The 57,671-nt window shown below is 66.9% G+C and carries 43 protein-coding genes (1 of these 43 running past the window's edge); 15 read left to right on the top strand and 28 right to left on the bottom strand.

Annotation, left to right across the window (positions count from 1 at the left end; all coding sequences use genetic code 11):
* Positions 1 to 155 carry the 5' portion of a hypothetical protein gene (locus AAF604_09040; GenBank protein ID MEM7049793.1) on the bottom strand. It extends 46 nt beyond the left edge of the window, so 155 of the gene's 201 nt are visible here — the first part of the coding sequence; the start codon lies at positions 153 to 155; the stop codon falls past the left edge of the window.
* A 369-nt stretch (positions 156 to 524) separates the two neighbouring features.
* Between AAF604_09040 and AAF604_09035 the strand changes: the two genes are divergently transcribed.
* Positions 525 to 2,150 carry a mechanosensitive ion channel family protein gene (locus tag AAF604_09035; GenBank protein ID MEM7049792.1) on the top strand — a complete coding sequence of 542 codons (1,626 nt, stop codon included), beginning with the start codon at positions 525 to 527 and terminating at the stop codon, positions 2,148 to 2,150.
* A gap of 83 nt (positions 2,151 to 2,233) precedes the next feature.
* On the opposite strand, the gene AAF604_09030 is transcribed toward AAF604_09035, so the two are convergent.
* The 9 genes from AAF604_09030 to AAF604_08990 all read right to left on the bottom strand — a co-directional run bounded on the left by AAF604_09030 (position 2,234) and on the right by AAF604_08990 (position 10,488).
* Positions 2,234 to 2,824 carry a heme NO-binding domain-containing protein gene (locus AAF604_09030; GenBank protein MEM7049791.1) on the bottom strand — a complete coding sequence of 197 codons (591 nt, stop codon included), beginning with the start codon at positions 2,822 to 2,824 and terminating at the stop codon, positions 2,234 to 2,236.
* Between the two features lie 61 nt (positions 2,825 to 2,885).
* The gene (locus AAF604_09025) at positions 2,886 to 3,767 is read right to left on the bottom strand and encodes a DUF4388 domain-containing protein (protein ID MEM7049790.1); all 882 of its coding nucleotides are present in this window, start codon (positions 3,765 to 3,767) and stop codon (positions 2,886 to 2,888) included.
* An 11-nt stretch (positions 3,768 to 3,778) separates the two neighbouring features.
* A complete protein-coding gene (locus AAF604_09020) occupies positions 3,779 to 4,393 on the bottom strand; it encodes a hypothetical protein (GenBank protein MEM7049789.1) in 615 nt (204 codons plus the stop codon).
* Complete coding sequence (locus AAF604_09015; protein ID MEM7049788.1) at positions 4,368 to 5,174, bottom strand: ParA family protein; 807 nt, start codon at positions 5,172 to 5,174, stop codon at positions 4,368 to 4,370. Before AAF604_09015 ends, AAF604_09020 begins: the two co-directional genes overlap by 26 nt.
* Before the next feature lie 254 nt (positions 5,175 to 5,428).
* Positions 5,429 to 6,211, bottom strand: a complete 783-nt coding sequence (locus tag AAF604_09010; protein MEM7049787.1) for a hypothetical protein — start codon at positions 6,209 to 6,211, stop codon at positions 5,429 to 5,431.
* 37 nt (positions 6,212 to 6,248) lie between these two features.
* The gene (gene serC, locus AAF604_09005; GenBank protein ID MEM7049786.1) at positions 6,249 to 7,328 is read right to left on the bottom strand and encodes a 3-phosphoserine/phosphohydroxythreonine transaminase; all 1,080 of its coding nucleotides are present in this window, start codon (positions 7,326 to 7,328) and stop codon (positions 6,249 to 6,251) included.
* A complete protein-coding gene (locus AAF604_09000) occupies positions 7,325 to 8,575 on the bottom strand; it encodes a DUF1015 family protein (GenBank protein MEM7049785.1) in 1,251 nt (416 codons plus the stop codon). Before AAF604_09000 ends, serC begins: the two co-directional genes overlap by 4 nt.
* 169 nt (positions 8,576 to 8,744) lie before the next feature.
* Positions 8,745 to 10,097, bottom strand: coding sequence for a hypothetical protein (locus AAF604_08995; GenBank protein ID MEM7049784.1), 1,353 nt, complete (start codon positions 10,095 to 10,097; stop codon positions 8,745 to 8,747).
* A 118-nt stretch (positions 10,098 to 10,215) separates the two neighbouring features.
* The gene (locus AAF604_08990; GenBank protein ID MEM7049783.1) at positions 10,216 to 10,488 is read right to left on the bottom strand and encodes a hypothetical protein; all 273 of its coding nucleotides are present in this window, start codon (positions 10,486 to 10,488) and stop codon (positions 10,216 to 10,218) included.
* Positions 10,489 to 10,757: 269 nt separating this feature from the next.
* Here AAF604_08990 and AAF604_08985 point away from each other — a divergent pair, with 269 nt between their 5' ends.
* Together AAF604_08985 and AAF604_08980 are read left to right on the top strand one after the other, a co-directional pair.
* A complete protein-coding gene (locus AAF604_08985; GenBank protein ID MEM7049782.1) occupies positions 10,758 to 11,531 on the top strand; it encodes a hypothetical protein in 774 nt (257 codons plus the stop codon).
* 418 nt (positions 11,532 to 11,949) lie between these two features.
* Complete coding sequence (locus AAF604_08980; protein MEM7049781.1) at positions 11,950 to 12,174, top strand: hypothetical protein; 225 nt, start codon at positions 11,950 to 11,952, stop codon at positions 12,172 to 12,174.
* Between the two features lie 147 nt (positions 12,175 to 12,321).
* Here the strand turns inward: AAF604_08980 and AAF604_08975 are convergent, their stop codons facing one another.
* Genes AAF604_08975 through dusA form a run of 3 tightly spaced genes read right to left on the bottom strand, consistent with a single transcriptional unit; the run spans position 12,322 to position 15,682 of the window.
* On the bottom strand, positions 12,322 to 13,185 hold the full coding sequence (locus AAF604_08975) for a DUF3014 domain-containing protein (protein ID MEM7049780.1): 864 nt from the start codon (positions 13,183 to 13,185) through the stop codon (positions 12,322 to 12,324).
* Between the two features lie 38 nt (positions 13,186 to 13,223).
* A complete protein-coding gene (locus AAF604_08970) occupies positions 13,224 to 14,672 on the bottom strand; it encodes an RsmB/NOP family class I SAM-dependent RNA methyltransferase (protein MEM7049779.1) in 1,449 nt (482 codons plus the stop codon).
* Positions 14,669 to 15,682 carry a tRNA dihydrouridine(20/20a) synthase DusA gene (gene dusA, locus AAF604_08965; GenBank protein ID MEM7049778.1) on the bottom strand — a complete coding sequence of 338 codons (1,014 nt, stop codon included), beginning with the start codon at positions 15,680 to 15,682 and terminating at the stop codon, positions 14,669 to 14,671. Before dusA ends, AAF604_08970 begins: the two co-directional genes overlap by 4 nt.
* 100 nt (positions 15,683 to 15,782) lie before the next feature.
* On the opposite strand from dusA, the gene AAF604_08960 reads away from it, so the two are divergent.
* Positions 15,783 to 17,165 (top strand): FAD/NAD(P)-binding protein, encoded by a 1,383-nt coding sequence (locus AAF604_08960; GenBank protein MEM7049777.1) that lies wholly within the window; start codon positions 15,783 to 15,785, stop codon positions 17,163 to 17,165.
* A 12-nt stretch (positions 17,166 to 17,177) separates the two neighbouring features.
* On the opposite strand, the gene AAF604_08955 is transcribed toward AAF604_08960, so the two are convergent.
* Both AAF604_08955 and gdhA read right to left on the bottom strand, forming a co-directional pair.
* Positions 17,178 to 20,090 (bottom strand): PEP/pyruvate-binding domain-containing protein, encoded by a 2,913-nt coding sequence (locus AAF604_08955; protein ID MEM7049776.1) that lies wholly within the window; start codon positions 20,088 to 20,090, stop codon positions 17,178 to 17,180.
* 18 nt (positions 20,091 to 20,108) lie between these two features.
* Positions 20,109 to 21,470: an NADP-specific glutamate dehydrogenase gene (gdhA, locus tag AAF604_08950; protein MEM7049775.1), complete on the bottom strand. Its 1,362-nt coding sequence runs from the start codon at positions 21,468 to 21,470 to the stop codon at positions 20,109 to 20,111.
* A gap of 234 nt (positions 21,471 to 21,704) precedes the next feature.
* On the opposite strand from gdhA, the gene AAF604_08945 reads away from it, so the two are divergent.
* On the top strand, positions 21,705 to 23,381 hold the full coding sequence (locus AAF604_08945) for a S1 RNA-binding domain-containing protein (GenBank protein MEM7049774.1): 1,677 nt from the start codon (positions 21,705 to 21,707) through the stop codon (positions 23,379 to 23,381).
* Between the two features lie 113 nt (positions 23,382 to 23,494).
* Complete coding sequence (locus tag AAF604_08940) at positions 23,495 to 25,324, top strand: alkaline phosphatase family protein (GenBank protein MEM7049773.1); 1,830 nt, start codon at positions 23,495 to 23,497, stop codon at positions 25,322 to 25,324.
* 22 nt (positions 25,325 to 25,346) lie between these two features.
* On the opposite strand, the gene lpxC is transcribed toward AAF604_08940, so the two are convergent.
* A complete protein-coding gene (gene lpxC / locus AAF604_08935; protein ID MEM7049772.1) occupies positions 25,347 to 26,618 on the bottom strand; it encodes a UDP-3-O-acyl-N-acetylglucosamine deacetylase in 1,272 nt (423 codons plus the stop codon).
* A gap of 192 nt (positions 26,619 to 26,810) precedes the next feature.
* Here lpxC and AAF604_08930 point away from each other — a divergent pair, with 192 nt between their 5' ends.
* Both AAF604_08930 and AAF604_08925 read left to right on the top strand, forming a co-directional pair.
* Positions 26,811 to 28,352 carry a pyridoxal-phosphate dependent enzyme gene (locus AAF604_08930; GenBank protein MEM7049771.1) on the top strand — a complete coding sequence of 514 codons (1,542 nt, stop codon included), beginning with the start codon at positions 26,811 to 26,813 and terminating at the stop codon, positions 28,350 to 28,352.
* Positions 28,353 to 28,424: 72 nt separating this feature from the next.
* A complete protein-coding gene (locus AAF604_08925) occupies positions 28,425 to 29,414 on the top strand; it encodes a mechanosensitive ion channel family protein (GenBank protein MEM7049770.1) in 990 nt (329 codons plus the stop codon).
* Between the two features lie 231 nt (positions 29,415 to 29,645).
* On the opposite strand, the gene AAF604_08920 is transcribed toward AAF604_08925, so the two are convergent.
* The 4 genes from AAF604_08920 to AAF604_08905 all read right to left on the bottom strand — a co-directional run bounded on the left by AAF604_08920 (position 29,646) and on the right by AAF604_08905 (position 34,291).
* The gene (locus tag AAF604_08920) at positions 29,646 to 30,668 is read right to left on the bottom strand and encodes a rod shape-determining protein (protein ID MEM7049769.1); all 1,023 of its coding nucleotides are present in this window, start codon (positions 30,666 to 30,668) and stop codon (positions 29,646 to 29,648) included.
* Positions 30,668 to 31,711: an N-acetylmuramoyl-L-alanine amidase gene (locus tag AAF604_08915; protein ID MEM7049768.1), complete on the bottom strand. Its 1,044-nt coding sequence runs from the start codon at positions 31,709 to 31,711 to the stop codon at positions 30,668 to 30,670. The genes AAF604_08920 and AAF604_08915 overlap by 1 nt, the downstream gene beginning before the upstream one ends.
* A gap of 21 nt (positions 31,712 to 31,732) precedes the next feature.
* Positions 31,733 to 33,475 carry a PilZ domain-containing protein gene (locus tag AAF604_08910; protein MEM7049767.1) on the bottom strand — a complete coding sequence of 581 codons (1,743 nt, stop codon included), beginning with the start codon at positions 33,473 to 33,475 and terminating at the stop codon, positions 31,733 to 31,735.
* A 93-nt stretch (positions 33,476 to 33,568) separates the two neighbouring features.
* Positions 33,569 to 34,291 carry a hypothetical protein gene (locus tag AAF604_08905; protein MEM7049766.1) on the bottom strand — a complete coding sequence of 241 codons (723 nt, stop codon included), beginning with the start codon at positions 34,289 to 34,291 and terminating at the stop codon, positions 33,569 to 33,571.
* Positions 34,292 to 34,521: 230 nt separating this feature from the next.
* Here AAF604_08905 and AAF604_08900 point away from each other — a divergent pair, with 230 nt between their 5' ends.
* The 3 genes from AAF604_08900 (at position 34,522) to AAF604_08890 (ending at position 39,913) form a co-directional block, all read left to right on the top strand.
* Complete coding sequence (locus AAF604_08900) at positions 34,522 to 37,101, top strand: SpoIIE family protein phosphatase (GenBank protein ID MEM7049765.1); 2,580 nt, start codon at positions 34,522 to 34,524, stop codon at positions 37,099 to 37,101.
* Entirely contained in the window at positions 37,098 to 38,435 is a 1,338-nt protein-coding gene (locus AAF604_08895) for a tetratricopeptide repeat protein (protein MEM7049764.1), read from the top strand. The genes AAF604_08900 and AAF604_08895 overlap by 4 nt, the downstream gene beginning before the upstream one ends.
* Positions 38,436 to 38,521: 86 nt before the next feature.
* Positions 38,522 to 39,913 carry an AAA family ATPase gene (locus AAF604_08890; protein MEM7049763.1) on the top strand — a complete coding sequence of 464 codons (1,392 nt, stop codon included), beginning with the start codon at positions 38,522 to 38,524 and terminating at the stop codon, positions 39,911 to 39,913.
* 11 nt (positions 39,914 to 39,924) lie between these two features.
* On the opposite strand, the gene AAF604_08885 is transcribed toward AAF604_08890, so the two are convergent.
* On the bottom strand, positions 39,925 to 41,685 hold the full coding sequence (locus AAF604_08885; protein MEM7049762.1) for a carbon starvation protein A: 1,761 nt from the start codon (positions 41,683 to 41,685) through the stop codon (positions 39,925 to 39,927).
* A gap of 253 nt (positions 41,686 to 41,938) precedes the next feature.
* Here AAF604_08885 and AAF604_08880 point away from each other — a divergent pair, with 253 nt between their 5' ends.
* Together AAF604_08880 and AAF604_08875 are read left to right on the top strand one after the other, a co-directional pair.
* Positions 41,939 to 42,856 carry a hypothetical protein gene (locus tag AAF604_08880; protein MEM7049761.1) on the top strand — a complete coding sequence of 306 codons (918 nt, stop codon included), beginning with the start codon at positions 41,939 to 41,941 and terminating at the stop codon, positions 42,854 to 42,856.
* Positions 42,857 to 42,953: 97 nt separating this feature from the next.
* Entirely contained in the window at positions 42,954 to 44,699 is a 1,746-nt protein-coding gene (locus tag AAF604_08875) for an aldehyde dehydrogenase family protein (GenBank protein ID MEM7049760.1), read from the top strand.
* 425 nt (positions 44,700 to 45,124) lie between these two features.
* Here AAF604_08875 and AAF604_08870 read toward each other — a convergent pair whose 3' ends face one another.
* The 4 genes from AAF604_08870 to AAF604_08855 are packed head-to-tail and all read right to left on the bottom strand — an operon-like array spanning position 45,125 to position 50,416.
* Positions 45,125 to 46,858, bottom strand: coding sequence for a class I SAM-dependent methyltransferase (locus tag AAF604_08870; protein MEM7049759.1), 1,734 nt, complete (start codon positions 46,856 to 46,858; stop codon positions 45,125 to 45,127).
* Positions 46,859 to 46,869: 11 nt separating this feature from the next.
* The gene (locus AAF604_08865; protein ID MEM7049758.1) at positions 46,870 to 48,312 is read right to left on the bottom strand and encodes a M48 family metalloprotease; all 1,443 of its coding nucleotides are present in this window, start codon (positions 48,310 to 48,312) and stop codon (positions 46,870 to 46,872) included.
* A 60-nt stretch (positions 48,313 to 48,372) separates the two neighbouring features.
* Positions 48,373 to 48,729: a hypothetical protein gene (locus AAF604_08860; protein MEM7049757.1), complete on the bottom strand. Its 357-nt coding sequence runs from the start codon at positions 48,727 to 48,729 to the stop codon at positions 48,373 to 48,375.
* A 1-nt stretch (position 48,730) separates the two neighbouring features.
* The gene (locus AAF604_08855) at positions 48,731 to 50,416 is read right to left on the bottom strand and encodes a sodium:alanine symporter family protein (GenBank protein MEM7049756.1); all 1,686 of its coding nucleotides are present in this window, start codon (positions 50,414 to 50,416) and stop codon (positions 48,731 to 48,733) included.
* 382 nt (positions 50,417 to 50,798) lie between these two features.
* Between AAF604_08855 and AAF604_08850 the strand changes: the two genes are divergently transcribed.
* Positions 50,799 to 53,420: a sulfatase gene (locus tag AAF604_08850; GenBank protein MEM7049755.1), complete on the top strand. Its 2,622-nt coding sequence runs from the start codon at positions 50,799 to 50,801 to the stop codon at positions 53,418 to 53,420.
* Positions 53,421 to 53,434: 14 nt separating this feature from the next.
* Positions 53,435 to 55,684, top strand: coding sequence for a patatin-like phospholipase family protein (locus tag AAF604_08845; GenBank protein ID MEM7049754.1), 2,250 nt, complete (start codon positions 53,435 to 53,437; stop codon positions 55,682 to 55,684).
* 44 nt (positions 55,685 to 55,728) lie between these two features.
* Here AAF604_08845 and AAF604_08840 read toward each other — a convergent pair whose 3' ends face one another.
* The 3 genes from AAF604_08840 to AAF604_08830 all read right to left on the bottom strand — a co-directional run.
* Positions 55,729 to 56,127, bottom strand: coding sequence for a hypothetical protein (locus AAF604_08840; GenBank protein MEM7049753.1), 399 nt, complete (start codon positions 56,125 to 56,127; stop codon positions 55,729 to 55,731).
* Positions 56,128 to 56,248: 121 nt separating this feature from the next.
* Positions 56,249 to 56,698, bottom strand: a complete 450-nt coding sequence (locus AAF604_08835) for a hypothetical protein (GenBank protein MEM7049752.1) — start codon at positions 56,696 to 56,698, stop codon at positions 56,249 to 56,251.
* 27 nt (positions 56,699 to 56,725) lie between these two features.
* Positions 56,726 to 57,671, bottom strand: a 946-nt coding sequence (locus AAF604_08830; protein MEM7049751.1) for an RHS repeat-associated core domain-containing protein, incomplete at its 5' end; no start/stop codon positions are given.

Below are 57,671 nucleotides of genomic sequence, written 5' to 3'. Positions count from 1 at the left end.
CCGGACTGCTCCCCCTCGTTGGCGGCCATCCAATCGGACACGATCTCGCGGAGGCGCTCCCACCAAGACGCTTCGTGGTCCGGCGACGCTGCCAACGCGAGCGGCGACGAGACCAGCAAGAGAGCCAGCAGAAGGGCCATCGAGCGCTTTTTCATGACAACTCCTTTCCCTTTGCACAGATTTAGGACATTGCAATGGGATACAAGATGTCATGTTTCGAGAACTCGCAAGGCAGGAACTGGCGGCGTCGAAGCACCGGAGATGGACTCTCGTCAGACCATCGCCGAGAGCTGGACGCCGCTCGCGGGACCTGCCGCGAGACGCGATGGAGATTTCTCGCAATCCCCCGCCGAATCTTCGGGACGACGGCGGGAGAAGCCGGCCCGACATCCGCCTCGCTGCGGGTGAAAGGGAGCCGGCGGGGTCGCGGCCTTCCGCCTCGGCGGTTCCCGTCATAGGATCCTTGCCGCCGAAACCCATGCCGGATCATCACCCCGAGCGCGATCACTCGTCAGGAGAGCCTCATGGCCAGCAACCGATACGTTCTCGCCCTTCTTGTGGCGTTCTTCGCCTTCCTCGCCAACCCCGTCCCAGGGCAGGAGGGGCCGGAGGAAGTCACCGAACCGCGTCCCGAGGTAGCCTCCCCGCGAGCGACTCTCACCACCTTCCTCAGCGCCTTCAAGGACGACAACGCAACCCGCGCCCGCCGCGTCGCCGCGGCCACCCTCGACCTCAGCGATTTGCCAGCCGCGGCGCGCGAGCTGCAAGGGGCCGATCTGGCGGTGCAGCTCAAGGACGTCATCGATCGCACCGAGTACGTCGACCTGGCAGCGATTCCAGACGACCCTTCGGGACCACCCTGGAGCTTCCTCGAGCGCGGTGAGCTCGAGATCACCCTCGAGCGCCAGCGCAACGGCGAATGGCTGTTCAATCGTCAGACGGTGGCCTCGATTCCGGCCCTCTGGCGCGCCAGCGAAGGCCAGGAGATCGTCGAGGGTGTCACCGAAGCCCCTCGGACCCTCGGTCTTTGGGTGCGCAGCCAGGTTCCTCCCAATCTGCGTCGAGTGGGCTTTCTGCTCGAGCACTGGCAGTGGCTCGGCCTGCTCCTGCTGGCGGTCGTCGGGCCGCTGCTGGCGCGGCTCGTCGCCACCCTCCTGGGCTCCCTTCTTCTACCTCGCCTGGCGCGCTGGTTCGCGGAGCTCGATGCTCCTCTGCTGGGCCGGGTTTTGGCGCCGGCTCGGCTCCTGGTGGCGGCCGGCCTGTGGCGTCTGGGCCTGCCCTTCCTCGGGCTCCCGCCGCGCGCCCTCGGCATCCTCAAGGTCGGCCTCGAGCTGGTCGCCCTGGTCGCTTTGATCTGGTTCAGCTACCGCGCCATCGACGTCATCTCGGCGGTGATGATGCGGCGCGCTCAGGAGTCCGAAAGTCGCTTCGACGATCTCCTCGCCCCCTTGGTGCGCAAGGCCTCCAAGGTCGTCCTGGTGATCTTCGGCACGGTCTTCGTCGCCGACAATTTGGAGATCGATGTCAGCAGCCTGCTGGCCGGCATCGGCCTTGGCGGGCTGGCCCTCGCTCTCGCCGCCCAGGACACGGTGAAGAACCTCTTCGGCTCGATCACGGTGCTACTCGACCAGCCCTTCCACGTCGGCGACGCGGTCTCCATCGGCGATGTCGAGGGCACGGTGGAAGAGGTCGGGATGCGCAGCACCCGAGTGCGGACCTTTTACAACTCCCTGGTCACGGTGCCCAATGCCAACCTCATCAGTGCCTCCGTCGACAACTTCGGAGCCCGCCAGTTCCGCCGTTGGAAGACCACCCTGGGAGTCGAGTACGGCACCTCCGCGGCCGCCCTCGAGTCCTTCTGCGAAGGCATTCGGGACCTCATTCGCCAGCATCCAGCGACCCGCAAGGAGGGCTTCTACGTCCACCTCAACGAGTTCGGCGATTCGAGCCTGAACATCCTGCTCTACGTTTTCTTCGAGACCAGCGAATGGGCCGTCGAGCTGGAGGGACGGCAGCGCTTGATGATCGACATCATCGCCCTGGCGGAGCGCCTCGGGATCGAGTTCGCCTTCCCCACCCGCACCCTCCACCTGGCATCGGCGCCCGCGGAGAGTCCGCTGGCCTTGCCGGCTGCAGAGAGTACGGACTGAGTCGTCCGGATCCTGTCGAGGGAAGGAAAGCAAGCCCTCGGCACCGGGGTGCCGAGGGCTTGGGGGTAGGTCCTGGCCGGGATTCAGCCGCCGTTGGCGGTCAGCGGAGGCTCCGAGGGAGCGGGCGTCGGAGCCGGCGCCGGGGCCCGCCGCCGGAAGCGGATGGTGCATCCTTCGTCGCCGTGATCGTCCATGTGGACATCGAGAACCTCGCCGTAGTCGTCGGCTACCCCCTTGGCGATTCCGATGGCGAGATGCTGCATCTGGCGCTGCGACTTGTAGCGCAGCATCACCTCGTCGGGCCCCATGCGGGTCCACGAAAGGGCCGGCGGCTTCGCCATGCGATTGCGCGAACGCACCACCCGGTGAATGGTCTCTTCGGTGTGCTCGAGGAAGTCGAGGGCCGACCAGCTCGGATTGATCAGGGGCCGATAGGCCTTGAGCAGGTGGGGACCGAGAAAACGGCCGAAGTCTTCCAGAATCGCCGGCACGCTGTTGCCGGTCATCTCCGAGGCGGTCACCACGATCTTGACCGCTTCTTCGTCCGGATACTCGAAGAACTTTTCGTAAACCCGGGACGCGAGGCCGGCCTGCTTGAGCAGTGCCTTCCATACCTCAGGACCGAGCTTCGTGCTCACATAGTCTTGAATTTCAGTGAAAATAAAACCGTGCACGCGAACTCCTTCCCGGGTGTCCCTCCGCGCACGGAGGGCACCTTCCCTCTCGACCGACGACTCAGGCCAGTTGGTTGACGGCCTGCAATAGCGCGGGCTCGAACTTCTTCATGATGGCGCGGGCGAAGCCGAGGTTGCCTTTCCGCGTGATCGCGACCACGTGGTAGTACTCGGACCCCAGCAGCCGCAACAGCAGGAAGACCTTCTCGGTGGAGATCAGAATGTCCTCGGTCGAGTCGGAGCCGAGGCCCAGCAGATCGAGGGCCCGGCGATTCGACTTCACCACCTCGGCGTAGCAGGCCGACGCCACGGAAGAGTCGAAGTCGGCGTCGAGGGTCGCACCACCGATCGACAGCCCGCTGTCGATGTTGACCAGATCGGTGGCCACGAACTCTGGAACTTCATCCCTGAAACGGTCCAGAACCGATTGCAAATTGCTCACTTCCTCCTCCTTTTCGGCATCCAAAGAATCGACCTCATCCCGCAAGGCCTCGAAGGCATTCTGTGAAGCGACGGCATGCTGTGGAGCAACGGCATTCTGAGAAGCGGCCGGCGCTGCCATCGCGGCGTCTTGCGGCGTCAGGGAAGCCTGACCGTTGGGTTTACTCGTCTCGCCCGTCTCGCTCTCGCGACGCTCCTCGTCGCGACGGGCCAAGCCCTCGAGCAAGAGGTGGGTCACCGGCAGGTCGATGCTCTTCTGCTCCGAGCCGCAGAAGCCCTCGACCTCGACCGATGTATCTCCGTCCCAGTTGACAATCTCGTAGGCGGCATCGATCCCCTGGAGCGGCCCGCTCTCGGCATCGATCAGATCTCCGGCCCGGAAAAACAGCAGGCCGAGATTCTCGCCGCAGCGCACCCGCAGGGTGCAGGTCCGTTTGTCCATCTCGACCATCTGCAGAATGGTCGACAGATTCCAGCCACGGAAGTGGCCCTCAGTTGTCACGGGAGCCTCGTTCATGATGTCTGCTCGACTGCAAAGACTGCTTCCTCACTGGCGAAGATCGCCTCGAGGCCGCCTTTGAGGGATTCGACGACGGCCCTCGGGAGCGGCTCCGACACCACGCAGCCCAGGTTGAAACGTCCGAGGTTCGACTTGACCTGCATCAGATGCAGAACCTGCTCGGAGTCGATATCGAGAGCCATGACGCCCGGCGTTTCCGAGCCCAGACAGGACCGGATACGGTCGAGAACGGTCATGAATGACGACGACACGGCAATCAGCTCGCCGTCGCTCTCCTGCTCCAAGAGCACGAGTCCCTCCTCATCGGAAACAAAAATCTGACGGCACCGGGCAACCCCGACCGCCCACTCGAGGTATGCCTCGAGCCTCGATTGGAGTGTGCCTTCCGGAGCCACAAATGGGACCAATACCGCTGCGGTGGTCGATTCCACCGCCGCCACTGGCATCGGCGACGAGCCTTTCGCGGGCTCCGGACCGGGAGCCACAGCGAGGCGTTGCAGGCCGACATTGACCGGTCGCGCCTGATTGCGCGGAGCCCGCCGCACGCCTGCTTTGACGAGGGCCGACGAAAGAGCTTGAGGATCAATCCATGAGAGAGATTGGGGCAAGCTCGGCCTCCTCTTCGACGAGTCCTAGGCTGGGTTCGATCTCGGCGGCCAGGCGATCGAAGACCGTCGCGACCGGCGGTGGCCGGCGGCTCAACAGTCCCAAGGGAACGCCGTGGGCGCTGGCGAGCAGGAAGGCATCGTCGCGGGGAACGAAGGCTTCGAGCACCAGCTCCGACGGCAGCATGCCCCAGGCTTCCTGGGCGACCGAGAGGGAGACGTCGTGGCGCGAATTGAGCATCGTGACGACGAAGCCGGCGATGGTCACTTCGCTACCGCCATCGCGCAGCAAACCGACCGCTTCGAGGGTCTGGGTCACCGAACGCAAGGCCAGCGGCTCGGCCTGAATCGGAACCAGCATGGCGTCCACGGCCCGGAGAATCTCGAGGTTGGCGCCGTGGAGACCCGATGGCGTGTCGACGACGACGAGATCGAAACCCTCCTTTTCCGCGGCTTCGAGGAAGGAGGGAAAGCTGCCGGCGGCGAGGCTTCCCGCCCAGCGCTCCGAGCGACTCGGCTCGGGGGCGCCGGCAGGCACGATCTTGAGGCTCGGAATGCGGGTCGGGCGCGCCGCCTCGGCGAGGCCGACTTGACCTTCGAGGACCTCGACCAAGCCGGTCGCCGTCCGCACATCGCCCTGGAGGGAGAGGCCGACGGAGCCCTGGGGATCGCCATCGACCAGCAGCGTGTTCCAGCCGCGGTGGGCCAGAGCGAAGGAGAGATTGAGAGAAAGGGTGGTCTTGCCCACGCCCCCCTTCTGAGAAGAAATCGCAAGTGAACGCATCCATTCTCCCCAAACGAGATCAAAAAAAGATCCGTCAACGAGTCTTTTCTCGCTAACGACGATTCTTCGAAGACTCACGAAATACCGTTAATACACCGATCTTCTCATGTTGCCGGCTCTTTAGACAAGAATTTTTGTAAATCATCGGCAAAAAATACACTCATACATACATATCCCTTGAAAATCAGGGGACGTCGGCAAATTTCGGCCGAAGTTGTCGCCGGCTGGTGAAAATCTGCCGGCGCGGGCACTGATCAGTTCACCGGTGGCTCGGAATCCTGGCTCGGAACGACTCGCAATCGCCGACGCCGGCGCTCGCGATCGAGCTTGAATCGCAACCAGCGATGCTGCGCCCGGAGGCGGAGCTCGCGCAGGGCTCGGCGAGGTCCGCCGGGCCGCAAGCTCGCGACCGTCATGGCGACGGCGGCGCAAATCCCCACCAGCCCGGCGATGTCGTGAGACGGCAGGAAGGCGAAGAACCCGAACAGCAGCTCGAGGAGGATGAACCAGCGCGCCTTGATCGGCAGGACGAAGAAGAGATAGATCGTGGCATCGCGATGGAGGGTGGCGAAGGCGGCGATCAGGATCAACACCAAGGTGCGCTGTCCCTGGATGAGATCGAAGACCTCGAATCCCGGCTGTACCCGATGGCCGAGCAGCTTCGCGACCGCATCGGTGACGATGGCGGCACCGGCCGCTGCCAGCACCCCAAAGCCGAGCAGGGTCCAGAATCGCCGACGCCCGAGGGACCAGAAGACGTCTCGGCCGAAGAGATAGAGGATGAAGAGCTCGAGCAGGAGCCACAGCCCAGCGCCACCGCGCCCGATGAAGGCATAGGTTCCGGCCTGCCAGAGAAAGCCTCGGCGCCATCCCTCGGAGGTGAGCTCGAGCAAGGCCGGCAGGATCGCGGTCGAAGCGAAGAAGCGTAGGCTGAAGGTCACCAAAATCACCGCCAGCAGGATCACCAGGTCCCGCGGCGGAGGACCGCCCAGGCCTCCGAAGCTGGGCAGACGAGGATGAGGTTGGCGGCTGTACACGGTGGACTCTCGGGGCAGCTTCGGAAGCGAGCGGGCTCTAGCCGGACTCGCGAGCGAACTCTTCCATCAACTCGATCAAGGCTTCGACGGCGGCCATCGGCAGAGCATTGTAAAGGGAGGCCCGAATTCCACCCACCGAGCGATGGCCCTTGAGATTGGTCATCCGGCGCTCGCCGGCGCGCCGCAGAAACTCCGCCTCGAGCTCCTCGGTCGCCAGCCGAAAGGTGACGTTCATGCGCGAGCGACTGTCCACCTCGGCGGTACCGCGGAATGCCGGCAGCCGGTCGATGGCCTCATAGAGGGCGCGCGAGCGCTGCAGGCTGGCCGCCTCCATGGCGGCCAGGCCACCCTGCTCTTCGACCCACCGGCAGGCCAGGCCCAGCATGTAGATGGACCAGGTGGGGGGCGTGTTGTAGAGCGAGCCCTTGGCCGCATGCACCCGGTAGTCGAGCATCGCCGGCAGATCATCCGGGGCACCCGCCATGAGATCGCGGCGCACGATCACCAACGTCACTCCCGCCGGCCCCAGGTTCTTCTGCGCCCCGGCGTAGGCCAACCCGACCCGCTCCCAGGGGATCGGTCGCGACAGAATGTCGGACGACATGTCGACCACCGCCGGAACGCTCGCGGTCTCCGGCAGATCGCGCCATTGGGTGCCGCAGATGGTGTTGTTCGACGTCAGGTGGACGAAGTCCGCGCTGGCATCGAAGTCGAGCTCTTGGGGCCGTGGAATGCGGCGGAAGTCATCGCCTTCTCCACTGCCGGCGATCCTCACCTCACCGACCTTGCGCGCCTCCGCCGCAGCCTTGCGCGACCAAGTACCGGTGAGCACATAATCGGCGCGACCGGAGCCGTGCATCAGGTTGGCCGGCACCATCGCGAACTGCAGGCTGGCGCCTCCCTGCAGCAGAAGGATCTCGAAATTCTCGGGGACCGCCAGCAGACGACGCAGGCGATCGATCCCGTGGCGATGGATCTCGTCGTACTCCGGAGAGCGATGGCTGAGCTCCATCACGCTGCGGCCGGACGAGCCGTAGGACAGCAAGGACTGACGAGCTTCCTCGAGCACCGCCTCCGGCAGCGTGGCCGGACCGGCGCTGAAATTGAAAACCCTCATCGGGAGGCCTCCGTCGAGCCGGTTGCGGCTTCGAAACGATGAATCAGTAGGCCCGAGCGCAGTTTGGGCTCGAACCAGGTGGACTTCGGGGGCAGGACGCGACCGGCATCGGCGACCGCCAGCAGGTCGTCCATCGGCAGCGGCGCGAGGGCGAAGGCCACTCCCTCGGGGCGCGCCGCCACCCGCCGTTCGAGCTCGCCGACGCCTCGAATGCCACCCACGAAGTCGATGCGCTGGGAAGTGCGGGGATCGTCGATTCCGAGGTGGGGGCCGAGGATGCGATCCTGCAGCATGGCCGCATCGAGGGCCGCCACCAGATCCTCCGGGGGCTCGCCGAGGTCGATGCCGAACCACCGGCCATCAAGATGCATGGCCACTCGGCCGACCGCGCAGGAGCTCGGATCGTCGATGAAGGTGATCTCGAAATCCTGCCGAAGCTTTGCCAAGAAGGCCTCCGGGCTCGCTCCCAGGCGATCCTTGACGAAGCGGTTGTACGACAGGATACGGAGCTGGTCAGCGGGAAATAGGACCGATAGAAACCGATTGTAAGGCTCGTCTCCACGATGCCCGGAATTGCCGCGCCGCAGAGCGGCCCGGATGCCGCTGGCACTCGCCGAACGATGGTGTCCGTCGGCGATATAGAGCGCCGGAACAGCGGCGAAGGCGGCTTCGAGGGCCGCGCTCTCGCGCACTTCCCAGAGCTCATGGCGAACCCCGTCCGGGGCCGTGAAGTCGACCCAGGGGGCGACCTCCGTCGAGGCCGCCACCAGCTCGTCGATCATCGGCTTCGAACGATAGGTCAGGAAGACCGGACCGACGTGGGCCCCGACCGCCAGGCCGTGGCGGGTGCGGTCCTCCTGCTTATCGGGCCGGGTCTTCTCGTGCTTCTTGATCACGCCGGCGTCGTACTCGTCGACGGAACAGCAGGCCACGACGCCGGTCTGACGATGATCCTGCCAGGTCAAGCGATAGAGATAGAGGGCCGGATGCGGGCTCTCCGCCAGCAGACCCTCCGTCAGCAGGTGATCGAAGGCGCGGCGGGCGGCATCGTGCAGGGCTTCCGGCGCCGGCTCTCGGCCGGCCTCGAACTGCACTTCCGGGCGAATGACGTTGAGAAAGCTGGCGGCATCTCCCGCCGCCAGGGAGCGCGCTTCGGCCGCCGAAACGACGTCGTAGGGGACGCTCGCCACGCGAGCCGCCTCGGCGGCGGGCGGACGAACGGCGCGAAAGGGTCGGACTTGGACCATCGGGATCTCCTCGGCTCGCCTCCCGTCGGGAGGAGGGCCGAGGCTACCGTACTCCTGGTCTCCTGGGAATCCCCGTCGCCGGCTCTGCGCGGGGCATCTTCGAGCGCTCCCCGAGGGGGCCACGAAGAAGCTGAAAAGCCTCGCCGCAGCGCGCCGATCGAACTGCCCGTCAGCCCATCTGCGGACGCAGCGTACGCAGCAGGTCGCGCACCATATCGGCGGTGGCCCGCTCGGCGACGGCGGCCTGGCGAAACAGCGCCAGGGCCGTCGCCGATTCCGCCGGCACGTCGCGCGACAGAAAGATTGGCAGGCTTTCCTGGGCCAGGGTCTTGACCTCGGCCACCAGGCCTTGCTCCAGCAGCACCAACGCGAGATCGAGCGAAACCAGCGCAGCGCTGTAACCGATGCCCGCCGCCACGAAGCCATCCCGCGCCTGCTCGAGCAGCTGGCGCGCCTGCGATCGCCGACCGAGCTCGATCAGGAGCTGCCCTTCGAGCCAGTCGAGATTGAGGCCATCGAGATGACGGTCGCGCCGCGCGCAGAGCTGCCGCACCCGCGGCAGCAGGGCGAGGGCATCGGCCAGGCGACCTGCGTTCTTGAGACACAACAGGAGGTTCTGTTGAATCACCAGCTCGAGCCGCGGATGGGCCGAGAAGTCGGCCGTCTCCTGGGCCAGCTCGAGATCTTCGATGGCCTCGGCGGTGGCGCCGCGGTAGCTCTGCGACAGGGCGCGATTGATCAGCGCCCGCGCCTGCCACTCGCGGTCGCCGGCACGGCGGAAGATCGCGATGGCCTGGCCGAGCAGGCGCTCACCGGCAGCGAACTGGCGCTGGGCACGCTTGAGGGAGGCTTCGTAGGTCGCCACCTGAGCCCAGGCGAGGGGATCCTTGGTGCCCTTCGCCAGCAGATCGCGACAGCGCGCGAAGGCGCGATCGGCAGCGCGCAGATCGGAGCGAATGCGACGGGCATTGCCAATGGCGCACCAAGCCTCGGCGGCGAGATCCGCCGCCAGGGCGGCGGCGACCGGATCCGGGTCGTCGAGGAGCTCCAGGATCTCGAGACCGAGCTGGGCCAGCGGCTCGACCCGCTCGAGCTCGTCTTCGTAGAGGGCCATCGCCCGCTGCACGCAGAGCTCCGCCACCGCCCGACGTCGAAACTCCGGCTTTTCCCGCAGCAGGCGACGGCGCTCCGGTCCATCGAGGGGAAGCAGCTTGCGCAGGATGCCCGGAGCCTGGCTGCGCTCCCACGGCAGGGCCGAAACGGTTCGTTCGACGGAGCTGCGAACCTTGGCGAAGATTTCCGCGTAGGAGGGGTTGCCTCGCGGCTCTCGAGCCGGACGTTCCAGCCCCGCCGAGCGGATCAAATGGCCGAGGACCGCGAGGCCCTCCGGGGCCGAGCGCGCCATCGCGCGGCGGCACATCCCACATTGATAGAGATGCCAGGCGGTCGTGCGAAGCGCGTCGCGCTCGAGACCGAGCTTGGCGAAGCGAGCCAGAGTTTCAGGATCAGGGTGCTTTTCCATTCCACCTCAACACACCAGAGGGACGCAACGGCGATGGCGTCCACCTGCATTCTAGAGCCCAAACGAGCTCGCTGATATTAAATATAACAAAAGTCAATCATATAAATATTTTTAACATCTATGGCCCAGTCGGCGGGCCATTGGGATCCAGCCCGGGCCCATCGTCGCCATCGTCGCCACCGCCGCCGGGATCGGAACCGGTTTCGCCAAGCTGATCGCCGCCTTCCGGCGCCGGCTGCTGCAAGGCTTCGAGCCAGGACGAGATGAGGTCTTCGAGGTCGTTCCACCAGGAGGCGGAGTCGTCACGGTCCGAGGGCGCCGCTGCGATCGGCAGCGACAAGCTGAGGGTCAACACGAGGGCCAGAATGGCTCCAGAACGAATGCACCGCATGGTTCCCTCCCAGGAGGCGACTCCGACATCCCCACTTCAGCGTGGGGCTTCGCTCCGCCTCTAGGAACCGTCTGTGCCTGCGAAACATTTTTTGAGACGCGAATCTTCGTAAAAATGGAATACCATTCTTAAAAAGAGTAATTATCGACACCTATCCTCACATCCAAATACCGCCGGCCGAGGTCCTTTCGCAGAGCCCGCCGCATGATAGATTTACGCTCCTTGGTTCCGCGCTTCGACGCTCCCCGAATTCAATCTCTGGAGGTTTCATGAATCAGCCGCACTCCCCTGCGCCGCCGGCCAAGAAAGGCCTTCACCCGCTCGCCTGGGTGGCGATCGGATGCGTTGGATTGCTCCTTGTCACGGCGGTCTTGTTCACCATCGGTGGCATCTTCGTCGGCAAGAAAGTGAACGAGTTCGCCGGCGGCTTCGAAGACAATCCAGCCCTCGCCGCCGCCGAGATGATCGTCCGTCTCAACCCCGAGCTCGAGCTGGTCGAAAGCGATCCCGAGGCCGGCACCTTGACCATTCTCGAGTCCAAGACCGGCAAGACCGTCACGGTCAATCTCGAAGACGTTCAAGAGGGGCGGTTCGGCTTCGAAACCTCCGACGGCCAGTCCACCTCGGTGACCTTCAGCGATTCGGCGGGTGGCATGCAGGTGACCCAGACGGACGACTCCGGCACCACCTCGGAAGTCCGCATCGGCGGCGGCGCGACGCGCAATGACGCCCCCGACTGGGTGCCTGCCTACCCCGGCTACGAGGCCACCAATGCTTGGACCACCAGCAACGACTCGGGCAGCTCCGGAAGCTTCGCCATCCAGACCGACGAGTCGAGTGAAGACCTGGAGGCGTTCTATCGCCAGGCCTTCGAAGATCTCGGCATCAAGCCCGAGAGATCTTCCTTTTCGGGCGGTGGCCAAGCGCTGGTGGCCCTCAATGGCAAGAGTGACGACGGCTCCCGCGAGCTCACCGCGACGATCGTCGACCAGGGAAACGGCAAGGGCGCCATGGTGACCGTCGTCTATCAAGACAAGCCCTAGCCCCCCAGCGGTCGCCGCCTCGAGCGGCGATCGAGCTTGATCGCAGCGCGCCACCGGCCCGAGCTCGGCCGGTGGCCGCTTCCCTTCCCAGCTGCGGACCGGTGTCGGCGACCTCCAGCCGGGATCGCGACCCCCTACCGAGGCAACCCTGAGGCCGATCGGCCGATGCCTCGCATCTTCAGCAATCTACGACCTTTCGCCGCAGGATCTGGCGAGCAGGTCGGGCGAGCGCAGCAGGCCGGCCAGTCCTTCTTTTCTGTTTCCAAAGTATTTAGTCGCCTGAATCATGTTAAACTTTTATCTCAAGTACAGTGCGTTTCATGAGTGCTCGAACCGAGGGCGGGAAGAGCGACATCTCTTGACTGTCGACGGTGTCGGCATGGGTCAGAAGCTGCGCGTGCAAGGAGGTCATTGAGCGATGAGAGTGAGCGAGAAACCGCTGACCAGCGGTTCGAGCAAAGAGCGCCGTACGGGACCGCGCGGGGGCACGACGACGGTCACCAAGTCGGGCATGATTCGCAAAAATCTGTGGATTTCGGACGAAGAGAACGAAGCCCTGAGGCGCAAGGCCTTCGAGGAGCGACTCAGCGAGACGGAGATCATTCGAGCCGGCATTCGAATGATCCTCGACCTCACCGACTGATCGCAACTTCGGCACCGAGCGGTAGTCCCGATGGCGGGGCTCGTCCCAGGCGGTCGCAGGGGCCGTGCGCAGCTTGCACCCTGCCGGACTCGAAGCCCCATCCTCGCCGGTCCAAAGACCGGCTCCCCTAAAAGGAAAGCTCTCCGCTCAGCGAACTGCCGCGGGCTCTTCGAGCGGCGCCAGCGCCAGGGCGGCCTCCAGCTCCCGTAGCTTCGCCAGCACCAAATTGGCATTCTCGGGTCCCATCCGCAGGAGATGCTTCTGGGCCGGCGACAGCGCCTCGAGGCGAGAATCGACGAGCCCATAGGTGATCACGTCGAGGCGTACTTCCGGCGGCTCCTCCGGTACCGGCGTCGCCAGCAGGTGGCTCAGGGCCTGAGCAAGGGTCTGAGAAAAGGACCGACCGGGATACCCCAACTCACCGTAGGCCGATTCGATCAAGGGCTCGAGGCGCCGAAAGGCGCTCGCCAGAGCGTTTGCATCGAGGCCGGCCACGGCTTCTGCCCAACCGTCGTAGCGGCGGTAGGAGTCGGGATCGATGCGCAACCGTCCGTCGCTGCCGGGCCGGGCACGAAAGGGCTCTTCGAGCCCAGGCCCGCCAAAGTGGTTCCGCGGACTCGCCCCCTCGGCCAGGTTGTCGACGGCCGCCGTCAACCTTCGAATCAGATCGCCACCGGAGGCCAACCGGCGCAGCCGGGGCGCTGTCCCCAGAGCCGTCATCATTTCTTCGACGAAGGCGTCGCTGCGGTCGAGGGTCGGTAGCGGCGGCAGCGGCGGCTCTTCTTCCGGCGGAGCGCTTCCCGGAACCTCGACGGGCTCCTTGGAGGCATTGCTCGGCGCCGGGCCACGGTCACCGTCGCGACTCACTCGGCCGAGAAAAAAAGCCACCAGCAGGGCTCCGAGGGCCGCTACCACCAGCAGCCCGACCCAAATCGGCCGCCGGCGCGCCGGCCGCTCTCCTTCGGGGGGTGAGACGGAAGGCTGTAGGTCTTGGTCGTCGAGTTGGCTCATCGGCTTCCTTTCCTCCTCCATTCTACGGCCCTCTCGCCCTACTGTTCCGCGGCGGCCGAGGGAATCTGGAAAGCGGAGTCCAGGTCGCGCCGGGGCGCCCAGCGCCAACCGGCCGGGAGCTGGCTGCGCAGCGAAGCACCGGCAGAGCGGCGATTGAGCCAGCCGAGGCCGAGGCCCAGACCCTGAAAGCGCACCAAGACGTATCCGGTATCGGTACAGGCGCCAAGAGCCGCCTCCGCGAGGCCTGGCTCTCCGCCGCGCAGGAAGTCGTCCGCCTGCCGGTCGTCGAGCTCGACGACGTTCTTGGTCGCCCACGAGTGGAGCAACAGAGCCGCCGCCGAGGTCGGCTTGGGCGGCCGCATCGCGGAACGCAACAGAGGCAGCCCAACGCCCCGCGGAACCGGCGCCTCGAGGAGCTCGAGATCATCTGGCACCAACGCCAGGCGCCCCTGCGTGGCGGCCACCAGCCGATAGCCCTCGAAGGCCCTGGCGGGAATGCCGAAGCGCTGCCCGAAGACTTCGAGGCAAGGCTCCGGATCGACCGCCGGGGGCGGCCCGGCAACGCCATTGAAGGGCGCTCCGGTCGCTGCCTTCTCCAGCACCGCGACGAAGAAACCTCCGGTGTCGTTGTGATGCGGCCACAGGCGTCGCGCCCGAACCAGGCTGGAGTCGAAACGCTGCCCCTGCCACTCGCTCAGCCCCGAGCTCAAGCGATAACCCGCCAGCTCCGCCGGGACCAGGCTCACCCCGCCGCGACGCAGCTGCCAGTCGATGACCGCCTCGTTCTCTTCCGGAGCGAAGGTGCAGGTCGAGTAGACGATGCGCCCCCCGGGCCGGGTCAGGCGGACGGCGGCCGCCAGAATCGCCCGCTGGACGCGGGCCAGGCGCTGGTAGTCGGGCTGGCGAGCGAGAACTTCCGGGCTCTTGCGGACGGTCCCTTCGCAGGAGCAGGGAACGTCCGCCAGCACGCGATCGAAGTAGCCGCTGGCGCCGGGATAGCCGGCGGCATCGCGTTGCACAACGACAGTGTTGGCAATGCCCAGTCGATCGAGCACCCGCCGCAGGGGGCCGAGGCGGTTGCGGTCGCGATCGTTGGCCACCACCGTGCCGCGATTGTCCATGGCGAGGGCGATCTGGGCGGTCTTGTTGCCCGGAGCGGCACAGAGATCGAGCACGCGCTCGCCGGACCGAGGAGCCAGCAGATGCGGCGGGATCTGCGAGGCCTCTTCCTGAACGTGGAAGAGGCCGGCCGCGAACTCGATGCGGTTGCCCGGTCGATCGCCGGGCGGCAGGCGAAAGACCCCCGGCCGGCCTGCGACCGGCTGCGCCGACGATCCCAGGCGGGCGGCGAGAGCCGCCGGCGTCGTGCGCAGTGGATGGCTCCAGATCGCGATCGGCAGAGGCCGCTGCACGGCTTCGCGAAAGGCCTGCCAGTCGTCCACCAGGGAGCGATAGCGCTGCAGGCGACCGAGGCCTTCGATGGTCAAGAGGGTGCCCCGGGCCGTGCCTCGAGAACCTCTCGGGGCACACCGTCGCGAGCGGCCTGGAGAACCCCGACACCGGCCCCGGGGCGGTGCATTCCCTCACTCAGAGTGCGCCGCCAACGGCGCGCGCCGGGGCACCCCGCCATCAGCCCGAGGAGGTGGCGCAGCACCCTGCCGGCGGGCACCTCCGGCGGCCGAGCCCCCAGGTAGTCCGCCATCGCCGCGATGACCTCGTCGCGACTCGGCCCAGCGCCGGCCTCGCCGTAGAGCCGTTGATCGGCTCCCGCCAGGCGAAAGGGGTCCTCGTAGGCCACCCGTCCGACCATCACCCCATCCACCCGCTCGAGATGCTCGGCCGCCGCCGCCAGACTGCGGATACCGCCGTTGATCTCGATCCAGAGATCAGCTCGTGTCGCCTTGAGGCGGTAGACGTCGTCGTAGCGCAGCGGCGGGATCTCGCGGTTCTGCTTCGGGTCGAGGCCCGACAGCCAGGCCTTGCGGGCGTGCACCGCGAAGCGATCACAGCCGGCCGCCGCCACCTGCGTGACGAAGCGCTCCATGTCCTCGTAGCGGTCGAGGTCGTCGAAGCCGATGCGGTGCTTCACGGTGACCGGGATCGGCACCGCCCGGCGCATCGCGTCCACCGCCTCCGCCACCCGCTCCGGGTCCGCCATCAGGCAGACCCCGAAGCGGCCCTTCTGCACCCGCTCGCTAGGACAGCCGACGTTGAGGTTGACCTCGTCGAAGCCGGCCTCCCAGGCCATTCGGGCGCAGGCCGCCAGGTCCCTTGAATCGTCACCGCCGAGTTGCAAAGCGACCGGCTTCTCGCGCTCGTCGAAGGCCAAAAAGCGATCGCGATCACCGTGCAGCAGGGCCCCGGTGGTGATCATCTCGGTGTAGACCAGGGAGCGCCGCGAAAGCTGCCGCTGGAAGAAGCGGAAATGACGATCCGAATGGTCCATCATCGGCGCGATGCTCAAAGGGTGGCGGCAGCCCCGGCGGGAGAGGGTCATGGCCTGCGAACTCTACCGAAGGGGTGAACCGGACGATAGTGCCCGGCGGCAGCACCGCCACCGCCGGAAGGACTTCCTGGTCGAGCTATAATCGCCATCCATGGCTGACAATTCTGCTGCTTCCGCGCCCCTCCGGCGGGTTGCAATCGTAGGCGCCGGACCTTCCGGCTTCTACACCGCCGCCGCCTTGCTCAAAGCCGAAGAGCCCCGCTTCACCATCGATCTCTTCGATCGCCTGCCGGCCCCCTACGGCCTGGTGCGCTATGGCGTGGCGCCGGATCACCCCAAGATCAAGGCCGTCAGCCGGGTGTTCGAAAAGCTCGCCCGCGACCCGCGGCTGCGCTTTCGCGGCAACGTCGAGATCGGCCGCGACGTCACCCGGGAGGAGCTTCTCACCAACTACGACTATGTCGTTTACAGCGTCGGCGGGCAGAGTGATCGGCGTCTGGGCGTCGCCGGCGAGGATCTCACCGGCAGCTTCTCCTCGACCGCCTTCGTCGCCTGGTACAGCGGCCATCCAGACTTCATCGATCTGCCGGTGGACCTCACCGGTGACGCCGCCGTGGTGGTAGGCATCGGCAACGTCGCCATCGACGTCGCCCGGGTCTTGGCGCGGCCGGCCGAGGACCTCGCCAGTACCGACATCGCCGACCTCGCCCTGGAGCGCCTGCGGGACAGCCGGGTGAGCGATCTCTACGTCTTGGCGCGGCGCGGACCGGCGCAGGCCAAGTGCACGCCGGCGGAGCTCAAGGAGCTGGCCGAGCTCGACCAGGTCGATCTGGTCGTCGACCCCCGCGACCTCGAGCTCGACCCGGTGAGCGCCACCACCGCCGAGAGCGATCGCAAGGCGCGCAAGAACCTCGAGATCCTGCGGCACGTCGCCGAGCGACCGGCCGGCAAGGCTGCGCGGCGGATTCACCTCAAGTTCCTCGCCTCCCCGGTGGAGATCTTGGAGCAGGACGGCCGAGTCCAGGGCGTCCGCATCGAGCGCAACCGCCTGCGCGAGCTCGACGATGGCTACCTGAGCTCCGAGGGCACCGGCGAGACCGAAGACCTCGAGGCCCAACTGGTGGTGCGCGCCATCGGCTACCGGTCGGAGCCTCTCGCCGACCTGCCCTTCGATGACCGCCGCGGCATCATCCCGAATCGCAGCGGCCGCATCGTCGACCCGGCCGAAGACCAGTTGGTCGAGCGCGAGTACGTCGCCGGCTGGGTCAAGCGCGGCCCCACCGGCCTGATCGGCAGCAACAAGCCCGACGGCAACGAGACCGCCGCCGCCATCATCGAAGATGCCACGGCGGGCCCGGGCTGCGGCTGCGAGACCGCCACCATCGGCGAAATCCTGGTCGAGCGCGGGGTGCGCGAAGTGTCCTTCGACGACTGGACCCGGATCGACGCCGTCGAAGTCGAGCGCGGCGCCGCCGAAGGACGGCCGCGGGTCAAGATGGTGACCGTCGACGAAATGCTCGCCTGCCTCGAATAGGCCTCCCGGGAGTCAGCGCAGGATCAAGCCGCGACCGTGCAGGCCGTCGATGTGGGCCTCCGCCGGTCGCGGTAGCACGACGTGCCGAATCGGTCCCGCCTGGTGCTCCGTCGGCAGGCCTTCGAGCCACTCGAGGTCGACCTCGCAGCTTTCGCCGGCGAGACAGAAATAGCCCACCCGCAGCGACGTGATGTTGTGGAAGAAGTGAGTGCCCTGGGACGCCTCGATGGACTGCCCCGGCACCTCCAGCTCGACGATCACCCGCGCCGCCGACACGTCACCCCAGGACACCGGGACTCCGAGCCAGCGGTCGGCCGTGCCCCAGCGCCCCGGCCCGATCAAGATGTACGGCCGATGACGGCGCGCCAGAATGCTGTTGATGCGACCGACCTGTCGCGCCACCGACGTCGTGTCGCGCAGGTCGAGACGCTCCGGGTGAACATAGACGACATCGCAGAGGTCGCGCACCACACCATTCCCCAGGGCTGGACCGGCGAGTAGCCGAGGCCGCTCAGAGCCGAGCTCGTCGAGGTCGACCTCGCGCTCACGGCCGTGGGAGAGCAGCGGGCGGAGCTGCAGGACGCTGAGCTCCTTGGGCTCTCCGAGGACGGCGGCGAACTCGAGCTCGACCTCCGTGCCCATGCCCTCGCGACCGAGCTCGAGAAGCTCCGCCAGCAGAGGGGCGAGGGGGAAGACATCGTGCTTCAGCACGCCGGCGAAGTTGACCAATCGCGGGCCCTCGCGCCCCAGCGAGTCGTAGACCACGTCGTTGTCGAGGGAGTAGGTGGCGCCGACCGCCGCCAAGGTGCCGTCCTCTTCCGCCACTGAGAGATCGAGGTGCAGCAGATTGGCCGCTTCGTCGAGGCCGGGCACCATCCCCGGATCGCCGAGGTCGAGGGCGTAGAAGCGGTTCTGCGACGTCCGCAAGGCGTCGGCCGGCGTCGCCATGGTGAGGGCCGCCCGCGGATGGTGCGGGCTGAAGCGAAAGGCTCGACCTCCTCCCACCACCGTCTCGCCGAGGCCGAGGGCGACGGTGGCGATACCGTCCGCCGGCCGCGCCGCCGCCATCGGGTAATAGTTGTGGGACTGGGCGACGCCGGCGAAGTCGGGATAGAAGCGGCGCCCGTGACGGCGCCCCACCAGGCGCTCGATGATGACCGCCATCTTCTCTTCTTCGATGCGCTGATGGGTGGCGTCCATGTAGGTCCGCGGACCGCGAAAGAAGGTCGAGGCGTAGACCAGCCGGATGGCGCGCGAGAGCTGGGCCAGGCGGGTCGCCATGGAAGCCGAGCTGTTGGGCACCAGGAAGGTCTTGTAAAGCCCTGCCAGGGGCTGGAACTCGGAATCTTCGAGCAGGCTCGAAGAGCGCACCGCCAGCGGGTACTCGGTGGTCGCCAGCAGCGCTCGCAGGTCATCGAGCAGGTCTGCAGCGAGCTCCCGCTCGAGAAACAGGGCGGCGATCTCGGCGTCGGACTCGGCCCGTAGAACGCGCTCCCGGAGCTGGCCGCGGTCACAGAAGCGATCGAAGGCATCGGTGCAGATGACCGATGTCCGCGGCACCGAGATCTCGACCTCCGGATAGCTCTCGTGCACCGGATGGTTGGCGAGCAACCGCGAGATGAAGGCCAGGCCACGGGCCTTCCCCCCCATCGAGCCACTGCCGATGCGGGTGAAGTCGCGTTCGCGGCGCGTCGTGCGGCGGGCGAAATCGACCACCTGGCCTTTCTGGCGCCGATCCAGAAAGGACGTCAGGATGCCGACCAGGTAGGTGCGCACGTCCTCGGCGCCGGTGAAGTCGGTCACCTGGTGGCTGCGCACTTCCTGGGCGAGCTCGAACTCGCTGCGGGCCATCAGCCAGTTCGAGAAATGGCCACGCTCGGCATGGAACAACAACGACGGGCCCGGCACGTTGGGCAACACCTCCACCATCGCCTCGATGCCGTCGACCCGCGCCACCTCCTTGCCCGTCGGTTGACGGAACACGAAGGGCCCGAAACCGAAGTTGCGGCGCATAAACTCGCGCAGCTCACCGAGCAGCTCCGGCGAGTTCTTGTCGGCGTAGTGGACCTCGAGCTGCTGCGCCAGCTCGGCGTGCCCCGGGTCCTTCGACTGCAGCAGCACCGGGATGTCCGGCCGACTGCGCCGGACCGAGCGAATCAGGGCTCGGCCGGCCTCCGGATCGAGCTCCCCTTTGCGCGGGAACCGCATGTCCGAGATCAGCCCGAGGAGGTTCTTGCGGTACTTGCGCAGCAGCGACTTGCCCTCTTCGTAGGTGCGGGCGAGCAAGATCTTGGGGCGCGCCCGCATGCGGTAGTGGCGCTCGCGCTCGTTGAGACGATCGGCGAGCAGCGAGCGCACCTGCTCGAGCAGCTCGCTGTAGATGATCGGCAGGTAGGACGAATAGAAGGCCGGCGAATCTTCCACCAGGATGACCACCCGCACCAGGCCGCGCTTGGCGTCGAGGGAGACGTTCTTGCGATCCTCCACCGACTTCACCAGGGCCAGGAACAGGCGCGGATCACCGGTCCACAGGAAGACCTGGTCGATGCCCCCGCCGATGTCCTGCAGGGCGAGATCGGCCCGGTCGTAGCTCAGCAGGACGACCGGCAGCCCCTCGTGGCGTTTGGCGATCTCGGCACCGAGGCGCTGCGGCGTCATGTCGTGGACATGAGGCGTGGTGATCACCAAGTCGTAGGACCGGCGCCGCAGCTGCTTGAGGGCGGCCTTGCCGGTCGAGACGTGGTCGAGATGCGGCGCCGTCGACAGGTCGAGCTCGCGGTACTGGCGCAGCAGGCGATCCGAGAACTGACCCTCTTCCTCCAGGATGAAGCTGTCGTAGGCGCTGGCAACGAGCAAAATATCGCTCACCAAGAAGGGCATCAGGGCGTCGTAGGCGAACGGCCCTGGGCCTTCTCTCAGCTTCATCCCGCCCTCCTGTGTCCGCTACACCAGTCCTTGATCGACCATCGCCTCGGCGACTCGCAGGAAGCCGGCGATGTTGGCGCCGTTGACCAGGTTTCCCGGCGTCCCGAAGCGCTCGGCGGTGTCGAAACAGGTCTGGTGGATGCCGGCCATTGTCTGGCGCAGCCGAGCATCGACCTCTTCCCGACTCCAGCGGGTCATCATGCTGTTCTGGCTCATCTCGAAGGCGGAGGTGGCGACACCACCGGCGTTCGCCGCCTTGCCTGGACCGAACAGGATGCCGGCCTCGAGGAAGAGATCCACCGCCTCCGGCGTCGACGGCATATTGGCGCCCTCGCTGACACAGAGACAGCCGCCGGCGAGCAAATTCTCGGCGTCGCGGGCCTGGATCTCGTTCTGGGTCGCCGCCGGCAGCGCGATCTCGGCCGGAATCTGCCACAGCGGGTTGACGTCCGCCGCCGGGTCGGTTTCCTGATAGCTCGCCGACGGGAACTCGTCGACATACTCGCGAATCCGCCCGCGACGCTGATTCTTGAGCGCCATGACGAAGTCGAGCTTGGCGCGATCGATGCCCTCCTCATCGACGATGAAGCCACTCGAATCGGACATGGTGAGGACCTTGCCGCCATGCTCCAGCACCTTCTCGGCGGCGAACTGGGCGACATTGCCGGAGCCGGAGATCAGGCAGCGCTTGCCGGCGAGGGACAGGTCCCGGGACTGCAACATCTCGATGGCGAAATAGACCTGGCCGTAGCCGGTGGCCTCGGGACGGATGAGCGAGCCACCCCAGCCCAGCCCTTTGCCGGTCAGCACTCCCTCGAAGCGATTGACCAGGCGCTTGTACTGGCCGAAGAGGTAGCCGATCTCCCGACCGCCGACGCCGATGTCGCCGGCCGGCACGTCGGTGACCGGACCGATGTGCCGAAAGAGCTCGTTCATGAAGGACTGGCAGAACCTCATGACCTCGAGGTCGGAGCGTCCCTTAGGGTCGAAATCGGAGCCTCCCTTGCCACCACCGATCGGGCAGGTGGTGAGGGCGTTCTTGAATATCTGCTCGAAGCCGAGGAACTTGAGAATGCTGAGGTTGACCGAGGGATGGAACCGCAAGCCCCCCTTGTAGGGTCCGAGGGCACTGTTGAACTCCACCCGAAAGCCGCGGTTGACCTGGACATCCCCCTGGTCATCCAGCCACGGCACCCGGAACATGATCACCCGCTCCGGCTCGATCATGCGCTCGAGAATCTTCTCCTTGCGCAAATCCGGACGTTGATCGAGCACCGGCAGCACCGACGTCACGACCTCCTGAACGGCCTGATGGAACTCGTCCTCACCGGCGTTGCGCCGGCCCACGAGGTCCATGAACTGCTGAGCTTCCGTCGCCATCGTTCTCCCTCTCCCTGAATCGAGTCGATCCGGCCCCTGCGGACCTACGAGGCGATTCTACCCATGTCAACACCGGTGCGTCGCCCCGGCTGCAAGGTGACGCCGGTCGCGAAAACTTGTCCACGAAAAGTCACTTCAGATTCTCGCGTCGGTGAGGTATGCTGGCGGTTCGCGCCGCCCTGCGGCGCAGCCCATTCCGAACCATCCCCGCACCGAGCCACCTGGAGTTTTCCGATGTCCGACAAGCTCACCGAAACCGAGGCCCCCACCAACCAAGACGCGACGGCTCCCGAGGCGGTTGCCGAGAGCGTCGAGGTCAAACCCGCCGATCCTCCCGAGGGCGCAACTCCGGAGCCGCCGGCGGCCAGCGACCAAGCGCCAGAGGCCGAGGCAGCCGAGGCGCCCACGGTGGCGGAAAGCCCGAGCGAGGAGACGGTTTCGGTGAATGCCGAGAGCCCAACCGACGAACCGGCACCGACCGTCGAGGCCGTCGCCGAAGAGCCGGCCCAGACTGCCGAAGCGGTCGCCGAAGAACCGGCCCAGGCCGCCGAAGGCGAGCCGGCCGAAGGCGCACCCGCGCCGGTGGCCGAGGCAGCGGCCGAAGCCGAGCCGGTAGCCGAAGCCGAGTCCGCGCCGGTGGCCGAAGCGACGACTGAAGCCGCAGCGGCGGAGCCGGCGGCCGAAGCGGCGAAGCAGGAAGGAACCGCTCCGGCAGCGGACGGCGCGGCGGCCGAAGCCGCCGCCGAAGAGGAGAGCGAAGAGGAGCCGCCGGAAGTCGCCGCCCTGCGCATCGCCAAGGACACCAAGACGCCGGTCAAGGGTCGCGTCATCGGATGGAATCGTGGCGGCTTCCATATCGCCCTCGAGGGTTTCACCGCCTTCTGCCCCAACTCGGAGATGGAGCCCGGGCGTCCCAAGGACCCGACCACCTACATCGACAAAGAGTTCTCCTTCCGCGTGATCAAAGTGCAGAAGCGCGGCCGGCGGGTGGTGCTGTCGCGCGCCGAGCTGGCCCGTGAAGAGCGCGCCAAGCAGGCCGCCGAAACCCTCGCCAAGCTCGAGCCCGGCGCGGTACTGAGCGGCCGCGTGTCCTCGATCACCGACTTCGGTGCCTTCGTCGACCTCGGCGGCGTCGAGGGCTTGGTGCACGTTTCGGAGATCTCCCGCAGCCGCGTCGGTCACGCCAAGGAGGCGGTGCAGCTCGGCAAGGAGGTGCAGGTCAAGGTGCTCAAGGTCGAGCAGGGCGGCAAGCGCATCTCCCTCTCGATGAAGGCCCTCGAGCCCAATCCTTGGGACGGCGTGGCGGAACGCCATCAGCGTGGCTCCGAGTTCACCGGCAAGGTGGTGCGCAAGACCGAGTTCGGTCTCTTCGTCGAGCTCGAGCCGGACATCGATGGCCTGGTCCACCTGTCGCGCTTGCCCCACGGCACCGAGATGGGTGACCCGAGCCTGGAGATCGGCCAGGAGGTCAAGGGCTGGATCCAGGAGGTCGATGCCAAGCGCCAGCGCATCTCCCTTTCGCTGCGCGAGATCCCGAAGGACGATCCCTGGCACGGCGTCGACGAGAAGCTGCCCGAAGGCGAGCTCCTCCAGGGAACCGTGGAGAGCGTCGCCCCGTTCGGCATCTTCATCAACCTGGCGCCGGGTCTCACCGGACTGCTGCCTAACTCGGAAACCGGACTGCCCCGTGGCGCCAACATCAGCCGTGCCTACTCGCCGGGCCAGAAGGTGCAGGTCCAGGTGGTCTCGATCGATCGTCGCCGCAAGCGCATTTCCCTCGCCCGCGAGGGCTCCAAGGTCGAAGGCTCGCGCGCCGACTACCAGGCCTACATGAAGAGCCAGAAGGCATCCGAGGCGAAGGGCATGAGCGCCATGGAGGCGGCCTTCGCCAAGCTCAAGGACAAGGGCTGAGTCGACCATGAGCGAGGTCGTCGCGGGGGCGGTCGGGCATCATCGCCCTGCCGGCGCCCGGCGACGACCCTCCGCGAGGTGAAGCCACGCCCTTCCCGGGCCGCCGATCCGCCATGGAGAAGACCTCCCCTCCCTCGCAGCTCTGGTGTGGACTGTTCGGCGGCCTGGCGGCCGCCGGCCTGGTCGGCGCGCTGACCCTGCGGCGCAATCCACACATTCATCAACAGACGGCGGAGGCTGTCATCCTGGTGGGGTACTTCCTCCTCGCCGGGCTCTTCGCCGGGCTGCTCGCCGGCCTCGCCGGACGCTTGATGGCGGCAGTCGGCCGGGGCCGGCCCTTCTCCACCGCCGCCGCGGGTGGTCTGGTGGCCTTCGCCGCTCCTCTCTACTGCTTGCTCCTACCGGACGTCGGCATCGCCCAGAGCCTGCTGTCGGACTTCCTGTTTTCGGCCTCGCGTCTGCGCCAGCTTCTGTTCGTGGCGATCTTGTGCGGTGCCTGCGCTCTGCTGGGCCTCGTCGTGCACCGCATCCTCGGCCTGTTGCAGAGCCGCCGACTCGCTCCCGTGGTGCTCGCCCTGCCCCTGTTGGCCTTCGGCGACGCCGTTTTGATGGCCGGAGAGGCGCCACCCGCGCCCCAGACGCAATCTTCGGCGATCTCGCTGCAGGCTCCGACGGAGCCTCCGCCGACGCCGGTGATCTTGCTCTGCATCGACGGCGCCGATCTCGACGATGTGCTGCTGCCGGCGGTCGCCGCCGGTGAGCTTCCGGCCTTCGGAAAGCTCCTCGAGGAGTCCACCTGGGGCCCCTTGGAGACCCTCGAACCGACCCTCTCGGCGGTGGTCTGGACGACCTTGATCACCGGCAAGGAACCGGCCGATCACGGCATTCGCAGCTTCATATCGTTCCGCCTGCCCGGGCTGCGTCCCAGTATCGAGGAGTTCCCGATCCACACCGGGCTGAACTACAAAGTCTTCCCCTGGCTCGAGAAACTGCCGACCATGCCGCCGCTGCAGATTCCCTACAGCAGCAACATGCGGCGTGCCGAGGCCCTGTGGAGCATCGTCGACCGCTTCTACCCGGTGGGCGCTTACCAGTGGCTGATCACCTGGCCGGCGGAGCCGGTCAACGGCTTCAACGTCGCCGGCGGTCTCGGCTGGATCCAGTTGGCGGGAGAGTTCCGCGAGCAGATCGGCCAAGATCTCGCCCGCCGTTCGACCCACCCACCGGAGCTCGCCGACGAGGTGCGGCGCGCCCGGCGACGGCGACAGCGGCAGGTCACCGAGGACGACCGTCGAGCCTTTCTGCCGGCCGGCGCCCTGCGCCCCGGTGACGCGCGCCTCGCCGCCATCGAAGGCCTCCTCGCCGATCCGACGGTCGACGTCCTGCCGGACCTGATGGCGCGCTTTACGCCACGGCTGACGGTGGCCTCCTTTTACCCGGTAGACCCGCTGCACCACTTCTTCGCCGCCAACCGCGGCGACGAGGGGCCCTTCGGCGAGGTCGTCGATGCCGGCTACCGCCTCACCGATCAGCGCCTCGGAGAGCTGATGGCGCAGGTCGGCGACGAGGTCCACTGGATCGTGCTTTCGGACCACGGCTGGGACTTCGAGCGCAACCACCACACCTGGGCACCGGCGGGCATGTTCTTCGCCCGCGGTCCGGCCTTCGAGGCCGGCCGGCGAATCGACGGCATGTCGGTCTATGACATCGCGCCGCTGGTGCTCCACTTGCTCCGCCTGCCGCAGCCGCAGGACATGCCGGGAGCGCGCCGAGGCGCCTTCCTCGAAGCCACCTCGGCCGACTATCGGCGGCAGTTCCCGCGCACCGCCTGGGGTGAAGTCGCCACCTACGAGCGCGGCCGCGGCGGCGACAGCACGCCAGTGCCTTCACCGCGCGACGAAGAGCTGCGCGAGACCATGCGCAGCCTGGGCTACATCCAGTAGGTCCCCGGCCAGCGCTCAGGGGCTAGGCGGCCTGGGCCAGGATCTGGCGCAGCACCCGAATGTTGTCGCGATGGCCGGTGAGGCGAGCCGTCACCTTGCCACGAATCGGATAGCCCAGCAGATAGAGGTCGCCGATAATGTCGAGCACCTTGTGGCGGGCGAACTCGTCCGGGAAGCGCAGCTCGGTGTTGATCACCTGGTCGTCCCCCACCAGGATGAAGTTGTCGAGGCGACCGCCGGAGCCCAGGCCGAGCTCGTTCATCATCTTGAGGTCGCGCATGAAGCCGAAGGTGCGGGCCGGCGCGATCTCCTCCCGATAGCCCGCCGGGCTGCCGAGCTCGAACTCGCAGAGCTGCTCGCCGAGGGGCGGTGGGTAGCGCAAGAAGTAGGACACGGCAAAGCCATCGTAGGGCTCGAGGAGCAGCGACTTGTCGCCCTCGCCGACCTGGAAGGGACGATCGACCACCAGCTCCCGCCGCGGCGCCGGCTGGTCGACGACGCCGACCTCATCGAGGGTCTTGCAGAACTCGACGGCCGAACCATCGAGGACCGGAATCTCGCCGTGCACCTTGATCAGGAGATTGGTCACCCCGTAAGCATGCAGGGCCGACAACAGGTGCTCGACGGTGCGAATGTTCTCGCCGTCCCGCGACAGGGTGGTGGCGTAGTCCGTATCCGCCACCATGCCGACGTGGCAGGGAATCTGGGTCCCCGTCGGCAGGGTCACGAAGTGAATCCCGCTGTTCGGCGGCAGCGGCTGGATCGCCATCCCGGTGCGACTTCCCGAGTGCAGACCGAGGCCGTAGAGCACCGTCGCCTTGCTCAAGGTGCGCTGTGGGCGCGGCGACTCGCGCAGCAGCGAAAGGGGCGGCGCCGGTTCGTAGTCGCGTTCCCCTTCCTGACGGCTGGGCAGCGGCTCCAAGGACGTCAAGCGGCGCCCGAGGGCGCCGGCGACGGCCTCGAGGGTACGGTTGTAGGACAGCGGCTTCTCGAGGTAATCGATCGCCCCCATCTTGATCGCCTTGACGGCGGTGGTCGCCGTGCCGTGGCCGGACATCATGATCACCGCTGCCGAGGGATCTTCGTCGCGCAGTGCCTGGAGGGTCTCGAGACCGTCGCGGTCCGGCAGCCAGATGTCGAGGAAGACGACGTCCGGACGGCGCCCCTGATAAAGGCTGAGGGCCTCGCTGCCACTGCCGGTGGCAACGGTTTCGTAGCCCTCGTCTTCGAGGATGCCAGAAAGGGCCGTGCGGATGCCCGGCTCATCGTCGACGATCAAAACCAAGTGACTCATGTGCTTTCCTTGTGAAGGGGCGGCGCGGAACCCAGCCTCGGCCGTCTTGGCGGCGACCCGATTCGCGCCTCCGGCTGGCAGTATAGGGGAGGATGGCCGCGACGAGAACTGTTCAAGGAAACACGACATGACGACGCTCCCGATACTCCCCTGCCAGCCTTCGTCCGCAGCAACGGCCGATCCGGAACCATCATGAGACGCCCAGCGGCCGACGATGGCGGCCGAGCCCGCGAAATCCTCACCGTCGGTCATCCGCTGCTCCATCGCCGGGCCGCTCCAGTGGCGGCGGACGACCCCGAGCTGGCGGGCGAAATCGCCGACCTCGCGGCCACTCTCACCGAGTTTCGCCGGCAGCACGGCTTCGGCCGCGGCCTGGCCGCGCCCCAGGTCGGCATCTCGAAGCGCCTGATCGTGCTCGACCTCGAGGCCGGCCCGTTGCCCTTGATCAACCCAGAGATCACCTGGCGCAGCACCGAGACATTCAGCCTGTGGGACGACTGCCTGTCGGTACCGGACCGCATCGCCCGCGTCCGCCGACACCGCAGCATTTCCCTGCACTACGACGACGCGGCCCGCCGACGACGCCACTGGCGCCACCTTCCGGCCGACCTCGCCGAGCTCCTGCAGCACGAGATCGACCACCTCGACGGCATCCTGATGATCGATCGCATCGCCGGGCCCGAAGATCTCGCGCCGCTGACAGAGCGCGCCCGCTATATCGGACCCCAGCGCCGCCAGCCCCGCATCACGGCGCCGGGCATCCGGCAGGCCACGGAGCTGGTCGATCCGGTCTTCGCCGACTCGCCCCAGTGGCAGTGCGAGGCCCTCGGGGAGGAACTCGGCGTCCGCCTGACCTTCAAGGTGGAAACCCTCAACCCGATCCGCTGCTTCAAGGGCCGTGGCGCCAGCGTCCTGGTGACGCACCACAAGGCCGACCAGGGCCGACGTCCGCTGGCCGCCGCCAGCGCCGGTAACTGGGGGCAGGCCCTCGCCTACTGCGGTCGCCGGGCCGAGATTCCGATCACCGTCTGGGCCGCCGAGACGGCCAACCCTCTCAAGGTCGAGCGCATGCGCCAGCTCGGCGCCGAAGTGCGGATCGCCGGCCGCGACTTCGATGCCGCCAAGGAAGAAGGTCGCCGCCTCGCCGCCGCCGAGGGCATGCGGTTCGTCGAGGATGGCCTCGAGCCGGAAGTCACCGCCGGTCACGGCTCGATGGCGATCGAGCTGTTCTCCTGGGCCGATGCGATGGACGATCCCCTCGACGCCCTGTTCGTTCCCCTCGGCAACGGCGCCATGCTGGCCGGCCTCGCCTGCTGGAGCAAGGCGGTTTCACCGTCGACCCGGGTGGTCGGCGTCGCCGCCGCCGGAGCACCCGCCATGCACGACTCCTGGCATCTTCCCGCCGGCAGCCCGCTGGTGGAGAGCGCCCGGGTCGAGACCATCGCCGACGGCCTCGGGGTGCGGGTTCCGATTCCCGAAGCGGTCGCCGACCTGCGCGACATCGTCGACGACGTGGTGCTGGTCGACGACCGCGAGATCGCCCGCGCCATGGCCCAGATCCACCGTCATGCCGGCCTGGTGACGGAACCTGCCGGCGCCGCCGGCCTCGCCGCCATCGCCGCCGCCCCCAGCCTCGCCGGCGAACACGTCGCCACGGTGATCTGTGGCAGCAATCTCGATCCCGCCCAGCGCCCTCTGCTGGCCGACAACGACGAGACCCCGCCCAAGCGGTGACTCCCGGCGCGGACGCCGGTCTGGTAGAAGGTAGGACCCTGTTCCCGAACCTCTTCGCCGAAGGAGACAGCCGTGCTTCGAGTGATCGTCTTCGTCCTTTGCCTGTTCACCGCTCTCACCACCGTCCCGGTGGAGCTCATCGCGACTCCGGCGCCGGCGACCGCTGCCGAACCTCAGGAGGAGAGCCTGGAGCTGATCTCCGGTAACCCGTTCGAACGCATGACCTGGGAGAACTTCGCCGAGCAGTGCCACCGCGAGATCCGGGAGGCGCTGCCGGACCTGCTGCTGGCGACCCTGCTGATGCTGGTCTTCTACGTCATCTATCAGGTGGTGTCGCGCATTCTCTGCGGCATCCTGCGGCGCACCCAGGCGGACCCGGCGCTCCAGGGCATCGTCGGCCGGCTGACCAAGTACGCCATCCTCGGGATCGGGTTGGTGATGGCGGCGGGCCAGATCGGGCTCAACATCGGCTCCCTGCTGGCCGGCCTCGGCGTTGCCGGTCTGGCCGTCGGCCTCGCCGCCCAGGAAACCTTGAGTAACCTGATGGCGGGCATCACGATTCTGTGGGACCGGCCCTTTCGCTCCGGCGATCGCGTCACCATCGCCGACACCTACGGCGAGGTGCTCGAGATCGGCCTACGCTCGACGCGCCTGCGCACGGTGCAGAACCGCGACGCTATCTTCCCCAACCGCGACGTGATCAATCAGAAGATCATCAATCACACCCTGTCGCCGGAGCTGCGCCTCGACATTCCCATCGGCATCGCCTACAAGGAGGACACGCGGCGAGCCCGAGAGGTTCTGCTGGCGGCGCTCGAAGACTTTCCCCGGCGCCACCAGCGCCGTCCTCCGGAGATTGCCGTCGTCGGCCTCGGCGATTCCGCCGTCGACCTCGAGCTGCGCCTCTGGCTGAGCGATCCCCACCTCGAGCGCCGGGCCGAGATCGAGCTCGTCGAGCTGGCCAAGATCGCCCTCGACGAGGCCGGCATCGAGATCCCCTTCCCGCAGCGCACTCTGCACCTCGGCGACGACGGCGTGAGGGATTTGCTGAAGGCGTCTTAGCAGGCTGCTGAAAAAGTCCGCTTCGCGACTTTTCCAGCGCTGCTAGCTGTTCTTTCCGAGAGGGGCTACGCGCCCTGACTGCGCGTCCCGGGCTGAGCGCCCCTGACTGCGCGTCCCGCTCCGGCCCAAGAAGCGCGGTTCTTGGGCCTCCTCTCCCGTCGCGGCGGCTGAGCCGCCGCCGAGCCCGTCTGGGCTCGGTCGCAGGTTGCCGATGAGTTTTTCAGCAACCTGCTAGCCCGAGAGCTTCTCCCAGTCCGAATCGGGGGCGTCGAGGGCGATGGCGAGGCCACCGTCGGAGCCGATGTAGAGCGGGTCCTTGACCACCTTGACCTTGCCGCCGCCGATCTCCGCCAGCTCGCGCTCGATGCGCTTGTCGAGGCCGCGGATCAGGGACGTCCCGCCGGCCAGGATGATGTTGCGCCGCACCCGTTCCTGGTACTCCGGTTCGACCCGCGTCAGCAGATCGACCATGGTCTCGATCATCGGCGGCAGCAGCGACTCGCAGGCCATCTGCATCGGCTCGGTGATGTCGACCTCCGTCGGCTTGCCGTGCACCGGCATGGTCACCACCACCGGCTCCGGTGCCGGCCCGACGAAGCTGTGCCGCTCCTTCCAGCCGCGCACCATGTGGATGGAGAACTTGGCTTCCGGGTAGCGCTGGGCGATCTGCAGCTCGAGCTGCTGGTCGAGCCAATCGCCGGCGGTGGTCAGGGTGCGCTGGTCCTCCTCCGTCGGCAGTCGCCCCTTCATGACGCAGAAATCGGCGGTGCCGGCACCGACATCGATGATCATGCTGTGCAGCAGGGCTTCGAGGCCGTAGGCGACGGCGAAGGGCTCGGAAACGATCATCAAGCCATCGACCAGATCGGCCAACGCCTTGCGCAGGTTCTGCTTGTTGACCCGCAGAGCTTCCGCCGGCACTCCCACCACCGCTCGCACCTTGCCGTTGTCGGCTTCACCACGGGCGAGACTGAGAAGATGCCGCAGCAGCTCCCGGACGGCCTCGTCGTCGCGCTGCGAGCCCTCCTTGATCAACCCCTCCTCGAGGGGCCGGTAGAGGTCCAGCATGGAGCGGTTGTCGAGGGCGTCGCGACCGATCAGGACCTCCTGCTTGAGGACCTTGCGGGCCACCATGTCGACCGGCCAGCCGACATAGCTTTCCACCACGTGGCGTTCGCCGTTGGATCCGGAGACGGAGCTGCGGGAGGTCCCCAGGTCGATTCCCACCCTCAGCACGTCATCGCTTTTCGTCATCAGCTCATCCTCTTCAGTTCCGGATTCTCGAGGGCGTCCGAGTAGGCTCGGATGCCCGCGAACACCGCTTCCGCCAGGAACTCTCGGTACAGGGGTTTGGCGAGCAGATCGGCTTCCTGCTCGTTGGAAAGACAAGACACTTCGGCCAGCACCGCCGGCATGTCGGTGTTCATCAAGACGATGAACGGCGCCGTCTTGACGCCACGATCGACCACCGACGGGTTGATCTTGCGCTGGGAGCGCAGCAGCGAGGTCTGAATCGCCTCCGCCAGGGCGCGCGACTCCTGCTGTCGCACCCCCACGAAGATGCCCTCGAGGAGGTCCCGCATATCGGTCAGGGAATATCCCGAACCGCGGTTCTCGCGCGCCGCGAACTGGTTCAGGATGGGATCGTCGGTGGAGCCGAGGTAGTAGGTCTCGACCCCGCGGACGGCCTGATTGGCGATCCAGTTGACGTGGATCGACACGAACAGGTCGGCCTTCGCGCCATTGGCGATCCGGGAACGGTCCTGCAGGGCGACGTCGACGTCGCTGTCGCGGGTCATCACCACCTCGAAGGAGTCGGCTTCCAGCAGGCGCCGCAGCCGGAGACCGATGTCGAGGGTGATGTCTTTCTCGTTGACGCCGGCCGGGGTGCGCGTTCCCGGACTCGGGCCGCCGTGCCCCGGGTCGATCACGACTCGCCGCACGGCGAGCGGGAAGACTGCCGAGTCCACCGGCCGGGGAGCGCTGGTCAGGCTCTCGGCGATCGGCGCCGGCGCCGCCTCCGCCCCAGCGCCGGCCTCGCTGCCGCCCTCGGGAGTCGCGGGCGAGCGATCGGCGCGAGCCGCCACCGGCACCACCGTCGGTGGCGACGACAGGACCCAGTAGGAGGGCAAGGCGAGCCCGGCGGGAACCAGCGCCGCAACCGCCCAGCGCAAGGCGACCCGCAGATAGCGCCGACCGCGGCGCACCTTCCAAGGCATGGAGCCGCGCATCAACTCGACGTTCTGAGCCACCAGCTCACTCAGAACCCGACGCTTGATGCGCTTGGCGCTCGCCATCGCTTTTCGCCCGGGGTCGGACTAGGGTCCCTGGAACCGCAGGCGCAGGCGATCGCCGCGGACGTCGACGTCCGCCAGCTCGACGCTCGCCGCGGTGAGATCGACCACCACATGGAGCTCGTCCGGATCGGTCTCGACGTGATGGCCGGTCCGCACCCGCGCCACCGCTGCCGAGCCGACCTCGACGGAACCACCGGCAAAGGGCTCGACGATGCCACGGATCTTGACCACTTCGCGCGGGTTGGCGCCGCCGAGATGGAAGCTCTGCACCGCCGACGACGAAAAGGCCCCATCGCCCTGCACGACGACGATGGTGGCTCCGCCGTCCCGCTCCCAGCGAATGTCCTCGACTCGCCGCACCGGCGGCAGATTGGCGGCCGGAGCCGGCGCGGCGATCGACGGCGCAGCAGGTGCCGGGGCGGAGGCGGCCGAAGAATCCCCCGCCGGCGCTCCATCGGCGACCTCGCCGGCGCCGGCCGGCTCCCCCACAGCCGCAGTCGGCTCGCCGGCCGAGGCTTCATCGGCCGACTCCGTCGCAGCTCCCTCGTCTGTCGAGGTGAGAGATTCATCGCTCGTTTCGGCAGCGACTGCCGCCTCCTGACCCACCGCCGGCGGTGCGCTGGCAACCACGTCGTCACCGCTGGGGCCGCGACCAAAGAAAAACCAAAAGGCCAACGCCACCACCGCCAAGGCCCCGAGGATCCAAAGCCAGGGCTGGCGATAAAACGGCACATTGGCGGCCGACGCGCTCCCACCGTAGTTCCTGGCGAAGGAAGCGTCCGAGGACTCGCCGTCCCAGCTTTCGGGGGTCGATTGCACGGCCGGCTCGTCGGCAACCATCGGGCTGACCGGCGGGGCGCTCGCCGGCGGCTCCGAGAAGTCGAAGGTCGCCGGGGCCGGCTCCGGGACTGCCGGAGATGCCTCGAAGGCAGGCATCACGGGGCTGTCCAGATCGCTCGCCTCGTCGATCGCCGGCAGCACCTCGCCGAAGGAGGCCGAAGGCTCCGCCTCAACCGGCGGCACAGAGACCGGAGTCTCAGCCAACTCCGGGGCCACCGACGGCGACTCCGGCAACGGCGGCACGGCTTCGATCGGTGGCGCGGCACCGGCGTCGAGCTCTTCCGGCGGCGCCGGCGGCGGCGAGAAGTCGAAGACCGGCCGGTCTTCCGACTCCGGCCCTTCGTTGAGCGCTCCAAAGGAGGCTCCGGAGGCGGCCAGCGAGAGGCCTGCCTGAGAATCGTCGGTGGGCGGCTGCGACGGCGGTCGGGGCGCCTCGAGGCCGCCGAATGACGGCGTTTCCGGTGGCTTCGGCATCTGGCGGTCGACGGCCTCCTCGATGGCGGCGTTCAAAGTCTCCGGGCTGACCTCGTCGAGCGCCTCCGGTAGGCTCTCGATGGGCGCCATCGGCACCGCCTCGCGCTGCCGCTCGGCGGCGCTGTCGGCGGCCGGATCACTTTCCCGCACATAGCGGTCGACCACTTGGAAGATGAGCTCTCGGCTACCCGGCGTGAGCTCGAGGAAGCGCAGGCCGAGGCCGCGTGGGTACTCCGGACCCTCCGGCTGCTCGCGCACCCACAGCACCCGGCCGCGACCTTCGATCGCCCGGCCGTCGGGGGTGAGACGAAACTCCACCGAGAAGGAAGTTCCCACCGGTCGAGGCTCTTCGGTCGCGATGAACATGCCGCCGAGGGAGATGTTGGAGGCGTGGGCAGCGACCCGCGAGCCGTCCTCGAAGGTCAGATGGACCTCGCCATCGAAGGGCACACGTCGAAAAATTCGAGGGGGAAATCTTCCGGCCAAAATCCGTTTCCGATGGCAGTTTGAGGTGCTGGAACGCGATCCGCTACGAGTCGGACATCATAATACATCGCCCCCATTCGCAGGCCCTTTCATGCGCTCGTCGAAGCGCGCTGTGAGGGCATCGAAGTAGGCGCGCTCGCGCCACAGGAGAAAAACCAGGCGGTCGACCAAGGACGCCGTGAGGACTTCCTCTTCGGCAAGGGGGACAGCCTCCTCCGCCTCGTCCCGCGGCCGTCGCCGCAACGCCCGACGCAGCAAGACCGCCCCCCGACGCAGCAGTCTTCGGCTGCCGGCGTAGGCCCGCCGGATCGCTTGCCGCACCGGCTGTGGATCGAGATCGTTCATCGTCTGCTCGACGACGGAGCGCACCCGCCGCAGCCCATCGAGATCGCCGGCGAGAGCCCCGAGCTGCCCTGCCCGAGCGATCAGCACACCCTCCTGGAGGACCTCCGACGATCGGTTGACGCTGTCGTGGAGGGTGAGTAGAAAGAGGAATTTGCGCAGCAGCTTGCGAAAGACATAGCCGATGAGCTTGAACACCGGCCACAGGAAGAGCCAGCGCAGACAGCCGCTGTCGAGACGGAACTCGGTCCCGGTCAAGACGCTCAGGCGATCGCCGTTCACCACCGCGCCGGACTCCCCCAGAAGATCGCGCACCATCCGCCGGCGGACCACCCGCAGGGCCCAGTCGTCGACCCCCGGCAAAGGAATCCAAGGGCACATGCCGGCCAGCACGCCGAACAGGGCGATACGGCGGAAGCCGGCCGGTGCTGCGGCCATCGGAACCTGCGAGTGTGGAGGTACCGGCGCCATGGGCGCGATTCTATGGTCGATCAGAGGATCGACGAGCACCGCCCCGAAATCCCCACCGTCGAGGCGCCAGCGCTTCCGCGGAATGACGCGCCCACAGCTCCGCGAGGCGGCATCGGCTCGGGAGATGGGTTAGATTCGAGTCCGGTCTCTCGAATCTCCGCCGCGCCCGACAGAGATAGAGGCGCGGGATCGAAGCGATGCCCTACCGCCGCCCCATCTCCGGACTCTACGCCTTCGGCATTCTGGCCTTCGTGCTGGCCGCCCTGTCGGTGCTCGACATGTATCTGCCGCGGCCCTATGACGGCGTCATTCTCGACACCGACTCGCCGGGCGGCATCCGCGTCCGCCGAGTCGAGACCGGCTCCGGCGCCGAGATCGCCGGCATTCGGCCCGGAGATCTCATCCTGGGCATGGATCGCTCGCTCCTCAACTCGCCCGAGCAAGCCGCCGAAACCCTCAATCGCTACCGCATCGGAGAGTTCGTTTCCTATCTCGTCAAGCGGCCCCGCGGCCTGGACGGCGATCTCTCCTTCCGCCTGCCGGATCCCGCCCTCGACCGCCCCTTCGAAGTCGAGGTCGAGCTCGGGCGGCGGCAGATCGGCACCACCGGCTATCTCTTCGCCTGCCTCCTCGGCGGCGGCTTCTTCGCGATCGGCTTCTTCGTTCTCAAGCAGCAACCGGCGCTGCGCGTCAGCCAGGTGTTCTTCGTCCTCTGCACCCTCTTTCTGCTGATCCTGGTGTGCCGCCTGAGACCCGCGTCCTACTCCGAGATCGACAACCTGGTGCTGAGCACCGGGACCGCCGCCCTGGTCCTCCTGCCGGCGAGCTTTCTCCACCTCTTTCTGATCTTTCCGCGTCCCATCTGGGACGGCCGTTGGGGCCCGCGCCTGGCGGCCCTGGGCGGACGCTGGAGCTGGCCCCTGCTGCTCAGCTCCCTCTACCTCTTGCCGGTGGCGGTCTTGGCCGGATCCCTCTGGTGGACTCGCCAGCCGGGCGCCGCGCCGCGATTGATCAGCGGCGCTCCGGCCGCCAACTGGTGGCTGGTGGCGGCCTTCGTGCCGATCGGCCTCGGCGTCCTGGCGGCCAACGCCACCCGCCTGCCGTCCCGCCGCGAGCGCCGCGGTGCCGGCTGGGTCCTGTTCGGCTCCCTCGCCGGTCTCGGCCCGTTCCTGCTCGCCGCCGTGGTGGTGCCGAGCTTCCTCGAGACCGAGCGCTTCCTCAACTGGGGCCTGGTTCCGTTGGCGTTGATCCCCTTGACCTTCTCTTACGCCATCATCCGCTTCCAGCTGATGAATGTGCGGGTGATTCTGCGCAAGAGCCTTCTGTACACCCTGACAACGGCTCTCGTCACCGGCCTCTACGCCCTCGGCATCGCCTCCTTCAATGCTGTCTTCCGCGGCACCGAGCTTGCCGCCTCGCCCTACTTTCCGCTGGTCTTCGCTCTCGCCATCGTGCTGCTCTTCGAGCCGCTGCGGCGCTCCGTGCAGGTTCCCGTCGACCGCTTCTTCTTCGCCGACCGCACCCGCCTGCAGCGCACCCTCGTCGAGATGGGGGCGGCCTACGCCGACCGCGTCGACCCGGCGGTGGTGGTCCACGATCTGGTGCGCCGCCTGCCCGATCTCCTCGGCTTGCGCTTTTCGGCGCTCTATCTCTTCGAGGACGACGACCTGGTGCGGGCCGACGGTCCAGCCGAGCTCCCGGACCGTTTCCCGCTGCCGGCACTGCTCTATCGCCATCTCCGCGGCCACCGCGTGCTGGCCCGCATGCACGACCTCGCCTCGGTGCGCCGCCAGGATGCTGCCGCCGCGCAACTGCTTGACGACCTCGCCCTGGCCGGCGTCGAAGGCATCGGAGCTCTCGCCACCTCGCGCCGCCGGGTCGGTCTCGTCCTGCTCTCCGGCCCCAACGGCCAGACGCCCCTCGAGGAAGAGGACTGGACCCTCTTGCGCGGGCTGCTCAATCAGGCGGCCATCGCCCTCGAAACCAGCATCTTGCTCGAGGAGCGCGCCCGCCAGGCGGAGATCGAGCGCGACCTCGAGATCGCCTCCGCCATCCAGCGCTCGCTGTTGCCCGATGCGGTGACCCTCGACGCCAGCTGGCAAGTGGCGGCGGCCTGTCATCCGGCGCGCCACATCGGTGGCGACTTCTACGCCGTCATTCCGGGCCCGGCACCGGCCGGCAAAGCGGTGATCTACGGCGACGTCTCCGGCAAGTCCGTTCCCGGCGCCCTGATGATGATGGCCGCCAAAGAGGTCCTGCATTCCCTGGCCCTCGCCAATCACGATCCCAACGACCTCTTCGACCTCGCCAACGCCCGCCTCTACGAGCTCGGCCAACGCAGCTTCGTCTCTCTCGGCTACCTCACCCCATGCCGCGACGGGCACGGCCTGCGCTACCTTCTCGCCGGCCAGCCGCAGCCCCTCAAGCGAGCCCTCGGCGGCGAGATCGAAACCCTGCCCTTGGCGGACCATCGTCTGCCCCTGGGAGCTCTGCGTAGCAAGGGCTACCGCAGCCTCGAGGTGGGCCTGCAACCCGGCGAGATTCTGCTCGTATATTCGGACGGAGTCCTCGACGCCCGCGCCCCGGACGGTGAATTCTTCGGCGTGCAGCGACTCGCCGAGGTGCTCGCCGCCTCGGCGGCCGAGCCGGAAGCGGTGGTGGCCAGCGTGCTGGCGGCTCTCGCCGACTTCACCCGCGGCGAAGAGCCGTACGATGATCTGACCGTCCTCGCCCTCGGCCGCTCGAGGGAGGAGACGACGAGGACCCGACCGACATGAAGAAGCTCGCCCTACCGCTGATCGTCCTGCTCTGCGCCGCCGTCGCCATCGCCGTCACGGCGCGCGACCCGGCGCCGGCCTGGTCGACCGTCTCCGAGGAGGCGATGGCCGCCTTCGAAGCCGGGCTTCAGGCGCAGATGAAGCTCTACACCGCCGAGTCGAATGAGCACTTCCGCCGCGCCGTCGAGATCGACCCGGACTTTGTCGGCGCCAAGCTCGCCTGGTGGTGGAACGTCCGCGGCAGCGAAACGGCGAAGAAGCTCAAGCAGGAGATCGAGGCCGTCGACCTCACCACCCTGACGCCGCGGGAAGTCGTTCTGGTGCGCTATCGCCTGGCCGAGGACCAGAAGGACCAGGAGACTGCGGACCGGGTGCTCGCCGAATACCTCGAGCGCTACCCGGACGACCCCTTCGTGTTCAAGATCGAGTGCCAAAAACGCTGGGATCAGCAGCGCTTCCTGGAGGCCGAAGAGTGCTATCGGCGCCTCATCGCCGACGATCCCAACTGGGTGATGGCGCAAAATCTCCTCGGCTATCTGGCGATGTCGCGGGGCGACTTCCGAGCCGCCGAAGAGCAGTTCACGATCTACCGCTACCTGGCCCCGGATCAGGCCAATCCCCACGACTCGATGGGCGAGCTCCTAGCCCTCACCGGCCGTTTCGACGAGGCGGCGGAGAACTTCCGCCGCGCCATCGAGGTACGCCAGGACTTCTGCCCCGCCTGGGGTCACCTGGTGGAGAGCTACCTCCTCGCCGGCTCCCACGACGAGGCCCGCCGGGCGATCGAAGCCGGCCTCGACAGCGAGTACTGCCGGCAGTTCTACCGCGATATCAACCCGCAGTGCTTCGTCGACCTCGACGAGCGCTTCGCCCTCGCCGACTGGAAGGCCGTCTGGCAGCTCGCGGACGATCCCGCCTGCCCGGACCTGCCGCGTTTCTCGCCGGTGCCCTTCTTCCGCGCCGCCCTCGCCCTCGACCGGCGCGAAGACGCCAAAGAGCTACGCGAAATGATCGCCGGCTACAAGTCGGACCCCGGCGAGCCCTCCGACCTGATCCCCTTCCTGGAGGCCATCGAGCTCGACTTCGATGGCGATCCCGCCGCCGCCGAGCCTCTCCTCGCCGCCATCGACGACCGCCTGCACTACTGGTCCCTGCAGTCCGGCACCTTCAAGGTGGCGGTCAAGATCCAGCACGCCAAGGTGCTCCGCCAACTCGGCAGAGAGGACGAGGCGAATGCCCGGCTGGCGGAAGCGCGACGAGTCAACCCGGTCCTGACGGAGCGCTGGAACGGCGTCTTCGGCGGCCAGCCCCAGGACACCGCCCGCGCCCGCTGACGCCGCGAGCGACCGGCAGCGCGCCGGTTCCCCCCATTTCCCGACCTCGGGATATGCTTGTGCGTAACGATGAGCGATTTCCGAGGGTGAGCCCGAGCAGAGCGATGATCACCGCCATGATCAGCAAGAAGGGTGGTGTCGGTAAGACCACCACCACCGTCAACCTCGCCGGCGCCCTCGCCCGCACCGGTCAACGGGTGCTGCTGGTCGACCTCGACAGCCAAGCCTCGGCCTCCCGCTCCCTCGGCGTGCCGCGCTCCAAGCTCGCTCCCTCGATCGCCGACGTTCTCTTCTGGGGAACCCCGACTCGCGAAGCGGTGCGCTCGACGGAGGTCGAGAACCTCGACCTGATCACGGCGTCGGCGGACCTGGTCTCGGCGGACATCGATCTCGGCCAGTCGCGGCAGCGCGAGACTCGCCTGCGCTCGGCCCTCGATCCGCTACGCGACTCCTACGACGCCATTCTGCTCGACTGCTCCCCGTCGCTGTCGCTGCTACCGATCAACGCGCTGACCGCCGCCGACGCCTTCATCGCCCCGGTTGTACCGCACTTCCTCGCCATCGAAGGGGTCGAAAGCCTGCTCAAGGCGGCCCAGCGGGTACGGGCCTACTTCAATCGCGATCTCGAGTGTCTCGGCATCCTGATGACGATGGTCGATTACCGGACCAACGAGACCCGCGCCAACGTCGAGCGCATCCGCCAGCAGTACGGGCGCATGGTCTTCGGCGTCGAGATCCGCATCAACACGCGCCTGGCCGAGGCCCCCGGCCGAGGCAAGACCATCTTCGACTACGACCCCGAAGCCACCGGCGCCGCCGCCCACTCGCTGCTGGCGGTCGAGTACGCCCTGCGCAGCCGCGCCCTGCGGCGCCTCGCCGATGGCGACGAGAGCATCGCCGACACCGCTGCCGTCCAGGAGTCCTCGACAACAGAGCCCTCAGAGGAGAACGCAACCGAGCCCTCAGAGGACCAACGAGCGGACATTTCGGCGGAGACCGCCACGGCACCCTCGACGGAGAACTCTACAGAGCCCTCAGAGGACCAGCGAGTTGACATTTCGGCGGAGAGTGCGATGGCACCCTCAGCGGAGAACGGAGCGGAGCCCTCAGAGGATCAGCGAGCGGAAATTTCGGCGGAGAGCGCGACGGAGCCCTCGACGGAGTACGCAACAGAGCCCTCAGAGGATCAGCGAGCGGACATTTCGACGGAGAGCGCGACGGCACCGGCAGCGGAGAGCACAGCGGGGCCCTCAGAGGACCAGCGAGCGGACAATTCGGCGGAAGGCGCGACGGCACCCTCGACCGAGGGCGCAACAGGACCCTCGGGGATCGATCGAAAGGGCACTGAGGCAGAGAGCGCAGCGGGGCCCTCGGCAGGCGAGCCAACAGAGCTCTCAGCAGTCGAAACACCAGAGCCCTCGGTCGACGACCAAACGCGCACCACCCTCGCCGAACTGCGAGAGTCCGCCGAAGGCTGAAGGCCGAGCTCTCAGGAGATCCGGAGGGACTCGATCGGCGGCTCCCGCCGAGCCCGCGCCAGGCACCCCACCGCCTCCACCATCAGCCAGAGAGCCAGCACCAGCAAGACCAGGCCGACGGCGAAGAGCAGACCGCCACCGGCACCGCGATCGGCCCAGAAGTCGCGCAGGTTGGAGACCATCGCGATCAGCGTCGACACCATCATGAACACCGCCGGCAGGCCGGTGAACCAGGGATTGCGCCGGCGCTGCACCAGGTAGAGGGTGACCACCGTCAGGGCGAGACCGGCGAGCAACTGGTTGACGGTTCCGAACAAGCGCCACAGTGCCAACCCCGCCGGCCGCCCGGCGACCTCGTAGAAGGCGAAGAAGGCAATCACGGCGACCGCCGCGGCCGACGCCAAGAAGCGATTGTCGAGCACCTTCCAACCCAGCGTCTCGCCGATCTCCGAGATGTTGAAGCGCAGCAAGCGGGTGGCCGAATCGAGGGTGGTGAGGGCAAAGGACACCACCACCACGGCGATCAGGGCGGTCGCCCCGCGATGGTCCAGGACGCCGAGATTCTCGACGAAGTGAGCCGCCCCGGTGATGAACACGCCGACCTGCTTGCCGAGGCCCTGAATCGACGACCAATCGTGGTAGGTACTGCTCCACACCTCCGCAGCCGACAGGCCCGAACGACCGAGGACGCCGGCGGTACAGGCGACCACCGCCAACAGGCCGAGGAGCGACTCACCGACCATGCCGCCGTAGCCGATGAACCGGGCGTCGGTCTCGCTCGCGATCTGCTTCGCCGTGGTTCCCGACGACACCAGGGAGTGGAAGCCGCTGGCGGCGCCACAGGCGATGACGATGAAGACGAAGGGCAGGAAGCTCGGCGCCCCCTCGGGATTCATGCGGAAGGCCGGCGCCGCGAACTCCGGCGCGCCGACGAAGACTCCGACGTAGGCCAGACCGAGGCCGAGGTAGAGCAGCAGGGAGTTGAGAAAATCGCGCGCCTGCAACAGGCTCCAGACCGGCAGCACGGAGGCGATGAAGGCATAGGCGAGGAGAATCCAGACCCATTGCGGCTGGCTCGGCCAGGCGGCGCGCTCGAGGCCGAGGGTCGGCAAGCGCAAGCCGGCATAGACGCCGACCAACAGCAGACCGAAGCCGGCCGCCGCCAGCGGCGCCAGGGACCAGCCCTTGCGATAGACCAGGTGCCCGGTGACCATCGCCACCAAGATCAGCAGGGCGGAGGGCAGAACCGCCGTCGGGAAGGACGAGGGGTCGGCCAGGGGCTGCGCCGGATCCCAGCTCTCGGTGATCGAGAACATCACCGCGATGACGTAGACGAACACTCCCATCGCCAGGGCGATGCCGAAGAAGATGATCAGGTGGAAAAGCGTCTTGGCGCGGCGCCCGATGATGCCCTCGGTCACCTTCCCGATCGACATACCGCGGGCCCGCATGCTGACCACCAAGGCTCCGAAGTCGTGGACACAGCCGACCAGGACAGCACCGAGCAGCACCCACAGCAGGGCCGGAGCCCAGCCCCAGATGACCGCCACCGCCGGCCCCAACATCGGAGACAGGCCGGTGATCGACGCATAGTGATGCCCAAAGAGCACGAACCGCCCCGTCGGAACGTAGTCGACGCCATCGCGCTGGGCGTGAGCCGGCGTCTCGGCCCTGGGATCGAGGGCGAAAACCCGCCGCGCCAGATAGCGGGCATAGACGAAGTACCCGGTGGCATAGCCCAGCAGGCAGAGAGCGGTGACGACGGCGACCATGGCAACTCCCGATCAAGCACGAATCAAGGTTCGCGGGATTCTACTCCGCCCCGCCGCCTCCACAGGACAGGGCAAGCCAACCCGGCGCTGGGAGGGTAAGCTTCCCTGGCAGGGAAAAGCTCCGACACCGCAGCGAGTCTTCGCCCCGTAATCCGGGGCGGCAAGGTTGTTGCACTGCTTTGAAGGGAGTCGCAATCCCGGCCTGCGGGCTTGCGGCCATCGATTGACGATAGATGCCGACAAGGAGGATCTCATGACCCGACGATCCCTGAAGATTGCGCTTTCCACGCTAGCGATTGCCCTCACCCTGGGAACTTCGACGGTCTTCGGCCAGGCGGCCGATCAGTCCCTCGAGATCAAGCGTCTGACCACCCGCGTCCGCCACGTCGACAGCGGCGAGGTCTACAACTACGAGCTCGGCCAGCACATCCCGCTGCAGGTCGGTGAGCGGGTGGTGATTCGCCTGCGCGGCGAGGGTCCGGCAATTCGCAAGGCGATCGATCTGCGGGCTCGCTGGGAGGTCAACCGCGGCGGCTGGCGCCTCGACGTTCTGAAATCGCAACCCGATTTCATCGAGCTCCGCGCAGTGTCCTCCAATGAGGACAACCGCGGCAAGAACGGCAACCTGAGCCAGCTCGAGTTCACCTTGCAGGGTCCCTACACCGGACGCAAGGTCATCCTGCACGGTTTCCTGACCTTCGATATCGGCGGTAGCGGCCACGGCGGTGGTGGCGGCGGCGATCTCGGCGGTGGAGACTCTTCCAGTGCCGCCGCTCGAGCCGTCGTCGGCAGCCTCTACCACGGCATCCTCGGGCGCGCTCCTTCGAGCCGCGAGCTGAGCACCGCCACCGATCGCGTCGACCGCTACGGTGTCGGCGAGGTGCGGACCCTGGCCGCCAACCTCGCAGCCGACGCACGGGCACCGCGCGGCGACCGTTGGCAGAGCCGTCAGCTGATCGGCGACCTCTACCGCGCCCTGCTCGGTCGAACCGGAACGGATCAGCAGATGTGGGACCGGGACCAGGGCTTTCGCGACGCCGTTTCGACCTTCATGAATCGCGGATTGAGCCCCGTCGTCGATGTCCTGGTGACCTCCGAAGAGTTTCGGCGCCACCAGGGCCTCGACCGCCTGGCGGCCTCGCCGCCGCGCGGCGTGCGCCGACGCAACTGATCTGAATTCCTTTTGAATTCAGGATCTTTCCGGGCTGCCGCATCGCGGCAGCCCGGTTTGCTTGTGCTAGGCTGGTGGCCACTTCGAGGAGCCACCGATGAGCCAGGCAACATCCCCTTCCGAGACCTCTGCCGCCTCCCAGGAAGCCTCCAATCCGGGATCCCGGGCGCCCGACACCGCGGTTCTCGACCGGGCCGTCACCGCCGTCGCCGAGTCGAAACAGCGCTGGGCCCGGCTCGGTCTGAAGGAGCGCCGACGCCTCCTCGACCGCACCGCCCGCGAGTTTCTCGCCGTCGCACCGCGCTGGGCGGAAGCCGGTCTGGCCGCCAAAGGGCTGACCGAGGGCGGCCCCGCCGGCGGCGAGGAATGGCTCACCGGCCCCTACCTGGTAGTGCGCAATCTCCGGCTGCTCCACGATGCCCTCGAAGACATCGCCGAAGCCGGCAAACCGGAGATTCCGGGACCGGTCAAGACCCGTCCCGATGGCCGGGTCACGGCCGGTGTCTTTCCCAGCTCCCTCTATGACCGCATGTTCTACCCCAACGTCACGGCGGAAGTTTGGATGCAGCCTGGGGTGGCCCTGACGGATCTCCCGAGCACTCAGGCGGTGGCCTACGACGACCCGCCCCCGGAAGGTCGCTCGGTGCTGGTCCTGGGCGCCGGCAACGTTTCCTCCATCGGACCGATGGATGCGCTCTACAAGCTGTTCGTGGAGAAGAAGACGGTGGTGGTCAAGGCGCACCCGGTCAACGCCTTCCTCGGTCCGCTCTTCGAGGAGGGGTTCGCCAGCCTGATCGCCGAGGGCTTCCTGCGCATCGTCTACGGCGGAGCCGAGGAGGGTGACTACCTTTGTCGCCACCCGGAGATCGACGAGATTCACATCACCGGGTCGGATCGCACCTACGACGCCATCGTCTTCGGTCCCGGTGCCGACGGTCAGGCCGCCAAGGCCGAGAACCGGCCCCGCAACCAGAAGACGATCACCGCCGAGCTCGGCAACGTCAGCCCGGTGATCGTGGTTCCCGGGCCCTGGAAAGACGGCGACTTCTCGTACCAGGCCCAAAACCTCGCCGCCATGCTGGTCAACAACGCCGGCTTCAACTGCAACGCCACCCGAGTCATCGTGTTGCCCGCCAGTTGGCCCGGGAGCGATCGCCTGCTCGACGAGCTGCGTCGGACCCTGGAGCGAATTTCCACCCGCCAGGCCTACTATCCCGGCGCCCGGGATCGCTTCGCCGCCTTTCAGGAAGCCCATCCCGAGATGGAGACCTTCGGCCAGCCGGCCGAGGGCGAGCTCCCCTGGGCGCTGGTGCCGGACGTCGATCCGCGCGAATCGGACGACATCTGCTTCCGCCAGGAAGCCTTCTGTGGGCTTTTCGCCGCCACCCGCCTCGCCGGCGACGACCTCGAGGACTACCTCGAAAGGGCCACCGAGTTCTGCAATCAGGCCCTCTGGGGCAGCCTCAACGCAACCCTCATCGTGCACCCGGCGGCGCGCCGCAAGGCCGCCGTCGAAGAGGCGATTTCAAACCTGCGCTACGGCACCGTGGCGGTCAACCACTGGGCAGCCGTCGGCTACGGCCTGGTGGTCACCACCTGGGGAGCCTTCCCGGGCCATCCGGCCCAGGACATCCAGTCCGGCAACGGCGTCGTGCACAACACGCTGATGTTCTCCCGCGCCGAGAAGAGCGTCGTCCGGGCACCCTTTCGGGCCATGCCCAAGCCGCCGTGGTTCCCGGGGCACCGCACCGACGCCGAGCTCGCCGAGGCGCTGACCCGGTTCGAGGCCGCCCCGTCGCCGTTCCGCCTACCGGGCATCTTCTGGGAAGCCCTGCGCGGTTAGATGGCGCGCGACACCGCCTGAATCAGGCCGTTCGAATTTTGTGGGGAAAAGAGAAAACTCCAGGGAACTCCGGCCTCCGCGAAGAAGCGGAGTTCCCTGGACAATCCGTCGGAACGCCCTCCCTGACCGCCCGACGACCAACTCATGTGAGACCAACGCTCCGGATTCACAGTCTCCGGAAACTCCCTCAAACCTGCAACCTTCAAATCAGTGATTCAACACTATCCAGCGCGGCCACTCTTTTCTTAGAGCAGGATGCGTGCCAGGTTCGCAATCGCCATGTTTCCAGGGCTTTTTCGCCTTCAGGGCCCAAAGACTGACGTAATTTGTCAAGATTGCGAGACAATTTCTGGCGTTCGACCCTGAAGCCTGCCGATGAGTCCACAAAGGTGAACCGAATCGGAACAGTCGCACCTTTTCGGTCGTCAGGAAGAGCGCCGACGAGCGATGAAGCAGAAGTCATCGTTCTCGAGGGCCCCGGCCTCGATCAGCCAACGCTCGAGGTCGCACATCATGGCGGCCAGCGCCAGGGCTCTGTCGTCCTCCGGCACCTGATCACCGGCCACGGCCTCGTAGGTCGAGAAGACGCGCTGACGCACCGCCCCGCCGAGGGGCCGCCGTAGCTCGACGGCGAAGGACTCGGCCAACAGCTCCTCCATCGCGACGGCAGCAGCGCGGCGCCGCTCCTGATACCAGCCCGCCACCGACCGCCGCCACCTCGCGGACGCCACCGGCACGCCGAGGTGAGGCAGGCACTGACGGGCGTAGTGCAGGGCCCGCCGGCTGCCGAAGCCACCGGTCGGCCCGCCGTACTCGTCACCCAACCAGCGACCACCGGCCACCAGGCGCTGCGCGATGGCCGAGACCAAGGCTTGGCGATCCTCCGCCAAGCCGAGAACCCCATTGGTCAGAACCAGGTCGAAGGGCCCCGCCGGAATCGCCTCGTGGCGGGGATCGATCACCACCGGATCGATGCCGCCGGCCGCCACCTGGCCGGCCAGCCAGCGGCGCTGATCATCGACCAGCACCAGCACACGGTCCCCCGGCGCCGGCCCGGCTTCGGCCAGCACCCAGGTCCACCAGTCACACTCGGGAAAGCCCGAGGACCACTCCTGGAGCGTGTCGCGGACGGACGGCCAGGCCAAGCCCAGCCGGCGGTTCCAGGACGGACGCGAATGCACTTCGGCGGTGGCCACCGCGCCGTTCTCCCCTTCCCCATCGCCCAGCAGCGGCAGCGCCCGCGGCCTGCGGTCAGGCGAGCCCCCGCGACGCCCGGGTCCGCCAGGCAGCTGCGCCACCGCGACGACGAAGTCGGCGGGCAGCACACCTTCCGCCATCAGCGCTTCCTCGACGAAGCAGAGAAAGGCCAAGAGTCGATCGTCCCAGATCTCCGTCGGCGAGAAGTTCTGCACGATGTCGTAGAGCAGATGATGCAGGATCGTGCCGCCGTAGGGAGCGCGCCAGAGGACTTCGAAGGTGCGCGAGGTCCACTCCTCGAGTGAGGCCGAGCGCACCGCCTCGGAAGGGTCGGTGGCGATCATCTCCTCGACCGTCGGCACTTCCTTGCGTGGATAGATGCCGCCGGTGGCCGCACTGCGTCGAAATCGTTCTGGCAGACGAGCCAGCAGGCGGTTGATCACCGCCATCTGGCGCTGCGTGAACTGAAAGCGGGTCGGACCAACGTACTCGTTCAGGATCAACAGGCCGTCCGGCGCCAGCACCCGCTCGAGCTCGCCGTAGCAGTGCTCCAGGTTCTCGACGTGGTGCAGCACCGAATGGGCGATGACCACGTCGTAGCGCGCTCGCGGCAGCCGATCGAGATTGAGGTCGATCACCTGGTAGCGCAGATTGTCGAGCCCTTCGGCAGCGGCCTGCTGGCGCGCTCGCTCGACGGCGTCGGCGGCGACGTCGCAAGCATCGTTGGCGGCGATCCGCGGATCGCCGGCGATCGAGCGCTCGAGCCAGCCTTCTCCACAGCCCAAGACGGCGACGGTGAGATCCTGGCCCCGCACCCAACGATTCCAGGTCCAGGTGAGCCAGTCCTGGGCGGGATCTCCGGAGACCAGACGATTGAGGTACGCCCGCACCACCGGCGAACCCATCCAGTGGATCTCCGCCAGCTGGCGGGTGTGGTCGGCGTCCCCCCAGTGGGAGGACACCCGATCCCGACTCATTCCCCGCCCAGCACCCGCTTGATCTTGGTGCCGGCGGCGAGGCGGTCGCCGCGCTGCACGCGATTGATCAGCTCGAGGGTTTCGATCGGCACCGACGACGGCCAGCGCCAGTTGACCTCCTCCAGCGTCAGCTCGCGGGGCAGGGTGAAGATCTCGACCCGCTTCGGCTCGATATTCAGGATCCGCCGATCGGTGAGGCGAGAGAAGCTGGCGACGGACGATTGCAGCGGCGTGCCCACCGACTGCCACCGCGGCTCCATGGTGTAGCCCATAAGCTGGAACACCTGCTCGCGATAGCCGATGAAGGCGGCCAGGCCGACGATGTCCTCGGCCTGCTCCCGCGGCACCGAGAAGTAGTTGCCGGAGGACGACAGCCCCCGCACCACCGAGCCGAGGGCATTGCCGCGGCGAATCCCCTGCTGCGAGAAGAACTCACGGGCCGCCGCTTCCGGCGAATCCCCCTGCGCCAGCCGAAGCACCATGGCAGCGTCCTCCTGCGGGCTGATGGCGATCACCTGCTGACGCTGGTTGACGGTCTTCCACCCGTCCGGGAAGTCGAGGCGGAAGGCCATGTCCGGGTGGTAGAAGGTCGAGCCTTCGAAATAGCCTTCGCGCGGATTGGGGCCGAAGGTCATACCGCTGACGCGTTCGAGGAAGCGCTCCGTCCCGACTTCCCTACCGGTCTCCGTCTCGCCCGCCGCGGCCACCGCCGCAGCGATCCGCTCGCGCCGGTTCTCCGGCGGTGGATGAGTGGCCAGCCAGCCGGGAACACGGCCCTCGGCACCGGCCGCCCGGCTCACCGCCCCGAGCATCTCGAAGACCCCGATCATCTCCATCGGGTCGTAGTCGGCCCGGCGCAGGTAGCGCAGGCCGAGATCGTCGGCCTGGCGCTCGTCGTCACGGCCATACTTCAGGAACAGCAGGCCCATGCCGGTCTGCAGCAGATTGCCGGCGCGCTGGAGAGAGGGCTCGACCATCATGCCGATGCCGAGACCGAGGGTCGCCAGCTGTGCCTTGCTCAAGCGCGACACGCTGTGGCGCCCGGTGACGTGGCCGATCTCGTGGCCGAGCACCGCCGCCAGCTCGGCCTCGTTGTTCATGTGGGTGAGGATGCCGCGGGTGATGTAGATGAAGCCACCGGGCAAGGCGAAGGCGTTGACCACCGGATCATCCACCACCCGAAAGGTCCACGGCAGGTTGGGCCGTTCCGACGCCGCCGCCAGGCGCTGGCCGAGGTCCGAGACATAGCGCTGCGCCTCTTCGTCCGGATAGAGGCCGAGGGAGGCGACGATCTGCTGATCCGACTGCCGTCCCATGGCGATCTCTTGCTGTTCGCTGATCAAGGCGAGCTGGGTCTTGCCGGTCGCCGGGTTGGTGGCGCACCCGATCCACGGCACGGTGAACACCAGGGCGAGGGCGAGGCTAAAGAATCGACTCATCGTTGGTTCCTCTTGGTCGTCTGCGACGGCAGACCGCGGTACCGGCGATTCGATCATCCATCAATCCGCCTCGTGGTGCACCACCTCTTCGTGGAGGCGCACCACGGTGCGTAAGTTCAAATACTGCGCCAGCCGAAAACCGGCATAGGCCACCACCAGGAGAATAGCCCAGGTGAAGACTCCCTGCTCACCGCGCCCGGGTTCGAGAAACGGTGTCCCTGTCGATCGGAACCAGAACAACACCACCACCGCCGCCAGGCAGAGCAACGACACCGCCAGGGCGCGGCGACTGGCCCGCCGCAGCTCCTCGCGCTCGATGGCCACGATGGCGTCGGCATCGAGGTCACCGTCGCGCGGAATCCGCAAGCCGGCGACGTCGTCGACCAACAGGGCACGAACCGCCTTACCGCGCCACACCTCAGGCCCCCTTGTTCCGCTCCCAAGGCCGGCGGTCGAAGTAGCTCTTGGTGAGCTTGGACACCAAGCCCGAGAGCAACAACACCGCGACCAGGTTGGGGAAGGTCACCATCCCCAGAGCGACATCGCCGAGGGCCCAGATGGTCGCCAAGGGTGCCACCGCACCCAAGAAGTGCATCACCACGAACACCAGCTTGTAGGGCAAGACCGCCTTGCTACCGAAGATGTAATTGACGCTGCGGTCACCGTAGTAGCTCCAGGAGATTGCCGTCGAGACCGCAAACAGCATCACCGACAACAGCACGATGTATCCCCCCGCCTTGCCCAACGCCCTCTCGAAGGCCAGCTTGGTCAGCGGCGCTCCATTCTCGACCGCCGCCCCATAGAGACTCTCGTAGCTCTGACCATCGCGGCCCCGGGCCGTGCCGTCGGCCGACACCAGGACTCCGTCGAAGGGCACCTGCTGGGCGAGATCGACATAGAAGCGCTCGATCGCGACCTCGTGCCAGGCGAAACGCGCGCCGTCACCCTGAGGGTAGCCATCGACGATCTGGATCTCGGCCTCCGGATCGCTCGAGCCGTCGGCCACCGCCACCCAGGAAGAATCGCCACCGCTCAGGTTGAGCTCCGTTGCCACCCGCTGGTTCCAAACGCCGGTGATCAGAATCACCAGACCGGTCATGGTGCAGATCAGAATCGTGTCGATGAACGGCTCGAGGAGCGCCACCACGCCCTCCGAAACCGGTTCGTCGGTCTTGGCGGCCGCGTGAGCGACCGGCGCCGAGCCCTGACCGGCCTCGTTCGAGAACAGGCCGCGCTTGACGCCCCACATCATGGTGAGGAGCAAGGCGCCGGTGCCGGTGCCGGCAACCCCCGCCGAAGGATTGAACGCCTCGCGGAAGATCAGCCCGAAGGTCGGAGCGATCTCGCTGGCATTCGAGATCAGGATGATCATGGCGCCAAAGACGTAGACCGCCGCCATCACCGGTGCCAGGATGCCGGTCACCTTGCCGATCCGGCGAATGCCACCGAGGATCACCAGCGCGACGATCGCCGAGGTCACCAAACCGGTGAGCCAGGGTGAGATGCCGAACTCCGTGAGCACCGTGTCCGAAACCGTATTGGCCTGAATGCCGTTGCCGGTCAGGAACGAGGTGATGATGAGGGCGCCGGCGAAGAAGATCGCCAGCGGCTTCCAGCGCCGACCGAGGCCCTTCTCGATGTAGTACATCGGGCCGCCCGAAACGGAGCCTTCCCAAACCTTGGCATCCTGGTCCGGGAACTCCACCTCGCGAAAGTGCAGCGCCAGCGTCACCTCCGAGTACTTCAGGGCCATGCCGAAGAGGGCCGTGACCCACATCCAAAAGAGAGCTCCCGGGCCGCCCCAGTGAATCGCGATCGCCACCCCGGCGATGTTGCCGATGCCGACGGTGGCCGACAGAGCGGTGGTCAGGGCCTGGAAGTGGGAGACGTCGCCGGGCTCATCCGGATCGTCGTATCGTCCACTGGTGACGCCGAAGCCATGGACCAGGCGTCGAACCTGGATGAATCCCAGTCGCAGCGTCATGAAGAGGCCGGTGCCGAGCAGAGCGATCACCAGGAAGGGAATGCGCTCCTCCCCGACCGGAATCCCCGTCTGCCACACCAGATGTTCGAGCCAACCGATGATTGCTGCGATTCTGTCCATGCTTCTCCCTCGGCCCTTGCAGTTTCCTGGCGGCCCGCCGTGTGCGAGCGACGACCCGAGCTCACCCCGCGGGGTGAGCACGGCAGACGGACTACTGGCTTTCGGCCAAGCCGGACGGGGCCCTGCTCCGACGCCTTCCGCGATGGCGGAAAGGCCTTCGGATGCGACCCGTTTTCAGCAACCCGTCAATGAAGGCCGAATTCTACCCCAGCCCGGAGCTGCGACCGCCCTCCCTATCTCGTTGAATCCAGAATGCCTTCGGTCCGTGGCGATCACCCTCGCCGAGCGCCCGCCGATTCGATCTAGGGTGCGATCACTGCTGAAGTCGCCGTCGGCCCCTCGAAGCTGGTTCGGCAGCGCTATGATCGGCACCGAATCCGCGATGCCACGTCGTCTTCTCCCCCTGCTCCTCGCCGCCCTCCTCACCGCTGCCGGCTGTGCCGCGCCAGCGGACGAAGTGGTGCTGCGTGCGGCGGTGGCTCGGCCCCCGGACTTGCTCGATCTCGACAGCCTGTTGCCCGCCGAGACGGTCTTTCGCTGGCAGCTCTCGCGCGACCCGGAGCGCTTTGCCTGGAGCGCCCGGCACGACAGCCGCCTCGAGCGCCGGAAAGATCAGGTGGTGATGGCCTCCGACAGCGGTGTCGCCACCATCGAGCGGTCGGCGGACCTCGTCGCTGCGGAGGTCGCTTTCGTCGAGGTCAAGCTGGCTGGCCTGCGCGGCGGCCGAGTCATTCTGGGCTGGTCCGGCGAGGAGACCGCAGACGCCTTCCTGACCCAGCCGGTGCGCCACCCCTACCACCGCTTCTTCAAGACCTACCGCTTCGCGGTGGGATCCGATCCCAGATGGCGGGGAACCATCGACCGCATCCGGCTGCGCATCGAAGGCTCGTCTCCGGATGGCTATGCCCTGCGCTATGTCCTGGGCGGTCGGCGCCAGTTCGATGGCAGTCGATGGCGACAGGCGGTCGACCGGCCGTGGAAGGTCTCCCATCAGGGCGAGGCCCGCGATGGCTGGCTGACGCCGGTCGACTCGCCGCGCCGCCTGGCGATGGGCAAAGTACCGCGGGGCGCCCGCCTCCATCTCGGTCACGCTCTCCTCGGGAGCCGGCCAGAGGCCACCCGTCTCATCGTCGAGCGTCTCCATGACGACGGCTCCCGGGAACCGCTCCTCGAGGTGGACCGGCAACCAGGACCCTGGCACGACGAGACGATCGACCTCGCCGCCATCGCCGGTGAAGATCTGGTCCTCGAGCTCGCCGCGACCTCGCCCCGATCCCCCGCCGACCCGACCGTGTCCCTCGCCGCCTGGAGCCGACCGCAGGTGATCGCGCCGCGGCCGGGGCGAGATCGCCCCAACGTGCTGCTGATCTCCCTCGACACCTTGCGGGCCGATCGCCTCTCGCTCTACGGTCACCACCGTCAAACCTCGCCCCTGCTGGATCGCTGGGCCGCTGGAGCCGCCGTTTTCGAACAGGCCCTCGCCGCTTCGCCCTGGACCCTCCCGTCCCACGTCTCGATGTTCACCGGCATCGACGCCCAGCGCCACGGGGTGAACTACAACAACGACCGGATGGGCGACGTGGCGACCCTCGCCGGTGCCCTGCAAGACCTCGGCTACGCCACCGAAGCGATCACCGGAGGTGGCTTCCTGCGCCCCGACTACGGCCTCGCACGCGGCTTCGACCGCTTTCGCTTCTGGCCCTCGCGACAGCGTCAGGAGAACGAGCTCACCCGCAATGTCGACCACGCCCTCGAACGCCTCGCCGAGCTCGCCGAGGGTCGCTTCTTCCTGTTATTCCACACCTACGAGATCCACTCGCCGTTCACTCCTCGGCAGCCCTGGTTCGAGACCTACTCGGGCGGTGCCAAGCTCGCCGGCAAGCTGGTGACCCGACAGCACAAGAGCGCCGCCGACCAAGGCTTCAAGACCCGCTACGGCTTCGCCCTGGAAACGCGTGCGGCGCCGGGCGAGGCGCCCCAGGACCGCCCCTTGACGGCAGCCGAGAAGGACCTCCCGGGCGATCTCTACGACAGCGCCATCGCCTACACCGACGTCCAGATCGGTCGCCTTCTCGCAGGCCTCGAAGAGCTCGCCCTGGATCGCGACACGGTGATCGTGATCACCTCCGATCACGGCGAGTTGCTGGGCGAGGACGGCCTCGCCAGCCACGCTTACCTGCGCCCCGAGAACCTGCGGGTACCGCTGTTGATCTCGACCCCCGAGGGACTCGGCGCAGGGCGCCGCATCGAGCGGCCGGTGGGCAGCGTCGATCTCCTGCCAACGCTGCTCGAGCTGGTCGGTGCCGAGCCCCTCGCAGGCCTCGACGGCACCTCCCTGCTCCCGCTCATGGCGGGCGAATCCGACGGCCCGCGCAGCACCTGGAGCTATGCCGGTGGCAGCAACGGAGGTCTTCAGGCCGACCTCGGCCGCCGCGGCGTTTTCACCTTCGACGACACCGCTTGGCGACCTCACGCCGAGATTGGTCACCCTGGCGGCGGGTCGGCCGCCGATCCGCGGGAGATCGAGGCCCTGAGGCGCTGGGCGAGTCAGCGCCTAAGCGAGAATCCCCGCGGCCTGTTTCTCCGCTTCCACAATCCTTCCGCGGAGACCGTTCAGGGCACCCTCGAGGGCCAGCGATTCGTACCCACGGGCCTCAAAGCCCTCGACCTACCTTGCGCTTGTGTCACCTGGCTAGACCAGCAGCGAATCGCCTTCGAGGTACCGCCGGGCAGCAGCTACACCTTGGTCTTTCGACGCCGCCTGCTGACCGACTTCCTGGGTCTCGCTATCGACGACGGTGAGCGCTTTCGGTTCGCCGTCGCCGAGCTCGGTGAGCGCACCGTGCTGGCGCAGCGCCATGGGACCTGGCAAATCGCCGACCACGAAGAAGAATCTCTGCCCTCCATCGTGCTGTGGCACGACGAGGGCGCCACCGCTGAGGCAGCTCGCACCGATGATCGCGAGCTCCGCGAGCAGCTCAAAGCCCTCGGGTACCTCGACTGAGGAGAATGTTCGAGATGCAAACCGAATCACGCACCTCGGGCGGCGCCAGTCGGCGTCGGAGAGCATCGAGGCCGGCCCTCCTGGTGCTCCTGGCGGCCGGCCTCTTCGGCGCCATGGCGAACCCAGCCAGCGGGTCGCTGCCCGCCCTGGAAGACCACCGCCCCCGCACCGCCCTGGTGCTCAGCGGAGGCGGAGCCCGCGGGGCGGCACACGTCGGCCTGCTCCAGGTCTTGGAAGAACAGCAAGTGGCCGTCGACTGCGTCGTCGGCACCAGCATGGGGGCCATCGTCGGGGGCCTCTACGCCGCCGGCTGGACTCCGGCGGAGCTCGAGGGGCACCTGCGCGACACCGACTGGAGAGACGTCTTCGACGACGCTCCGCCGCGCAAACGCACCTCCTTTCGGCGCAAGCAAGACGACTTCCTCCCCCTCTTTCCCATCGAGTTGGGCGTCTCGCGCCGTGGCCTTCGCGCTCCGGCCGGCCTGATCGCAGGCCGAAAGCTCGGCTTTCTGCTCCGGCGCCTCACCCTGCCCGCCGCCACCCTCGACGACTTCGACCGTCTCCCCCTCCCCTTCCGCGCCATTGCGGCGGACCTCGACAGTGGCGAAATGGTGGTGCTCGAGGGCGGCTCTCTGGCCGAGGCGCTGCGCGCCAGCATGTCGATCCCCGGCGCCTTCACGCCGGTTGAGATCGATGGTCGTACCCTGGTCGATGGCGGCATCGTGCGCAATCTGCCCGTCGACGTCGCCCGCGAGCTGTGCGCCGACCGGCCCGGCGACCGCGTCTTGGCCATCGACATCGGAACCCCTCCGAGATCCCTCAAGGGCACCGAGTCCTTCTTCACCGTCATGTTCCAGACCTTCAGCGTCATCAACAAGCGCAACGTGGAAGCTTCCCGCGACCAGATTCGCCCGAACGACCTACTGCTGTCTCCCGACCTCGGCGACATCTCGGCGGCCAGCTTCCAGCGCGTCGGCGAAGCCATCGCGCTCGGTCGTCGAGCTGCCCAGGAGAACCGGCTCGACCTGCAGCCCTTCGCCGTCTCGGAAGATCGCTTCGAGCAATTCGAACAGCGCCGCCAGCAGCAGCGGGCAGTCCCCGATCCGCTCCTCGCCGAGGTGGTGGTGCGCGGCGCCGAGCGCGTTGCCGCGCGTCAGATCACCGCGCGCCTGCGGACCCAGCCGGGGCAGCTTCTCAACTTCGAACAGCTCGGCCGCGACCTCAGCCGCATCTATCAGCTCGAGGAGTTCGAGCAGGTCGACTTCCGCTTCGAGGCTCTCCCCGCCGGTACCCGACTCGTCATCGAGGTCGAAGAGCGTCAGTGGGCACCGGCTGGCTATCTCCAACCGGGCCTTCAGCTCGAAGCCAATCTGGAAGGAGAGTCGGAGTTCCTGGCCATCGCCAACTACCGCCGAACACAGATCAATCGCCTCGGTGCCGAATGGAAGCTCCTGACCACTCTTGGCGACCAGGAGCGGATTTTCAGCGAGTTCTTCCAGCCCCTCGACTATCGCGGCTTCACCTTCATCGCCCCGTTTGTCCAGTGGCTCGAGGACGAACTCGTCGAGCCCACCGGCGAGCTCGGCGGCATCGACTTCGACCAGTTCGACATCGGAGTCGACGTCGGAGTGCAATTCGGGAATTATGGCGAGATCCGGTTCGGCGTCCAAAGCGGCCGAGTCCGCGGTAACAGCTCGCGGATTCGCAACCTGGTCGAGGCCGACACCGGCGGAATAGGCGCCGAGCTCACCTTTGACCGCCTTGACGAGATCGAGTTCCCGCGCTCGGGATCGCTGGCTCGCTTCGAGGTCTTCCGGTCCGACGCTAGCCTCGGCGCCGACGACGAATTCGACCTCGTCGAGGGCCAGCTCTTCGGCGCCGCCTCGCGCGGTCGAACCACCTTCTTCGGCGGCGCCGCCTACGGCAGCGCCCTCTCCACCGAGCTCCCCGACTACGCCGAGCTCGACCTCGGTGGCTTTTTCAACCTCTCCGGCCTCCGCCCCCAGGCGCTGCGCGGCGACGCCCTCGCCCTCGCCTCCGTCGGCGTCTATCGCGAAATGCGTCCAAAACTCTACGCCGGCATCGCCCTCGAAGCCGGCAACACCTGGGACGACGCCAGCGACCTCGACCTCGGCGATCTCGTCTACTCCGCCCTCGCCTACATCGGCCGCAAGACCTTCATCGGCCCCGTCTACCTCGGCTACGCCCAAACCGACCAAGGCGACGACTCCTTCTACTTCTTCCTCGGACGCACCTTCGACTGACTGAACGGGAACCAAGGAAGACCGTCCATTCCCAACAATCACGCCTATGGCGAAATCTCGCCACCGTCTATCCTCGCGAAAACGCCCTCCCAACGATTCCTCTCTCCTGAAAGAGTGAGCCCCTCTCTCACCTTCTGCATCGCAATGGCCACGAAGAAGTTAGCCACATCTTCAGCGGTCTCTTCATCATGGAAGGTCGTCATGATGTCCTTCAGGCCAGCGTAAGCCAAAAGATCATCAATGAAATCGTGAACTTCCTCAGCTCTAGGCCCGAAAGAGACGAAATAGACACACCCAGCTTCAATCAGGCTCTCAACTGCAGTCCGCAAGAGGCCGTTTCCTCGATGCCTCTCGTCCTCACAATCGAGCAAGGCTGCGACCGGCCCTCCGAGCTCCGGCATCGCGCGATCGAGATCTGAGTAGGCCAAATAATGAACCATCATTCTGCGCTCCTCAAGATCTCGAGAGGAGACACGCCGAACTCGCGCCCGAGAAGCCCAGAGCCTCGACCATGCCTACTGCGCCGAAGAAGAGAATCAAAATAGCCTGAACCGAAACCGAACCTCAATGCTCGGGAAGACCGGAATGAATTTCGACGTCACGAAAGCGCTCTCTGATCCGAGCATGAGCGACCTCGCTGCTTGTCACAATCTCCCAGAGATCACTGTCGTGGCACATCAGACTTAGTTCCACTGAACGGTAGTAATCCTCATCCATCGGGAAACGCGGCAGTCTCCGATCATCAACTGGAACGCAAGCAACCAAGTTGATCTCCTGGAACAGGCCAAGCGCCAGCGTCATCAAGTCTGGGCCGGAGTATTCAATACCGCCAGGACTATCCGACAATTGGGCTTCGATTGCGGCGACATTGATCTCGCCGGAACTCACAGCCTCCATCTCCAGAAGGCGCCAGGATCGCCCTTTCCAGATAGGAAGAACGATCCTCAGGACATCTTCGAAGCTCACTTCCAGACAACCCGACCTGTCACTATCTCTAATCTGAACGGTCTTCATGTTCACCTCTCTAAGGTATGAAGAAGGCTAGTACCGGAGCTCTTCTGCACGAAGACGCTTCCCTGTGGAGGGATCGTAGCGATGCTGATGGGGATCGGGATGGTCTCCACGGCCATGATTGGTGAAGTCAACATCGCGGACCTTTTCGCCATCGTGACCGAATTCACGGGCCTGAGTGTACTCTCCGCTCTTTGCACTACTTCGCCTGCCGAGTTGAGTGTGTGGGAGGTTGACGTCAGGAATCGCGTTTCCGTATTCATCTCGCGGCAGCGTTCGATCGGGCCGATAGGAGCCTGCAGGATTTGAATCTGTGGCCTTCACGACATCGACGATGTCATCGGCCTTTTGAACTCCCTTGTTGAGAAGGCCCGCTCCCCCAGGGACTCCCGGCAGAAGGATCGCAACAGAGTCGAGGGCGTTGTTGATGAAGGCCTGAGCTGCGGCAACCCCAGTATCGACCGAGGGATTCTCTTGGAAGTTGTTTGCGGCCTCGACCCAAGCCTCTTGGGAGGCTTTGAACGACGCGTAATCGAGAACCTCCCAGAAAATCCTGCCATCGGGATCCACATGCTTGACGGGATTACCCATGCCGTAGGCATATCGGTTCCAGCTTTGAGGTGACTCGACGATCGCCGACTCCCGTGCCGGATCGACGCTCAGAAACCGCCCATTGAGGGGATTGCAGTACCGGGCATGCATGTAGTCGAGGTCATCTCCCTGACCGGCGGTGCCGTGGGTGTCCCTCTCGTGGCCGGTGAACTTCATCCGCTCACTGGACCCATTGGGCACGGACTCTTCCCCAAAGGGAAAGTAGGTATGAAGCCCAGCGCTTCTCCCGTCGGCCTTGGTGATGAGCCGGGGCGTGCCGAGATGGTCGAGGTGGAAGAAGCGTAGCCCCTCGGCCGGCCTCCAGGAAGCCAGCAGTTGACCATCCCGATGGATGTGGTCTTCCCGGTGGTTCCAGGTGCCGGCG

The sequence above is a fragment of the Acidobacteriota bacterium genome (assembly GCA_039028635.1).
Classification (GTDB): domain Bacteria; phylum Acidobacteriota; class Thermoanaerobaculia; order Multivoradales; family JBCCEF01; genus JBCCEF01.
Note: the sequence above shows the minus strand (reverse complement) of the source record. Positions and strands in the feature narration are given on the sequence as shown.

Coding starts and splice junctions, on each gene's coding strand:
- AAF604_09035 (MEM7049792.1), top strand. CDS start 525: ATGGCCAGCAACCGATACGTTCTCGCCCTTCTTGTGGCGTTCTTCGCC.
- AAF604_09015 (MEM7049788.1), bottom strand. CDS start 5,174: ATGCGTTCACTTGCGATTTCTTCTCAGAAGGGGGGCGTGGGCAAGACC.
- serC (MEM7049786.1), bottom strand. CDS start 7,328: ATGAGGGTTTTCAATTTCAGCGCCGGTCCGGCCACGCTGCCGGAGGCG.
- AAF604_09000 (MEM7049785.1), bottom strand. CDS start 8,575: ATGGTCCAAGTCCGACCCTTTCGCGCCGTTCGTCCGCCCGCCGCCGAG.
- AAF604_08995 (MEM7049784.1), bottom strand. CDS start 10,097: ATGGAAAAGCACCCTGATCCTGAAACTCTGGCTCGCTTCGCCAAGCTC.
- AAF604_08990 (MEM7049783.1), bottom strand. CDS start 10,488: ATGCGGTGCATTCGTTCTGGAGCCATTCTGGCCCTCGTGTTGACCCTC.
- AAF604_08985 (MEM7049782.1), top strand. CDS start 10,758: ATGAATCAGCCGCACTCCCCTGCGCCGCCGGCCAAGAAAGGCCTTCAC.
- AAF604_08980 (MEM7049781.1), top strand. CDS start 11,950: ATGAGAGTGAGCGAGAAACCGCTGACCAGCGGTTCGAGCAAAGAGCGC.
- AAF604_08975 (MEM7049780.1), bottom strand. CDS start 13,185: ATGAGCCAACTCGACGACCAAGACCTACAGCCTTCCGTCTCACCCCCC.
- dusA (MEM7049778.1), bottom strand. CDS start 15,682: ATGACCCTCTCCCGCCGGGGCTGCCGCCACCCTTTGAGCATCGCGCCG.
- AAF604_08960 (MEM7049777.1), top strand. CDS start 15,783: ATGGCTGACAATTCTGCTGCTTCCGCGCCCCTCCGGCGGGTTGCAATC.
- AAF604_08955 (MEM7049776.1), bottom strand. CDS start 20,090: ATGAAGCTGAGAGAAGGCCCAGGGCCGTTCGCCTACGACGCCCTGATG.
- gdhA (MEM7049775.1), bottom strand. CDS start 21,470: ATGGCGACGGAAGCTCAGCAGTTCATGGACCTCGTGGGCCGGCGCAAC.
- AAF604_08945 (MEM7049774.1), top strand. CDS start 21,705: ATGTCCGACAAGCTCACCGAAACCGAGGCCCCCACCAACCAAGACGCG.
- AAF604_08940 (MEM7049773.1), top strand. CDS start 23,495: ATGGAGAAGACCTCCCCTCCCTCGCAGCTCTGGTGTGGACTGTTCGGC.
- lpxC (MEM7049772.1), bottom strand. CDS start 26,618: ATGAGTCACTTGGTTTTGATCGTCGACGATGAGCCGGGCATCCGCACG.
- AAF604_08930 (MEM7049771.1), top strand. CDS start 26,811: ATGAGACGCCCAGCGGCCGACGATGGCGGCCGAGCCCGCGAAATCCTC.
- AAF604_08920 (MEM7049769.1), bottom strand. CDS start 30,668: ATGACGAAAAGCGATGACGTGCTGAGGGTGGGAATCGACCTGGGGACC.
- AAF604_08915 (MEM7049768.1), bottom strand. CDS start 31,711: ATGGCGAGCGCCAAGCGCATCAAGCGTCGGGTTCTGAGTGAGCTGGTG.
- AAF604_08905 (MEM7049766.1), bottom strand. CDS start 34,291: ATGGCCGCAGCACCGGCCGGCTTCCGCCGTATCGCCCTGTTCGGCGTG.
- AAF604_08900 (MEM7049765.1), top strand. CDS start 34,522: ATGCCCTACCGCCGCCCCATCTCCGGACTCTACGCCTTCGGCATTCTG.
- AAF604_08895 (MEM7049764.1), top strand. CDS start 37,098: ATGAAGAAGCTCGCCCTACCGCTGATCGTCCTGCTCTGCGCCGCCGTC.
- AAF604_08885 (MEM7049762.1), bottom strand. CDS start 41,685: ATGGTCGCCGTCGTCACCGCTCTCTGCCTGCTGGGCTATGCCACCGGG.
- AAF604_08880 (MEM7049761.1), top strand. CDS start 41,939: ATGACCCGACGATCCCTGAAGATTGCGCTTTCCACGCTAGCGATTGCC.
- AAF604_08875 (MEM7049760.1), top strand. CDS start 42,954: ATGAGCCAGGCAACATCCCCTTCCGAGACCTCTGCCGCCTCCCAGGAA.
- AAF604_08865 (MEM7049758.1), bottom strand. CDS start 48,312: ATGAGTCGATTCTTTAGCCTCGCCCTCGCCCTGGTGTTCACCGTGCCG.
- AAF604_08855 (MEM7049756.1), bottom strand. CDS start 50,416: ATGGACAGAATCGCAGCAATCATCGGTTGGCTCGAACATCTGGTGTGG.
- AAF604_08850 (MEM7049755.1), top strand. CDS start 50,799: ATGCCACGTCGTCTTCTCCCCCTGCTCCTCGCCGCCCTCCTCACCGCT.
- AAF604_08845 (MEM7049754.1), top strand. CDS start 53,435: ATGCAAACCGAATCACGCACCTCGGGCGGCGCCAGTCGGCGTCGGAGA.
- AAF604_08840 (MEM7049753.1), bottom strand. CDS start 56,127: ATGATGGTTCATTATTTGGCCTACTCAGATCTCGATCGCGCGATGCCG.
- AAF604_08835 (MEM7049752.1), bottom strand. CDS start 56,698: ATGAAGACCGTTCAGATTAGAGATAGTGACAGGTCGGGTTGTCTGGAA.